Origin of the sequence: Frigoribacterium sp. Leaf415 (assembly GCF_001424645.1) — a bacterium.
In the GTDB taxonomy this organism is placed as follows: Bacteria; Actinomycetota; Actinomycetes; order Actinomycetales; family Microbacteriaceae; genus Frigoribacterium.
In genome coordinates this window covers 451324-508398 of record NZ_LMQR01000001.1, presented here as the reverse complement: position 1 = coordinate 508398, position 57075 = coordinate 451324, and the positions used below count along the sequence as shown (strand labels likewise).

51 protein-coding genes, 1 tRNA gene and 2 pseudogenes (2 of these 54 cut by a window edge) are annotated in these 57075 nt (G+C 71.9%); 22 read left to right on the top strand and 32 right to left on the bottom strand.

The window, feature by feature from the left end; translation table 11 throughout:
* On the top strand, positions 1-721 hold the 3' portion of the coding sequence (locus tag ASG28_RS02405) for a glycosyltransferase family 4 protein (RefSeq protein WP_055971622.1). The gene continues 419 nt to the left of window position 1, outside the view; the window shows 721 of its 1140 coding nt (coding positions 420-1140); the start codon falls outside the window, past its left edge; it ends in the stop codon at positions 719-721.
* 117 nt (positions 722-838) lie between these two features.
* Here the strand turns inward: ASG28_RS02405 and ASG28_RS02400 are convergent, their stop codons facing one another.
* From ASG28_RS02400 to ASG28_RS02375, 6 genes and pseudogenes are all read right to left on the bottom strand, one after another.
* Positions 839-2182: an LCP family protein gene (locus ASG28_RS02400; RefSeq protein ID WP_055971620.1), complete on the bottom strand. Its 1344-nt coding sequence runs from the start codon at positions 2180-2182 to the stop codon at positions 839-841.
* Positions 2179-2715 carry a 5-(carboxyamino)imidazole ribonucleotide mutase gene (purE, locus tag ASG28_RS02395; protein ID WP_255351257.1) on the bottom strand — a complete coding sequence of 179 codons (537 nt, stop codon included), beginning with the start codon at positions 2713-2715 and terminating at the stop codon, positions 2179-2181. Before purE ends, ASG28_RS02400 begins: the two co-directional genes overlap by 4 nt.
* A 17-nt stretch (positions 2716-2732) precedes the next feature.
* Positions 2733-3881 (bottom strand): annotated as a pseudogene (locus tag ASG28_RS02390) (5-(carboxyamino)imidazole ribonucleotide synthase); the annotation flags it as partial.
* 97 nt (positions 3882-3978) lie between these two features.
* Positions 3979-5283: a UDP-glucose dehydrogenase family protein gene (locus tag ASG28_RS02385; protein ID WP_055971615.1), complete on the bottom strand. Its 1305-nt coding sequence runs from the start codon at positions 5281-5283 to the stop codon at positions 3979-3981.
* Between the two features lie 28 nt (positions 5284-5311).
* Positions 5312-5860, bottom strand: a complete 549-nt coding sequence (locus ASG28_RS02380; protein ID WP_235477474.1) for a PH domain-containing protein — start codon at positions 5858-5860, stop codon at positions 5312-5314.
* Positions 5861-5864: 4 nt separating this feature from the next.
* On the bottom strand, positions 5865-6644 hold the full coding sequence (locus tag ASG28_RS02375) for a biotin--[acetyl-CoA-carboxylase] ligase (RefSeq protein ID WP_055971609.1): 780 nt from the start codon (positions 6642-6644) through the stop codon (positions 5865-5867).
* A gap of 107 nt (positions 6645-6751) precedes the next feature.
* Between ASG28_RS02375 and ASG28_RS02370 the strand changes: the two genes are divergently transcribed.
* Together ASG28_RS02370 and ASG28_RS02365 are read left to right on the top strand one after the other, a co-directional pair.
* Positions 6752-8365 carry an acyl-CoA carboxylase subunit beta gene (locus ASG28_RS02370; protein WP_043594391.1) on the top strand — a complete coding sequence of 538 codons (1614 nt, stop codon included), beginning with the start codon at positions 6752-6754 and terminating at the stop codon, positions 8363-8365.
* Complete coding sequence (locus ASG28_RS02365) at positions 8362-8643, top strand: acyl-CoA carboxylase subunit epsilon (protein WP_055971606.1); 282 nt, start codon at positions 8362-8364, stop codon at positions 8641-8643. The genes ASG28_RS02370 and ASG28_RS02365 overlap by 4 nt, the downstream gene beginning before the upstream one ends.
* A gap of 276 nt (positions 8644-8919) precedes the next feature.
* On the opposite strand, the gene ASG28_RS02360 is transcribed toward ASG28_RS02365, so the two are convergent.
* From ASG28_RS02360 to ASG28_RS02345, 4 genes are all read right to left on the bottom strand, one after another.
* Positions 8920-9954 carry a hypothetical protein gene (locus tag ASG28_RS02360; RefSeq protein WP_235497081.1) on the bottom strand — a complete coding sequence of 345 codons (1035 nt, stop codon included), beginning with the start codon at positions 9952-9954 and terminating at the stop codon, positions 8920-8922.
* Positions 9955-9962: 8 nt separating this feature from the next.
* On the bottom strand, positions 9963-11270 hold the full coding sequence (locus tag ASG28_RS02355; protein WP_055971602.1) for a sensor histidine kinase: 1308 nt from the start codon (positions 11268-11270) through the stop codon (positions 9963-9965).
* Positions 11260-11970 carry a response regulator transcription factor gene (locus ASG28_RS02350; protein WP_369814170.1) on the bottom strand — a complete coding sequence of 237 codons (711 nt, stop codon included), beginning with the start codon at positions 11968-11970 and terminating at the stop codon, positions 11260-11262. The genes ASG28_RS02355 and ASG28_RS02350 overlap by 11 nt, the downstream gene beginning before the upstream one ends.
* 71 nt (positions 11971-12041) lie before the next feature.
* Complete coding sequence (locus ASG28_RS02345; RefSeq protein ID WP_055971595.1) at positions 12042-13283, bottom strand: class I SAM-dependent RNA methyltransferase; 1242 nt, start codon at positions 13281-13283, stop codon at positions 12042-12044.
* Positions 13284-13309: 26 nt separating this feature from the next.
* On the opposite strand from ASG28_RS02345, the gene ASG28_RS02340 reads away from it, so the two are divergent.
* The 4 genes from ASG28_RS02340 (at position 13310) to ASG28_RS02325 (ending at position 18442) form a co-directional block, all read left to right on the top strand.
* Complete coding sequence (locus tag ASG28_RS02340) at positions 13310-13999, top strand: Maf family protein (protein ID WP_055971592.1); 690 nt, start codon at positions 13310-13312, stop codon at positions 13997-13999.
* Between the two features lie 79 nt (positions 14000-14078).
* The gene (locus ASG28_RS02335) at positions 14079-15836 is read left to right on the top strand and encodes an acetyl/propionyl/methylcrotonyl-CoA carboxylase subunit alpha (RefSeq protein ID WP_055971589.1); all 1758 of its coding nucleotides are present in this window, start codon (positions 14079-14081) and stop codon (positions 15834-15836) included.
* 60 nt (positions 15837-15896) lie between these two features.
* Positions 15897-16730, top strand: a complete 834-nt coding sequence (locus ASG28_RS02330; protein ID WP_055971586.1) for a purine-nucleoside phosphorylase — start codon at positions 15897-15899, stop codon at positions 16728-16730.
* Positions 16727-18442: a phospho-sugar mutase gene (locus ASG28_RS02325; protein ID WP_369814144.1), complete on the top strand. Its 1716-nt coding sequence runs from the start codon at positions 16727-16729 to the stop codon at positions 18440-18442. Before ASG28_RS02330 ends, ASG28_RS02325 begins: the two co-directional genes overlap by 4 nt.
* A 114-nt stretch (positions 18443-18556) precedes the next feature.
* Here the strand turns inward: ASG28_RS02325 and ASG28_RS02320 are convergent, their stop codons facing one another.
* From ASG28_RS02320 to ASG28_RS02275, 10 genes are all read right to left on the bottom strand, one after another.
* Positions 18557-18829, bottom strand: coding sequence for a PTS sugar transporter subunit IIB (locus ASG28_RS02320; protein ID WP_043594402.1), 273 nt, complete (start codon positions 18827-18829; stop codon positions 18557-18559).
* A 29-nt stretch (positions 18830-18858) separates the two neighbouring features.
* The gene (locus ASG28_RS02315; RefSeq protein WP_043594404.1) at positions 18859-19305 is read right to left on the bottom strand and encodes a PTS sugar transporter subunit IIA; all 447 of its coding nucleotides are present in this window, start codon (positions 19303-19305) and stop codon (positions 18859-18861) included.
* A gap of 2 nt (positions 19306-19307) precedes the next feature.
* Positions 19308-20429, bottom strand: a complete 1122-nt coding sequence (locus tag ASG28_RS02310) for an adenosine deaminase (RefSeq protein ID WP_055971583.1) — start codon at positions 20427-20429, stop codon at positions 19308-19310.
* 135 nt (positions 20430-20564) lie between these two features.
* Entirely contained in the window at positions 20565-21860 is a 1296-nt protein-coding gene (locus tag ASG28_RS02305) for a thymidine phosphorylase (RefSeq protein ID WP_055971580.1), read from the bottom strand.
* An 87-nt stretch (positions 21861-21947) separates the two neighbouring features.
* On the bottom strand, positions 21948-22385 hold the full coding sequence (locus tag ASG28_RS02300) for a cytidine deaminase (RefSeq protein ID WP_055971577.1): 438 nt from the start codon (positions 22383-22385) through the stop codon (positions 21948-21950).
* The gene (locus tag ASG28_RS02295) at positions 22382-23671 is read right to left on the bottom strand and encodes an ABC transporter permease (protein ID WP_082454262.1); all 1290 of its coding nucleotides are present in this window, start codon (positions 23669-23671) and stop codon (positions 22382-22384) included. The genes ASG28_RS02300 and ASG28_RS02295 overlap by 4 nt, the downstream gene beginning before the upstream one ends.
* Positions 23668-24942: an ABC transporter permease gene (locus ASG28_RS02290; RefSeq protein WP_055971573.1), complete on the bottom strand. Its 1275-nt coding sequence runs from the start codon at positions 24940-24942 to the stop codon at positions 23668-23670. Before ASG28_RS02290 ends, ASG28_RS02295 begins: the two co-directional genes overlap by 4 nt.
* Positions 24939-26459 carry an ABC transporter ATP-binding protein gene (locus tag ASG28_RS02285; RefSeq protein ID WP_055971568.1) on the bottom strand — a complete coding sequence of 507 codons (1521 nt, stop codon included), beginning with the start codon at positions 26457-26459 and terminating at the stop codon, positions 24939-24941. Before ASG28_RS02285 ends, ASG28_RS02290 begins: the two co-directional genes overlap by 4 nt.
* A gap of 157 nt (positions 26460-26616) precedes the next feature.
* Positions 26617-27702, bottom strand: coding sequence for a BMP family lipoprotein (locus tag ASG28_RS02280; protein WP_055976735.1), 1086 nt, complete (start codon positions 27700-27702; stop codon positions 26617-26619).
* Between the two features lie 167 nt (positions 27703-27869).
* On the bottom strand, positions 27870-28988 hold the full coding sequence (locus tag ASG28_RS02275; protein WP_055971565.1) for a mannose-1-phosphate guanylyltransferase: 1119 nt from the start codon (positions 28986-28988) through the stop codon (positions 27870-27872).
* Positions 28989-29084: 96 nt separating this feature from the next.
* Between ASG28_RS02275 and ASG28_RS02270 the strand changes: the two genes are divergently transcribed.
* From ASG28_RS02270 to ASG28_RS02250, 5 genes are all read left to right on the top strand, one after another.
* Positions 29085-30227 carry a glycosyltransferase family 4 protein gene (locus ASG28_RS02270; RefSeq protein ID WP_055971561.1) on the top strand — a complete coding sequence of 381 codons (1143 nt, stop codon included), beginning with the start codon at positions 29085-29087 and terminating at the stop codon, positions 30225-30227.
* Between the two features lie 185 nt (positions 30228-30412).
* Positions 30413-30865 (top strand): succinate dehydrogenase, cytochrome b556 subunit, encoded by a 453-nt coding sequence (gene sdhC, locus ASG28_RS02265; protein WP_082059901.1) that lies wholly within the window; start codon positions 30413-30415, stop codon positions 30863-30865.
* A 4-nt stretch (positions 30866-30869) separates the two neighbouring features.
* A complete protein-coding gene (sdhD, locus tag ASG28_RS02260) occupies positions 30870-31319 on the top strand; it encodes a succinate dehydrogenase, hydrophobic membrane anchor protein (protein ID WP_055971558.1) in 450 nt (149 codons plus the stop codon).
* 58 nt (positions 31320-31377) lie between these two features.
* Complete coding sequence (gene sdhA, locus ASG28_RS02255) at positions 31378-33186, top strand: succinate dehydrogenase flavoprotein subunit (RefSeq protein ID WP_055971554.1); 1809 nt, start codon at positions 31378-31380, stop codon at positions 33184-33186.
* A gap of 1 nt (position 33187) precedes the next feature.
* Positions 33188-33943 carry a succinate dehydrogenase iron-sulfur subunit gene (locus ASG28_RS02250; RefSeq protein ID WP_043594421.1) on the top strand — a complete coding sequence of 252 codons (756 nt, stop codon included), beginning with the start codon at positions 33188-33190 and terminating at the stop codon, positions 33941-33943.
* A 102-nt stretch (positions 33944-34045) separates the two neighbouring features.
* On the opposite strand, the gene ASG28_RS02245 is transcribed toward ASG28_RS02250, so the two are convergent.
* Together ASG28_RS02245 and ASG28_RS02240 are read right to left on the bottom strand one after the other, a co-directional pair.
* Positions 34046-34393 (bottom strand): hypothetical protein, encoded by a 348-nt coding sequence (locus tag ASG28_RS02245; RefSeq protein ID WP_055971552.1) that lies wholly within the window; start codon positions 34391-34393, stop codon positions 34046-34048.
* Complete coding sequence (locus ASG28_RS02240; RefSeq protein WP_055971549.1) at positions 34393-35505, bottom strand: DUF6177 family protein; 1113 nt, start codon at positions 35503-35505, stop codon at positions 34393-34395. The genes ASG28_RS02245 and ASG28_RS02240 overlap by 1 nt, the downstream gene beginning before the upstream one ends.
* Before the next feature lie 213 nt (positions 35506-35718).
* Between ASG28_RS02240 and ASG28_RS02235 the strand changes: the two genes are divergently transcribed.
* Positions 35719-36462 (top strand): hypothetical protein, encoded by a 744-nt coding sequence (locus ASG28_RS02235; protein WP_055971546.1) that lies wholly within the window; start codon positions 35719-35721, stop codon positions 36460-36462.
* 54 nt (positions 36463-36516) lie between these two features.
* Here ASG28_RS02235 and ptsP read toward each other — a convergent pair whose 3' ends face one another.
* On the bottom strand, positions 36517-38166 hold the full coding sequence (ptsP, locus tag ASG28_RS02230) for a phosphoenolpyruvate--protein phosphotransferase (protein ID WP_082454260.1): 1650 nt from the start codon (positions 38164-38166) through the stop codon (positions 36517-36519).
* Positions 38167-38343: 177 nt separating this feature from the next.
* Here ptsP and ASG28_RS02225 point away from each other — a divergent pair, with 177 nt between their 5' ends.
* The 9 genes and pseudogenes from ASG28_RS02225 to ASG28_RS02185 all read left to right on the top strand — a co-directional run bounded on the left by ASG28_RS02225 (position 38344) and on the right by ASG28_RS02185 (position 48594).
* Complete coding sequence (locus ASG28_RS02225) at positions 38344-39519, top strand: YihY/virulence factor BrkB family protein (RefSeq protein WP_055971543.1); 1176 nt, start codon at positions 38344-38346, stop codon at positions 39517-39519.
* 10 nt (positions 39520-39529) lie between these two features.
* Positions 39530-40375: an exodeoxyribonuclease III gene (locus ASG28_RS02220; RefSeq protein WP_055971540.1), complete on the top strand. Its 846-nt coding sequence runs from the start codon at positions 39530-39532 to the stop codon at positions 40373-40375.
* A gap of 49 nt (positions 40376-40424) precedes the next feature.
* Positions 40425-41429, top strand: a complete 1005-nt coding sequence (gene trpS / locus ASG28_RS02215; RefSeq protein ID WP_082454258.1) for a tryptophan--tRNA ligase — start codon at positions 40425-40427, stop codon at positions 41427-41429.
* A gap of 2 nt (positions 41430-41431) precedes the next feature.
* Positions 41432-42136 (top strand): GNAT family N-acetyltransferase, encoded by a 705-nt coding sequence (locus ASG28_RS16625; protein WP_055971537.1) that lies wholly within the window; start codon positions 41432-41434, stop codon positions 42134-42136.
* Between the two features lie 38 nt (positions 42137-42174).
* Entirely contained in the window at positions 42175-43176 is a 1002-nt protein-coding gene (gene ribD, locus ASG28_RS02205) for a bifunctional diaminohydroxyphosphoribosylaminopyrimidine deaminase/5-amino-6-(5-phosphoribosylamino)uracil reductase RibD (RefSeq protein WP_082454695.1), read from the top strand.
* Positions 43177-43193: 17 nt separating this feature from the next.
* Positions 43194-43814: pseudogene (ribA, locus tag ASG28_RS02200) on the top strand (GTP cyclohydrolase II); the annotation flags it as partial.
* Positions 43815-44031: 217 nt separating this feature from the next.
* Positions 44032-45378 carry an MFS transporter gene (locus ASG28_RS02195; protein ID WP_055971531.1) on the top strand — a complete coding sequence of 449 codons (1347 nt, stop codon included), beginning with the start codon at positions 44032-44034 and terminating at the stop codon, positions 45376-45378.
* Between the two features lie 173 nt (positions 45379-45551).
* Positions 45552-47504, top strand: coding sequence for an ABC transporter ATP-binding protein (locus ASG28_RS02190; RefSeq protein WP_055971528.1), 1953 nt, complete (start codon positions 45552-45554; stop codon positions 47502-47504).
* Between the two features lie 55 nt (positions 47505-47559).
* Entirely contained in the window at positions 47560-48594 is a 1035-nt protein-coding gene (locus tag ASG28_RS02185) for an enoyl-CoA hydratase/isomerase family protein (protein ID WP_055971525.1), read from the top strand.
* 111 nt (positions 48595-48705) lie between these two features.
* Here the strand turns inward: ASG28_RS02185 and ASG28_RS02180 are convergent, their stop codons facing one another.
* The 9 genes from ASG28_RS02180 to ASG28_RS02140 form a co-directional block, all read right to left on the bottom strand.
* Positions 48706-49758, bottom strand: coding sequence for a Gfo/Idh/MocA family oxidoreductase (locus ASG28_RS02180; protein ID WP_055971522.1), 1053 nt, complete (start codon positions 49756-49758; stop codon positions 48706-48708).
* Positions 49755-51248: an NAD-dependent succinate-semialdehyde dehydrogenase gene (locus ASG28_RS02175; RefSeq protein ID WP_369814142.1), complete on the bottom strand. Its 1494-nt coding sequence runs from the start codon at positions 51246-51248 to the stop codon at positions 49755-49757. The genes ASG28_RS02180 and ASG28_RS02175 overlap by 4 nt, the downstream gene beginning before the upstream one ends.
* Positions 51245-51853 carry an isochorismatase family protein gene (locus tag ASG28_RS02170; RefSeq protein WP_055971519.1) on the bottom strand — a complete coding sequence of 203 codons (609 nt, stop codon included), beginning with the start codon at positions 51851-51853 and terminating at the stop codon, positions 51245-51247. The genes ASG28_RS02175 and ASG28_RS02170 overlap by 4 nt, the downstream gene beginning before the upstream one ends.
* A 38-nt stretch (positions 51854-51891) precedes the next feature.
* Entirely contained in the window at positions 51892-53427 is a 1536-nt protein-coding gene (gene dacB / locus ASG28_RS16980) for a D-alanyl-D-alanine carboxypeptidase/D-alanyl-D-alanine endopeptidase (protein ID WP_082454694.1), read from the bottom strand.
* 31 nt (positions 53428-53458) lie between these two features.
* Entirely contained in the window at positions 53459-54442 is a 984-nt protein-coding gene (locus tag ASG28_RS02160; protein ID WP_055971516.1) for a Gfo/Idh/MocA family protein, read from the bottom strand.
* A gap of 88 nt (positions 54443-54530) precedes the next feature.
* The gene (locus tag ASG28_RS02155) at positions 54531-55259 is read right to left on the bottom strand and encodes a hypothetical protein (RefSeq protein ID WP_157485615.1); all 729 of its coding nucleotides are present in this window, start codon (positions 55257-55259) and stop codon (positions 54531-54533) included.
* A gap of 209 nt (positions 55260-55468) precedes the next feature.
* A tRNA-Thr gene (locus ASG28_RS02150) sits at positions 55469-55544 on the bottom strand.
* A 57-nt stretch (positions 55545-55601) separates the two neighbouring features.
* The gene (locus ASG28_RS02145; RefSeq protein WP_055971509.1) at positions 55602-56264 is read right to left on the bottom strand and encodes a TetR/AcrR family transcriptional regulator; all 663 of its coding nucleotides are present in this window, start codon (positions 56262-56264) and stop codon (positions 55602-55604) included.
* Between the two features lie 116 nt (positions 56265-56380).
* Positions 56381-57075: the 3' portion of a DNA polymerase III subunit delta' gene (locus ASG28_RS02140; RefSeq protein ID WP_055971506.1), read on the bottom strand. Its footprint extends 454 nt past the window's final position; 695 of the gene's 1149 nt are visible here — the last part of the coding sequence; its start codon lies off the right edge, out of view — the gene reads right to left on this strand; it ends in the stop codon at positions 56381-56383.

Here is a 57075-nt window from a genome sequence, read left to right as displayed (position 1 = left end):
CATGACCAAGCGCGCCTTCAAGCACGCCGACGGCGTCGTCGTGCCGACCCACAGCGTGGCCCGCGAACTGGCCGAGCTGTTCCCCTTCGGTGACCGCCTGCGTGTCATCGGTGGCGCCGTCAGCCCCAAGCTCGCCGTCCCTGCGGACGCCGACGAGGTCGCCGACGCTCTCGACCTGCCCGAGCGCTACGCCCTGAGCGTCGGCACGCTCGAACCGCGCAAAGGCATCGAGCCGCTGATCCAGGCTCTCGCACACCCCGACGCCCCCGACCTGCCGTTGCTGATCGTCGGGCCCGAGGGGTGGGGAGACGTCAAGGTCGCCGACCTGGTGGCCGCCGCCGGCTTGCCCGCCGACAAGGTCCGCACCATGGGCTTCGTGTCGGACGAACAACTGGCGGTGCTGCTGCAGCGGGCCTCGGTCTTCGTGTTCCCGAGTCTCGCCGAAGGATTCGGACTACCCGTCGTCGAAGCCTTCAGCCTGGGCACGCCCACCATCGTCTCGGACGCCCCCGCCCTGCTCGAGGTCGCGGCCGACGCGGCCGTCAGCGTGGCCCGGGAAGACGCCGCCGGCTACCCGGAGCGCCTCGCACAGGCCATGTTCCAGGTCGTCTCCGACGTCGAACTGTCGACGCGTCTCGGCATCGCCGGGATCGACCGTGCGCGCGCCTTCAGCTGGCGGGACTCGGCCGACAAGGTGTGGCAGCTCCACGCCGACCTCTGAGCCACCGGGCGGCCCGAGGGGCGACGCGAACGCCGCGCGGAGCCGCACCGCGCCTCCTCGTCCCGTCGGCGTGCGCCGTCAGGCGACGGGACCCGCGAGACGGCCTGAGACAGGTCGTCAGGGGGCGGTGGCCGAGGTCGTGGCCTGGGCCACCGCGGCCCGCATCGCGTCGTAGTCGGGGTAGACGTTGTCGTAGGTCGGCGGGACGAGCTCGAGGCTGGTGATCTGCTGCGACTTGGCTTTGGCGGCCAGGTCGACGAAGGCCGCCAGGGCCCCCTGCGGGATGTCGGTGTCGACGGTCTGCACCCCTGCCGACGCGACGGCCTGGAACTTCGACAGCACCGTCGCCGGCTGGAACTGCGAGAGCAGCGCCTGCTGCACCTCGCGCTGACGAGCCATGCGGTCGTAGTCGCTGGTGCCGTGCCGCGCCCGCGCGTACCAGAGGGCGTGGTAGCCGTCGAGTTTCTGCTCGCCGGGCTCGATCCAGCCGTCCACGTTGATCGGCTGACCGTTGCGGTCGACGCCGCCGTTGATCGGGATGCGCTGCTGGACGTCCACCTGGATGCCTCCGAGCGCGTCGATGAGGTCGACGAAGCCCTGCATGTCGATCAGGGCGTAGTACTGCACCGTCAGGCCCGTGATGCCCTCGACGGCGTCCCGCATCGCCTCGACCCCCGGGTTGCTGCCCTTCGACTCGGCGTCGGGGTAGAGGTCGGGGTGCTCTTCCCCGTAGGTGTACAGGAAGCTCACGAGGCAGTCGTCGCCGCAGTCGTAGCCGTCGGGGTAGTCGCCGTACAGCGGCGACCCCGCGACGAACGGTGCGTCGTACAGGTTGCGGGGAATGCCCACGATGGTGGTCGCGCCGGTCTCGGCGTCGATGCTGGCGACCGAGATGCTGTCGGGGCGCAGACCGGTGCGGTCGGCCCCGGCGTCCCCGCCGAGCAACATGATGTTGTAGCGCCCGTCGACAGGAGGCGCGGCGTCGGCCCTCGAGGTGAAGAGACTGTCGAGCAGACCGTGCTGCACCCCGGCGAGGTAGGCCCCGTAGGCGGCGGGCCCGACGGTCACCACCATCAGCAGCACCATCGCTCCGGCGAGGACGCCCCGGGCCGAGGGGGCCGTCCGGACGATGCGCGCCAATCGCAGCGTGTCGACGGTCAGCACCACCCACAGCACCGCGTAGTACGCGAGGAAGAGCTGGACGACGGTCAGGGCGACGACGTTGGTCGCGATCTCGATCAGGGGCGAGCGGAAGGCGAACGCGAGGACGACGACGACGACCGCGACCGCCCAGAAGACGAGGGTGGAGGCGAGCCCCCACCGGCCGAGTCGGCGACTGCCCGCGAGCACCTGCGCGGACCCGGGCACGACCACGTTCAGCAGGACGAGCACCCACGCCCGCTTCGTCATGAACGGCTCGGAGGTGACGTCCGGATGACGGACGGGCAGGGAGGTGCTCACAGCGATCGACGCAGGTCGGCGTTCTTCTGCTCGACCAGCTCGGCGAGGGACTCGGCGTGGCGGGCCAGCCGCTCGGCGATCACCGGGTCGTGCGAGCCGATGATGCGGGCCGCGAGCAGACCGGCGTTCGCCGCACCGCCGATCGAGACCGTCGCCACGGGGATGCCGGCCGGCATCTGCACGATCGAGAGGAGCGAGTCCAGGCCGTCGAGCTTGGCCAGCGCGACGGGCACACCGACCACGGGGAGGGTGGTGACCGACGCGATCATGCCGGGCAGGTGCGCGGCTCCCCCGGCCCCGGCGATGATGACGGACAGTCCCCGACCGGCCGCGTCGCGACCGAAGGCGATCATCTTGTCGGGCGTGCGGTGGGCCGAGACGACCTCGACCTCGTGCGGGATGCCCAGCTCGGACAGCACGGTCGAGGCCCCTTGCATGGTGGGCCAGTCGCTGTCGGAGCCCATGACGATGGCGACCTTGGCGGGTACGGCGGGGTCGTTCGGGCGCACGTCGGTGCTCTTCGGGTCGGACACGGACTAGAGGATAGCCGTCAGTCGGTGAAGAACTCGACAGCGGCGCGCGCCCGGAAGACGGCCTCGTCGAGGTCGTCGCCGACCGCGGTGACGTGCCCGACCTTGCGCCCGGGCCGGGGGTCCTTGCCGTAGTCGTGCACCTTGACCGCCGGCTGGTCGGCCATGAGGGCGGGCAGACGGTCGGCCATCGACCCCGTCGCCGGCCCGCCCAGCACGTTCAGCATGACGCTCCAGGGCCGGTGGCAGGCCGTGTCGCCGAGGGGCAGGTCGAGCACGGCACGGAGGTGCTGTTCGAACTGACTCGTGGTCGACCCGTCGATCGTCCAGTGGCCGGTGTTGTGCGGCCGCATGGCGAGCTCGTTGATCAGGAGGCGCTCGTCGGTCGTCTCGAACAGCTCGACGGCCAGGACACCCGTGACGTCGAGCCGTTCGGCGACCGTCCGGGCGATCTCGTCGGCCAGGTCGGCCGACCGACCGGCGCTCGAGGGCGCCGGGGCGAAGACCTCGGAGCACACCCCGTCGCGTTGGACGGTCTCGACGAGGGGCCAGGGGACGATGTCGCCGCTCGGCCGTCGGGCCACGAGCTGCGACAGTTCGCGCCGGAACGAGACGAGCTCTTCGACCAGGAGCGCGCCTCCGTTGCCGTCCTCGGCCAGGGCGCCGAACCAGTCGTCGGCGTCGTGGGCGGCCGAGACCACGCGCACGCCCTTGCCGTCGTAGCCGCCCCGCGCGGTCTTGACGACCGCTCGGCCACCGTGGTCGGCGAGGAACGCCTCGAGCTCGGTGGCGTCGCGGACGGCCGCCCAGTCGGGGACGGGCAGCCCGAGCTCGGAGAGCCGCTGACGCATCACGATCTTGTCCTGCGCGACGGCCAGCGCGGACGGCCCGGGGTGCACGCGGACGCCCGCGTCGACGAGAGCGGCGAGGACGTGCTGGGGAACGTGCTCGTGGTCGAAGGTGATCACGTCGACCGTGCGGGCGAAGTCGAGGACGACGTCGACGTCGTGGTAGTCGCCCACCCGGGTCGCGGCCAGCCGGGCCGAACTGCCCTCGGCCTCGGCGAGGACGCTGATCTCGATGCCGAGGTTGACGGCGGGCGGGATCATCATGCGGGCGAGCTGGCCGCCCCCGATCACACCGACACGGTTTGCCATCTGATCTTCTTCCTGTCGCGCTTCCCGGCATCACCGCGAGCGGACGGCGCCATCCGTCGACTTCCGGCTCGGACCATCTTGCCCGATGGCCGGCTTGGTCGTGGGCCGGCTACGGCCGCCCGAGCCCTCGGAAGTCGAATCCGGCCTCGCGCCACTCGGCGGGGTCGAACACGTTGCGGGCGTCGACGATGCGTCGCCGGGAGACCAGGGCGGCGACCTCGGCCGGGCGCAGTGCCTTGAACTGCTTCCATTCGGTGAGGACCAACACGAGCTCGGCGTCGCGGAGAGCGGTCGGGACGTCTGCGACGTAGGTGAGGTCGGGAGCCAGCCGGACGGCGGTCGCGTTGGCTTCGGGGTCGTGGACGACCACGTCCGCGCCGGCGGCGTGCAGTCGACGGGCGACGTCGAGGGCGGGAGAGTCGCGGACGTCGTCGCTGTCGGGCTTGAAGGCCACGCCGAGGACGGCCACGCGTGCACCGCGCACCTCTCCGAGCAGCTCGCCCGCGAGCTCGACGACGCGGTCGCGGCGACGCAGGTTGACGGCGTCCACGTCGGCGAGGAAGTCGAGGGACTCGAGCCCCAGCTCGCGCGAGCGGGCCCGGAACGCCCTGATGTCCTTCGGCAGGCACCCGCCGCCGAAGCCGAGCCCGGCGTTGAGGAACCGGCGACCGATGCGGGCGTCGTGCCCGATCGCGTCGGCCAGTTGCGTCACGTCGGCGCCGGTGGCCTCGGCGATCTCGGCCATCGCGTTGATGAACGAGATCTTCGTGGCGAGGAACGCATTGGCCGAGACCTTCACCAGTTCGGCCGTCGCGTACCCGGTCACGAGCCGGGGTGTTCCCGTCGCCAGAGCCGTGGCGTAGACCTCGTCGAGCATCGCCGTCGCACGCTCACCGGCGTCGCCGGAGGGCACCCCGTAGACGAAACGATCGGGCGCGACGGTGTCGGCCACGGCGAAGCCCTCGCGGAGGAACTCGGGGTTCCAGGCCAGGTCGGCCCCCGAGGAGGCGCGGACCAGGTCGGCGAGTCGGCTCGCGGTGCCGACGGGAACGGTGGACTTGCCCACCACGAGGTCGCCGTCGGCGAGGTGGGGCAGCAGCCCCTGGACCGCGGCGTCGACGTAGGTCAGGTCGGCCGCGTCGCTGCCCGGGGTCTGCGGCGTGCCGACGGCGACGAAGTGGACCTGCGAGCCGGCGGCGTCGGCGGGGTCGGTCGAGAACCGCAGCCGCCCCGAGTCGAGGGCCCGACGGAGGGCCTCGGGCAGACCGGGCTCGAAGAACGGGGCGTGACCCGACGAGAGCAGGGCGATCTTGCCCGGGTCGACGTCGATGCCGACCACGTCGTGCCCGAGGTCGGCCATGCACGCGGCGTGCACGGCTCCGAGGTAACCGCAACCGATGACTGAGATTCGCATTGTAATATCCTATATCACGCGCGCCGGGTCAGGAAACCCGGTCGTCGCCCCACGAGGTGGTGTCGGCGTGCCCGACGGACTGCTCGTGCTGGCGACGCTGGGCGACGCTGTTGAGGTTCGACTCCATCAGGTCGTGCAGGGTCGATTGGACGAGATCGGCCGACGGCACGTCCCAGAGGACGAGCGGACGGTCGAGGCCGGTGTTGATCAGGACGTCTCCGCTGCGGAACGCGCTCTGCACCGAGTTCTTGCGCACCGTGAGGTCGTACCCGCGGCTGTGCAGCAGCTCTTGGCGAGTGCGCACGAACAGCCCCTTGCGCACCACGAGGCGCCGCGAGGTGACGACGTAGCGCTTGCCGAGCCAGATCAGCACGGGGACCAGCCAGAGCAGCACGATCAGGGCGACGGCTGCGCCCAGCACGACGTAGTTCTGCCACTCGACGTCGAAGCGGCCGCCGAAGTAGCCGGTCGCGGCGCAGATGCCGACGAGCGCGAGCGACGGCCAGAAGAGCACGCGGGCGTGGGGACGCAGCCGCGCGACGACGTACTCGGTCGGCTGCGGTCCGTCGGTGCTCACAGGCTCATTCATACCGCAGATGCGTGACGTCGCCCGAAGCGACGGCCGACGGTTCGCCGGTCGAGGCGGAGCGGACGACCAAGCGGCCCGCCTCGTCGACGTCCACCGCCTCGCCGACCAGGGCCGCGCCTCCGGGGAGTTCGACGCGGACGTCGCGCCCCAGGGTCGCGCAGTCCGCGCGGACCAGCGCCAGTGCGCCGCTCGCGACCGCGTCGCCGCGGGCCGCGGCGAGGTCGCCGACGAGCCGGGCCAGGCCCGAGACCCACGACGACGTCACGGCGTCCGCGAGCTCGAGGGCCGTGCCCCGCGCACCGTGCAGACCGAGCGACGTCGAGGTCGGGGTGGGCAGGTCGTCGGCGGGCACCGTGAGGTTGACCCCGGCACCCACGACCACGGCGCTCGCGTCGGGCCGCAGCTCGGCGAGCAGGCCGCAGACCTTGTCACCGTCGACCTGCACGTCGTTGGGCCACTTCAGCGTGACGTCGCCGTTCTCGACCACGCCCCGGACGGAGGCGCGCATCGCCACCCCGGCGAGGAGCGGCACCCAGCCGAGCGAGTCGACCGGCAGGTCGTCCCGGTGCAGCAACACGCTCACCGCGAGGGAACGACCGGGCGCGGTCTGCCACCGTCGGTCGAGCCGGCCCCGCCCCGCGGACTGGTCGAGGGTCAGCCAGGTCGCCAGGTGCGGCTCGTCGACGGCTGCCAGCAGGTCGGCGTTGGTCGACCCGGTGGACTCGAGCACCACGAGACGGGGGCTGACGGACGCACTGAGGGGGAAGGCCATCGGAGCAGCCTACGGGGCCGCAGTTGACGACTCCTACGACGTCCGGCGGCGTCCACGCGTGGAAACCTCCAACGGGTGGCCCCGGGTCGGTCAGTAGAGTGAGGCGCGTGACTCCTGACTCCGCGCCCCTCACCGACGCCGCGCCCGACCTGCACACCACCGCGGGCAAGCTCGCCGACCTCAAGGCCCGCTATCACGAGGCCGTGACGGCCAGCGGCGAGGCCGCGATCGCCAAGCAACACGCCAAGGGCAAGAAGACGGCCCGAGAGCGGATCGACGAGCTGCTCGACCCGGGCTCGTTCGTCGAGCTGGACGAGTTCGTCCGGCACCGCACGCACGCCTTCGGCATGGAGGCCAAGCGACCCTACGGCGACGCGGTCGTCACGGGCACGGGCACGATCCACGGCCGCCAGGTCGCGGTCTACTCCCAGGACTTCACCATCTTCGGCGGCTCGCTCGGCGAGGTCGCGGGCGAGAAGATCATCAAGGTCATGCAGCTGGCCCTCAAGACCGGGGTGCCCATCATCGGCATCCTCGACTCGGGCGGGGCGCGCATCCAGGAAGGCGTCGTCGCCCTCGGCAAGTACGGCGAGATCTTCCGGCTGAACACGGCCGCCTCGGGTGTCATCCCCCAGATCTCGCTGATCATGGGCCCCGCGGCCGGAGGCGCCGTGTACTCCCCCGCGCTGACCGACTTCGTGATCATGGTCGACAAGACGAGCCACATGTTCGTCACCGGGCCCGACGTCATCAAGACCGTGACGGGTGAGGACGTCGGCTTCGAGGAACTCGGCGGAGCCCTGACCCACAACAAAGTCTCGGGCGTCTCGCACTACCTCGCGAGCGACGAGGACGACGCGCTCGACTACGCCCGGGCCCTGCTGTCCTACCTGCCCGACAACAACCTGGCCGACCCGCACGTCTTCGACGTGCCGGTCGAACTCGAGACCACCGACCACGACCGCCAGCTGAACACCCTGATCCCGGACAGCCCGAACCAGCCCTACGACGTGATGACGGTGATCGAGCACGTCGTCGACGACGGCGAGTTCCTCGAGGTCCAGCCGCTCTTCGCGCCCAACATCGTCGTGGGCTTCGGCCGGGTGGAGGGCCGCCCGGTGGGCGTCATCGCCAACCAGCCGTCCGCCATGGCCGGCACCCTCAACATCGAGGCCGGTGAGAAGGCCAGCCGCTTCGTGCGCTTCTGCGACGCGTTCAACATCCCGATCCTCACCCTCGTCGACGTGCCCGGGTACCTGCCCGGCACCGACCAGGAGTGGACGGGCGTGATCCGCCGCGGCGCCAAGCTGCTCTACGCCTACGCCGAGGCGACCGTCCCGCTCGTGACGGTGATCACCCGCAAGGCCTACGGCGGCGCCTACATCGTCATGGGGTCGAAGCAGCTGGGTGCCGACATCAACCTCGCCTGGCCGACGGCCGAGATCGCCGTGATGGGCGGGCAGGGTGCCGTCAACATCCTCTACCGCAACGAGATCAAGGCGGCGGCCGAGGCCGGCGAGGACGTGGCAGCCGTGCGCACACGGCTCGCGAACGAGTACACCTACAACGTCGCGAGCCCCTTCCTCGCCGCCGAGCGGGGCGAACTCGACGGCGTCGTCGAACCGGCGGCGACCCGGGTCGCCGTGATCAAGGCGCTGCGAGCCCTCAAGACCAAACGGGCGACCCTGCCGCCGAAGAAGCACGGGAACATCCCCCTGTGAGCGGGCGCCACGCAGCCGCGTCGCCCGACGCGACGGAACCCCCCACCGACGCGGACGAGCAGCCGTCGGCGCCCCTGCTCAGGGTCGTCGCCGGAGACCCGACGCCCGACGAACTGGCGGCGGTCACGGCGCTGCTCGCCGTCGTCGAGGCCGGCCGGGCCGAGGCGTCGGCGACGACGTCCTCACGACCCACGACGTCGGCCTGGACGCGCTCGGCCCGCGCACCCCGTCCCGCCATCGCGGCCGGCGAGGGTCGTTGGCGAGGTTTCGCGGGGTGACTCCCCCGGGACGGCGGTGGACGTGGCCGTCCTCGCCCGGGTGTCCCCCTAAATGACGACTGCACACGCGGCGTCGAGCGACCATGCTTGCTGGTGCCGGGTGTCTCGTGGAGTCACACCACCGAGCAGTGGCCGACCGGGGTGAACGGGTCGCTGCAGGGGGAGTCAGGGCGGCATTCGGGTTGCCGCCCTGGCTCAGGGTCTCGGAAGGGCCGGACGATCGTCCGGCCCTTCCTCATGTCTTCGGTGCCCGCCGCGTGAGGGTCCGTCGGACGCTCAGGAGGCCGAGCGAGGGATCTGCAGCCAGAGCTGGACCTCGTCGCCGTCGTCGTCCTCGTCCGCGTCGGCCGAGACCCCCCGGCCGAGCGCGCTCGACGACAGGTCTGCCGAGCCGAGCCCGACGACCGTGACCGCGTCGTCTCCGCCGCCCTGGACGGTCCGGACGATGATGCGATCGGCGAGCGAATCGCGCAGGGCCCCGGCGAGCACGGCATGGACCCGTCGCAGATCCGTCGGCCCGAGGTCGTCGATGCCTCCCTCGTCGAGGAGACTGACGACGGCTCCGCGACGGCGGGCCGCCATGACCTCGTGACGGACGTCGTCGTCGAGGAGGCGACGCCCCCGGATCTCGTCCCGGATCGCTCCCTCGAGGTTGAGGCACTCCTGTCGCTCGGCCGCGGTCAGGTCGCCGTGTCGGCGGACGATGGTCTGGAGCATCGGCCGTGCCGTCCGACCCGTCTGCAGCAACCGGTACTGACGCTCGTTCACGTGGGCTTCCTGCGCGGCCTGCCAGTCCGCCGCCTCGTGCTCGGCGAGGATGAACTCGCGCGTCTCGCGCCCCGCACGGGTGAGCGTGCTCGACATCGCGTGGCTGAAGGCGACCCAGACCACGCTGCCGACGATGCCGAGGTCGGCGATCTGTTCGACCCCGGCCCACAGCACGCCGTGCACCGCCATGAAGCCGACCCCGAGCCAGGCGAAGCCCTGTCGACGCCGCGTGGACACGATCACCATGAGCGTGCCGACGGCGGCCACGTACCAGGTGGCGTAGCCGTTCTTCACCGAGCTGTCGAGCTCGGAGGTCACGACGAGCGGCAGGACGATGCTCACGGCGAGGCAGAACGAGGCCATCCACACGGGCATGATGACGTGCTTGCTGGGCCACAGCACGGCCACGGTCGCCGCGGCGTACAACACCATGCACGCGACGACGGGCAGCGGATCGGTGAACCGGTCCAGCGACGCCACGGCCAGGACCAGGTGGTACGCCGAGAAGACCGCGGCCAGCGACACGATCAGCCATCGCGGCACGGAGACCCTCACGCGGCACCCCCCGAGGTGCCGGCCTCGTCGGCGGGATCGGGCGAACGGTCGGGGGTCCGGCCTCCGTCGAGGAGCGCGTCGACGGGCCACCGCAGGCGCACGAGGGTTCCGCGCCCCGGTGCCGAGTCGATGGTCGCGAGCCCGCCGGCGTTGTTGAGCCTCTCGTGGATCGAGACGCGGACCCCGAGACGCTCCGTCGGCACCGTCGTCGGTTCGAAGCCCTTGCCCGTGTCGCCGACCTCGACGGTCGTCAGGCCCGCCGGGTCGCGGGTGACGCGCACCCAGCGCTCCACATCGGGCCCGTCGCCGGCGTGCTGCGAACTGTTGACGAGGGCCTGCACGGCGGCCGAGTAGAGCGCCTCGGCGGCGGTCGACGGAATGCCGTCGCCCTCGATCGGGCCCCGGCGCAGCTCGACCGCGACACCCAGGTCGGCCACGGCGGCCTCGATGCGGTCGACCATGCCGGCGATCGTGGTGTCGGACTCGTCGAACGGCGTCGTGCTCGCCGCGGCCGAGAGGTGGGACATCGCGTTCCGGGCCATGTTGGTCGACAGCTCGCGCTCGTCGGGCGACCACGCTCTGGCCGCCTGGATGAAGGTCGTGAGGACGCTGTCGTGGACAATGGCGTCGACCTGCACCCGCTCGAGCTCGGTGGCGTGCTCTCGGATGGCCTCGGAGTACCGCGCGACGGCGGTCGCCTGGGCCTGGTCGACGTTCGCGGCCGCCTGGCGCAGGATCACCACGAGGATCAGCACGGCGCCGCCGAGCAGGATCGCGTAGACGGAGTCGAGGGTCGCCCGCTGCGGGGAGACCGCTCCGCCCGACGGTGTCAGGCGGATGAAGCCGTAGACGGCCGGAGCGACGAAGAGGTAGCCGGTGGCGATCCAGGTCGAGAACGCCGAGGCGGCCGAGGCCGTCGCGACGGTGCACAGGTACCAGAGCCACGGCACGCTCGACTGGACCTCGCTGGGGTCGTCGACGGCGAGGGGCCAGGTGACCAGGGCGATCAGGTAGGCGATGGCGACGAAGGCCTCGACCGTCGTGACGCCGCGCTGGACGAGGCTCGCCACGACCAGCGCGAAGAAGCCGCCGAACATCGCCAGGCCGATGACCCAGGCCCAGGCGAGTTGCATGCTGTCGACCTGACCGATCATGCCGGGCAGGGCTTGCAGGCCGAACACGAGTCCGGCCGCGGCGATGATCCGCCCCAGCACCTTGTCGAGCAGGGCACGGCTGATCGGGTTGCGCGGGGGCCGGAGCGCTCCGAGCGGGATCGGGGCGCTCAGCCGACCCTCACCGGCCATCGCCGCCGTCTGCGTCGAGCCCCGGCAGGATGCCGTCCTCGACGGCGCGCCGGAGCAGGTCGACCTTGGTGGGTGCCGGACGGCCGACCTCGACGTACTTGACGCGGATGCGGTCGAGGTACTCGCGGGCCGTCGAGTAGCCGATGCCGAGCTGCTGGGCGGCGAGCTTCAGCGGCAGGCCCGAGGCGTAGAGGTGCAGGATCTCGCGCTCGCGACGGCCGAGCTGGGCCTTGGCGAAGTCGCGGTCGGCGTCGATCGCGCTCGCCCATTCGAGGTTGTTCAGCACGTCGCCCCGGGCGACCGTCGCGACGGCGGCCATGACGGTCTTCGTGGCGGAGGACTTCGGGATGACCCCGGCCGCCCCCGCGGCGAGCGCCTCGCGCACCGAGGCGACCCGGTCGGCGATGCTGTGCACGAGGACGGCGGACCCCGTGGCCTGGACGCGCTTGACGTTCTCGGTGACGGTCGAGCCGTCGCCGAGCGACAGGTCGAGGACGACGACGTCGACCTCGCGACCGGCGAGGTTCTCGACGAACTCCTGGACGCCGGCCGCGGTGAGGATCACCTCGAAGCCCTCGTTCTGGCAGGCGGCCTGGATGCCGAGCCGCACCGACTCGTGGTCGTCGACGACGGCGACCCGGACGGGTGCGTTCTCGCGGATGGCGGTGGGGGTCTCGGTCGTGAGGTCTGACACGGTGATCCTTCTGTCGGCGTGTGCCCTGGTCCCTGAACCCCGGGCGTGCACGGGGTACATCGTAACGGGATCGCGGCTCAGGCAGGCAGCAGGCGCACCACCGTCTCGACGTGGTGCGTGTTCGGGAAGAGGTCGTACGCCTGCAGGGCGTCGAGTGCGTAGCCGCGCTCGGCGAAGAGGGCGACGTCGCGGGCGAGGGCGACCGGATCGCACGCGACGTAGACGACCTGGGCGGGGCGCAGGGCCGCGATCTCGGACACCACGTCGCGTCCCGCACCCGAGCGGGGCGGGTCGAGCACGACCGTCGCGGCGGCGAGGCGCCGGCGCTCGGCGTCGCTCGCCTGCGACGCGGTCTGCCGCAACCAGCGCTCCACGCGTCCGGTCACCGCCGACGCGCCGATCCACTCGGCCAGGTTCTCGGAGGCGTGCTCGGTTGCCCGCTCGTCGCTCTCGACGCTCGTGATGCGCGTCCCCGCGCCGAATCGGTCGCCCACGGCGGCGGCGAGCAGTCCGACCCCGCCGTACAGGTCGAGGTTGGCGCCCTTCGGATCGAAGCGCTCGGGGTCGATCATGGTCTGCACGGCGGCGGTGAGCGTGGCGGCGGCCTCGCGGTGGACCTGCCAGAACCCACCGTCGTCGAGGCGGAACTCGCGCTCACCGACGACCTCGGTGATGGTCGAGCGGGCCTGACGTCCGATGATCAGACGCGCGCCTCCCACGCTCGGGGCGACCACGTCGACGTGTTCCTCGCCGGGGAAGGCGTCTCCCAGCGGCGCCACCTCGGCGACCTCGGGGGACGCGAGCGGCAGGTCGGGCACGTGCACGACCCGGTGCGAGCGCGCGGCGAACTGACCGGGACGCCCCTCGGCGTCGAGGTGGAGGCGGAGGCGCGTGCGCCACCCGGTGCCGCCACGCTCGTCGTCGCCCGGGAGGGCCTCGACCGTGACCCGCCCGTCGGCGTCGGCGACCCCGCCCATCCGGGTGAGCGCGTCGACCACCACGCGCCGCTTCAGTTCGCGCTGGTGGGCGAGCTCGACGTGTCCGAACTCGGCGCCCCCGGCGCGGTCGGCCGGATCGACCTCGAGGGCGGCCGCGCCCCACACGTGAGGTCGGCGGTGCTCGCTCGCCTCGAGGACGCTCACCGTGTCGGCGCGCCAGAAGGCCTTCTTGCGGTCGTCGGCGATGCGCGCCACGACCTTCTCGCCGGGCAGGGTGTCGGTCACGAACACCACCCGCCCGTCGAGTCGGGCCACCGAGATGCCCCCGTGTGCGATGCCCGTCACGTCCAGTTCGACCTCGCGGCCCAGCATGTCTCCCATGCGTCGAGTCTGACAGGCTGGGCGGCATGACCGTCCCGCTCTACCTGGCCAGCACCTCCCCCGCCCGTCTCGCGCTGTTGCGCGCCGCCGGCATCGAGCCGGTGCTGATCAGCCCCGGGGTCGACGAGGAGGCCGCGGTCGCGACCGAGTCGGCACGCCTCGGTCGAGACCTCACGGCGGGCGAGACGGTGCAGCACCTCGCCCGGCTCAAGGCCGAGGCCGTGCTCGACACCGTCGTCGACGGCCGTCCCCTCGACGGGCTGGTGCTCGGGGGCGACAGCGCCTTCGAGTTCGACGGCGAGGTGCACGGCAAACCGCACGAACCCGCGCTGGCGCTCGACCGGTGGCGCCGGATGGCCGAGATCGGCCACGGCACCCTCTGGTCGGGGCACTGGCTGGTCGACCACCGCGGCGGTGCTCCGCGGATCACCGCCGACACCCCGTCAGGAGGCGCGGGCCGGGTCGCGAGCGCGTCCCTCACCTTCGCCGACGACCTCGACCCGGACGAGCTCTCGGCCTACGTCGAGACGGGCGAGCCGCTCGAGGTCGCGGGGGCCTTCACGATCGACGGCCGTGCGTCCGCGTTCATCACGCACATCGAGGGCACCCCGAGCGCCGTCGTGGGTCTCTCGGTGCCCGTGCTGCGGTCGCTCGTCCGGGGCTTCGGCGTGCCGTGGCACGAGCTGTGGACCTCGCCGGCCGCCGGGTCCTTGTAGGTTCTGCCTCGCGCCTCCTGTTCCTTTTTGTGCACGTCAGCCAAAGGCAGTCGGGGAGCGCGCAATAGGGTGGGGAACTATGCCGCGTATCAGCAAGGTCCTCATCGCCAACCGTGGAGAGATCGCCGTCCGCGTGATCCGGGCCGCGCGTGACGCCGGAATCGGCTCGGTGGCGGTCTACGCCGACCAGGACCGCGACGCCCAGCACGCCCGCCTCGCCGACGAGGCCTACGCCCTGGGCGGCACCACGAGCGCCGAGACCTACCTCGTCATCGACAAGATCCTCTCGGTCGCCCGCCGCTCGGGTGCCGACGCCGTGCACCCCGGCTACGGCTTCCTCGCCGAGAACGCCGACTTCGCCCGGGCCGTCCAGGCCGCGGGCCTCGTCTGGATCGGCCCGTCGCCCGAAGCCATCGAGCAGCTCGGCGACAAGGTCTCGGCCCGGCACATCGCCGAGCGCGTCGGGGCGCCGCTCGCCCCCGGCACCCTGAACCCGGTCTCGGGCGCCGACGAGGTCCTCGAGTTCGTCGACCAGCACGGCCTGCCCGTCGCGATCAAGGCTGCCTTCGGCGGCGGTGGACGCGGCCTCAAGGTGGCCCGCACCCGCGAGGAGGTCCCCGAGCTGTTCGACTCGGCGACCCGCGAGGCCGTCGCCGCCTTCGGCCGCGGCGAGTGCTTCGTCGAGAAGTACCTCGACCAGCCGCGCCACGTCGAGACCCAGTGCCTGGCCGACGCGCACGGCAACGTCGTCGTCGTGTCGACCCGTGACTGCTCGTTGCAGCGCCGCCACCAGAAGCTCGTCGAAGAGGCCCCCGCGCCGTTCCTCACCGACGAGCAGACCACGAAGCTGTACGAGTCGTCAAAGGCGATCCTGCGCGAGGTCGGCTACGTCGGCGCCGGCACCTGCGAGTTCCTGATCGGCAAGGACGGCACCGTCTCGTTCCTCGAGGTCAACACGCGCCTGCAGGTCGAGCACCCCGTGTCCGAGGAGGTCACCGGCATCGACCTCGTCCGCGAGCAGTTCCGCCTCGCCGAGGGCGGCGTGCTCGACTACGACGACCCCGAGGCCCGCGGCCACTCGTTCGAGTTCCGGATCAACGGCGAGGACGCCGGCCGCGGGTTCATGCCCGCCCCCGGCCCGATCCACGTCTTCAAGGCCCCGGGAGGACCAGGCGTCCGCGTCGACAGCGGCGTCCAGGCGGGCGACGAGATCAGCGGCTCGTTCGACTCGCTCCTCGCCAAGCTGATCGTCACCGGCTCGTCGCGCGAGGACGCCCTCGAGCGCTCGCGTCGCGCCCTGGCCGAGTTCGAGGTCGCCGGCCTGCCGACGGTGCTGCCGTTCCACCGCGCGATCGTCGACGACCCCGCGTTCGCGCCCGCCGACGGCGCACCGTTCTCGATCTACACCCGCTGGATCGAGACCGAGTTCGACAACACCATCCCCGCGTGGAGCGGCGAGGCCGAGGCCCCGCGGCCGGCCGACGCACGCGACACCGTCGTGGTCGAGGTGGGCGGGAAGCGACTCGAGGTCTCGCTGCCGGCCGGTCTCGGGTCGCGCACCGCGCCTCCTGCGGTCGCCCCCAAGCGCCGTGGTGCTCCCCGGTCGTCGGTCGTGACCGCGACCGGTGCCGAGGTCAGGGCGCCGATGCAGGCCACCGTCGTGAAGCTCGCCGTCGAGGCCGGACAGCAGGTCGTCAAGGGCGACCTGGTGCTCGTGCTCGAGGCGATGAAGATGGAACAGCCCGTCGCCGCCCACCGTGACGGCACCGTCTCGGGCATCGCGGCCGTCGTCGGCGAGACCGTCTCGTCGGGCCACGTCCTGCTCAGCATCGACTGACCCCGCGCCGGGCCCCGTGGCGACCCGGGAGGCGGGTCGGCAGACCCTAGAGTGGACGCCATGTCTGAGACCACCACGCACCCGCTCGACGACCGCGCCGCCGACCCCTTCGAGGTCGCCCGCACCGCCGCCGCCGAGATCGCCGAGAAGACCGGCGTCGCCCGACACGACATCGCCCTGACGCTGGGCAGCGGTTGGGCCAAGGCCGCCGACCTGATCGGCGAGACCGTGGCCGAGGTCCCGGCGACCGAGATCACCGGGTTCGCCGCGTCGGCCGTCGTCGGCCACACGAGCTCGATCCGCAGCATCGCCCTGCCCTCGGGCAAGCACGCCCTCGTCATGGGTGCCCGCACGCACTACTACGAGGGCCACGGCGTGCGCCGGGTCGTGCACGGCGTGCGCACGGCCGCCGCCACGGGCGCGACGACGATGATCCTGACCAACGGTGCCGGCGGCATCAAAGAGACGTGGAAGCCCGGCACGCCCGTGCTGATCAGCGACCACATCAACCTCACCGCGGACTCGCCCCTCGAGGGCGCGACGTTCATCGACCTGACCGACCTGTACTCGTCGCGACTGCGCGACGTGGCGCGCGGAATCGACCCCGACCTCGACGAGGGCGTCTACACGCAGTTCCGCGGCCCGCACTACGAGACGCCGGCCGAGGTGCAGATGGCCAAGGCGATCGGCGGCCACATCGTCGGCATGTCGACGGCCCTCGAGGCCATCGCCGCCCGCCAGTCCGGCATGGAGGTGCTCGGCATGTCGCTTATCACGAACCTCGCCGCGGGCATCCAGAAGACCCCGCTCAGCCACGCCGAGGTGCTCGAGGCCGGGCGCGACGCCGAGGCCAAGATCAGCGACCTGCTCGCCCGCATCGTGGCGGCCCTGTGAGCGGCGACGTGACGGGGCCCGGCGGCGACGGCCCCCTGGTCTCGCCCGACCTCGACGGTCTGATCGCGACGGCTCAGGCCTGGCGCGACCAGGACCCCGACGACGAGACGCGCGACGAGCTCGACCGCCTGCTCGCCCGCGCCGGAGCCGACGACTCCGACGCCGTCCTCGACCTCGCCGACCGTTTCGCCGGTCGCCTGGAGTTCGGCACCGCCGGCCTGCGCGGCGCCCTGGGCTCGGGCTCGAACCGCATGAACCGAGTCCTCGTGGCGCAGGCCGCGGCCGGCTTCGCGGCGTTCCTGCTCGGTCGCGAGTCGACCCCCTCGATCGTCATCGGGTACGATGGGCGCAAGAACTCCGACGTCTTCGCGCGCGACACCGCCGAGATCATGGCGGCGGCCGGCGTGTCCGCGACGATCCTGCCGCGGGCCCTGCCGACTCCGGTGCTGGCCTTCGCGGTGCGTCACCTCGACGTCAGTGCGGGCGTCATGGTCACCGCCAGCCACAACCCGGCGCAGGACAACGGCTACAAGGTCTATCTCGGCGGCGTCGACGCCGGATCGCAGATCGTCTCGCCGGTCGACGGCGAGATCGCGGCCGAGATCGAGAAGGCGGCACAGTCCCCCGTCACCCGGCTGGCCCGTTCCGACGACTACCGCGAGGCCGGCGACGACCTCGTCATGGAGTACGTCCGTCGGACCGCCGCCGTCGCCGGGACGGCCTCGACCGGTCGTCAGCCACGCGTCGTCTACACCGCGATGCACGGCGTCGGGTGGGAGGTCGCGCGCCGCGTGTTCGCCACCGCGGGCTTCACCGAGCCGATCCCCGTCAGCGAGCAGAGCGCCCCCGACGCGGCGTTCCCGACCGTGGCCTTCCCCAACCCCGAAGAGCCCGGCGCCATGGACCTCTCGTTCGCCACGGCCGACCGCGTCGAGGCCGACCTGGTCATCGCCAACGACCCCGACGCCGACCGACTCGCGGTCGCGATCCCCGTCGACGGTGGGTGGCGCCGTCTCAGCGGCAACGAGGTCGGTTCGCTGCTCGGCTGGCGCGCCGCCGAGCGCGCACGTCGGGACGACCGCGACGGCACCCTGGCCGCGAGCATCGTCTCCTCCCCCGCCCTCCGCGAGATCGCCCGGGTGCACGGGCTCGACTACGTCGACACCCTCACCGGCTTCAAGTGGGTCTCCCGTGTCGGAGGACTGCTCTACGGCTACGAAGAGGCACTCGGCTACCTCGTCGACCCCGACGTCGTCCGCGACAAGGACGGCATCTCGGCCGCGGTCGACCTGCTCGCCCTCGCCACCGAGCTGCACACCGCCGGGTCGAGCCTGGCCGAGCACCTCGTCGCCTTCGACGAGCGGTTCGGCGCCTACGCCTCGTCGCAGATCTCGATCCGGGTCGACGACCTCGCCACCATCACGGCGCTCACCGACGGTCTCCGTCAGCGACCCCCGGCGACCATCGGCTCGCACCGCGTCGACCGCGTCGACGACTTCCGCGACGGATTCGGGGCCTTCCCCGCAGGCGACATCCTGCGCTACTGGCTCACCGACGGCTCCCGCGTGATCGTCCGCCCGAGCGGCACCGAGCCGAAGCTCAAGGTCTACATCGACGCGTCGAGCACCGAGGGCGACGCCGTCGCCCGCCGGGCAGCGGCCGAGGCGGCCGTGGCCGACCTCGACGCGGGCATGCGCGACCTGCTGGCCTGACGGTCGGGGCGGTGACCGCCCGGACGACGTGAGAGACCCCGGAGGCGCAGGTCGCGCCTCCGGGGTCTCTCACGTCCGTGCCGTGGCGGCTCGCCCCGGTGCCGCACGCCGCGCTCAGCCGAGCGACTTCTGCAGCTTCTCGGTCAGCTCGGCCTGGTCGAAGTGGTTCTGGATGACGATGACGTCGGCGAACGTGGAGCCGATGGCCTCGACGAACTCGGCCGACGTGAGGATCACCTGGGCGTCGTCGCCGACCGAGGCGATCGAGCCGATGTCGGCCGCGACGACGTCGGCCTCGATGTCGAGCTTGGCCAGCACGCGCTCGGCGTTGACCTTGAGGATTCCGCTGCTGCCGATGCCGGCGCCGCAGATGGTGACGATCTTCATGGGGCTGTCTCGATCCGTCGTGGGGAGGGTCAGGCGGGGACGCCCATCAACCGACGCACCTCGTCGACCGAGGTGGCGGCCGCGAGGGCGGGGATGACGGAGGCCTCGTTGAAGACGTTCGCGAGGTCGGCGATCGATTCGAGGTGGCCGCCGACCGTGACGATCGCGAGGCCGAGGACCACGCTGACCGGATCGTTGTGCGGGTGGCCGAAGGGCACGGGCTCGGCCAACGTGACCACGGCGAGACCGTCGCGCACCACGTCGTCGCCCGGCCGGGCATGGGCCAACACGAGGCCCGGCGCGATGACCACGTAGGGGCCGTGCTCGTCGATCATGCGGACCATCTCGTCGCCGTAGCCCTCGCGGGCGGCGCCGGAGTCGACCAGCGCGTGCCCCGCGACACGGACGGCCTCGCGCCAGTCGGCGACCCGGGCACCGATGACGACCGCCTCGTCGGGCAGCGGAGGGAGAGCCATGCTCAGACCCCCTCGAAGCCGGCGGTGATGCGGTCGGCCAGCGCCTCGCGGTCCTCGAGCGGCAGGAAGCACGATGCGGCGGCGTTGAGCTGGAACGTCTCGTGGTCGTCGAGGTCGTAGTCGAAGGCCTGGCTGAGGAGGGCGAGCTCTTTGCAGAGGCTCGTGTCGCTCATCAGACGGTTGTCGGTGTTGACCGTGACGCTGTAGCCGAGCTGGTAGAGCAGGTCGAAGGGGTGGTCGTCGAGGTCGCGACCCCAGGCGGCGATCGCGCCGGTCTGCAGGTTGGACTGTGGCGACAGCTCGAGCGGGATCTCGCGGTCGCGGACCCACGAGGCGATGGGCCCGATCTCGACCGTCGAGGTCGACCCCTTGCTCGCGACGACGCGGATGTCCTCGGCGATGCGGACACCGTGGCCGAGTCGGAGGGCCCGCCCGTCGATCAGCGCGCCACGGATGCTGTCGAGGCCGTCGGCCTCGCCCGCGTGCACCGTGACGGGCATGAACTCGCGGGCCAGCAGGTCGAAGGCGACCTTGTGGTCGGCGGCCGGGTGCCCGGCCTCGGGCCCGGCGATGTCGAAGGCCAGCACGCCGTTCTCGCGATGGCGGACCGCGAGCTGGGCGATCTCGAGCGACCGCTCGCCCTGGCGCAACGCACTGAGGATCTGCCCGACCGAGATCTCGTACCCGTCGGCGGCGAGCGAGCGCACGGCCGACGCGAAGCCCGCCTGCACCGCCTCGACCGCCTGGTCGAGGGTGAGCCCCTTCCGCTGGTGCTGCTCGGGGGCCCAGCGAACCTCGGCGTGGACGACCCCGTCGGCGGCCAGGTCGAGGACGAACTCGTGGGCGACCCGGGTCAACTGGTCGGCGGTCTGCATGACCGCGACCGTGAGCTCGAAGGTGGCGAGGTAGTCGACGAGGGTGCCGGAGTCGGCGTTCTCGACGAACCAGCGGCGCAGCGCCTCGGGGTCGGACGCGGGGAGGTCGATGCCGGCCTCGGCCGCCAGGTCCACGACGGTCTCGGGCCGGAGGCCCCCGTCGAGGTGGTCGTGCAGCGACACCTTCGGAAGGGCCGCGAGCCGCGGGCCCCCGTTCGGCAGCCGGTAGTCCTTGTCGGGAGCGCTCATGCCCTCAATCTACTAGCGCTCCGGCCGACGACTCTGGACGCGCGCCACGAGAGAGGTGCGCGCGCATCGAGAACCGGCACCGCCCCTCCTGGACGGAGGCGCGGTGCCGGCGGGGCGTCCGTCGGACGAGCCCGGTCAGCCGATCCGCTCGGCGACGATGGTGCGCGCCGCAGGAGCCTCGTCGCCGATCGCCCAGGCCCCGTCCACGGCCTCGAGGGCGCGCTCGAAGCGGCCGGGCTCGTCCGTGTGCAGCGTGAACAGGGGCTGGCCCTCGGTGACCCGGTCGCCCGGCTTCGCGTGCAGCTCGATGCCCGCGGCCGCCTGCACCGGGTCCTGCTTGCGGGCGCGACCGGCACCGAGACGCCAGGCGCCGATGCCGAACGGCAACGCGTGCTGCTCGGTCAGGTAGCCGGTGCGCTCGGCGGTGACGACGTGCGTCTCTCGGGCCGTCGGCAGGGCCGCGTCCGGGTCGCCGCCCTGGGCACGGATCATGCGCTTCCAGGCGTCCATCGCGCGGCCGTCGTCGAGGGCGGCCTCGACGTCGGCGTCGGGTCGACCCGCCAGGGTCAGCATCTCGCGGGCGAGGGCGACGGTGAGTTCGCGGATGTCGGCCGGGCCGCCTCCGGCGAGGGTCTCGACCGACTCGCGCACCTCGAGGGCGTTGCCGATGGTCAGGCCGAGGGGCACGTTCATGTCGGTGAGCAGGGCCGTCGTCGCGACGCCGGCGTCGGTACCGAGGTCGACCATCGTGCGGGCCAGCTCGCGCGACCGCTCGATGTCCTGGATGAACGCGCCCGATCCGAACTTGACGTCGAGGACGAGCGCCGCGGTGCCCTCGGCGATCTTCTTGCTCATGATCGACGACGCGATCAACGGGATGGCCTCGACCGTGCCCGTGATGTCGCGCAGCGCGTAGAGCTTGCCGTCGGCGGGGGCGAGGCCCGACCCGGCGGCGCAGACGACGGCGCCGCTGTCGGCCATGATCTCGCGCATGCGGTCGTTCGAGATGGACGCCTGCCAGCCCGGGATGGACTCGAGCTTGTCGAGCGTGCCCCCGGTGTGTCCGAGGCCCCGGCCCGAGAGCTGGGGCACGGCGACGCCGAACGAGGCGACCAACGGGGCCAGGGGCAGGGTGATCTTGTCGCCGACGCCACCGGTCGAGTGCTTGTCGACGGTCGTCTTGCCGAGCCCGGTGAAGTCCATCGTCTCGCCGGACCGGATCATGGCCATCGTCATGTCGCGGATCTCGCGGCGCTCCATGCCGTTGAGGAAGATCGCCATGGTGAGAGCCGACATCTGCTCGTCCGCCACGTAGCCGCGCGTGTACGCGTCGATCAGCCAATCGATCTGCTCGGTGCTGAGGGCGTCGCCGCCCCGCTTGACGCGGATGAGGTCGACGGTGTCGAACGGTTCGACGGCGTTCTGGGTCACGGTGGGGCTCCTAGCGGTGGTGCGGTGGGTGGTGCGGCCGTCGGCGCGACGCGGGCGTCACGACCGGGACGGACGAGGAGGCGCGGGTCAGCTCTGCGAGGCGCGGTACTGCTCGAGTTGGCGCGGCCCGAACGCGTCGGGGATCACCTCGTCGATGGTCTTGAAGCCCGAGACGGTGTCGAGCACCATGGCTTCGTCCGAGTGTTCGTAGAGCAGTTGACGGCAGCGACCACAGGGCATGAGGACCCCGCCGTTGCCGTCGACGCAGGCGAAGGCGACCAGACGGCCGCCCCCCGACATGACGAGGTCGGACACGAGCGAGCACTCGGCGCACAGGGTGATGCCGTACGAGGCGTTCTCGACGTTGCAGCCCGAGACGATCCGGCCGTCGTCCGTGACGGCCGCGGCCCCCACGGGGAACTTCGAGTACGGCACGTAGGCCTTGCGCATGGCGTCGCGGGCGGCCTCGCGGAGGGCGTCCCAGTCGGTCTCGGCGACGACCGTCTCGCTGCTGCGGGCCGTCACGACTTGATGTAGGGCTTGCCCGAGGCCGCGGGGCCCCGGGACTGCCCGACCAGGCCGGCGACCGCGAAGATCGTCACGACGTACGGCAGCATGAGCATGAACTCGCTGGGTACCGGCGAACCGATGGCCCCGAGCACGTTCTGCAGGTTGCTCGCGAAGCCGAACAGCAGCGCGGCGAGCGTGGCCCGGATCGGGTCCCACCGGCCGAAGATGACCGCCGCCAGGGCGATGAAGCCCGCGCCCGCGGTCATCTCTTTCTGGAAGTTGCCGAGCGAGCCGAGCGTGAAGTAGGCCCCGCCGAGGCCCGCGATGGCCCCCGCGAGGGAGACGTTCCAGAAGCGGGTGGCGTTGACCTTGATGCCCACGGTGTCGGCGGCCTGCGGGTGCTCTCCCACCGAGCGGAGGCGCAGCCCCCACCGGGTGCGGAACAGACCGTAGAAGACGACGGCGATCGCGATGTACATCAGGTAGACGATGATCGTCTGGCGGAAGAAGACCGGCCCGACGATCGGGATCTGGCTGAGCACCGGGATGTCGAGCTGCGGGAAGCGCACCCCGCGGTTCAGCGACTCGGACTTCGACAGCACCTGCGAGTACAGGAAGCTGGTGAGGCCCGTGACGAGCACGTTGAGCACGACGCCGACGATGACCTGGTCGACGATGTAGCGGATGCTGAAGACGGCGAGCACCATCGACACGAGCACGCCCGCGATCATCGCCCCGACCAGGCCGACGTAGGCCGAACCGGTCGCCGAGGCGACCATCGCCGAGACGAAGGCCCCGGCGAGCAGCTGCCCCTCGATGGCGACGTTGACGACACCGACCCGCTCGCTGATCACGCCACCGAGGGCACCGAAGATCAGCGGGGTGCTGAGCGCGAGGGCGCCGAGCAGCAGACCGGGCACCGGGATGGTCTGGCCGGCGCTCGCCCACGTGAGGAAGCCGAGCAGGAACAGGACGCCGAACACGGCGATCAGCCAGATCGGCACCTTCTCGAAGCGGACGGCGCGCAGCACCGCGACGATCGTGATGACGGCCAGGAGCACCGTGAGCACGATGCCCGTGCCGGCCGCCGGCAGGACCGCGTCGGGCAGGGCGAAGAAGTCCGTCGCGGTCGACAGGCGGAAGGTGCTCTCGCCGTCCCGTGCCAGGCCGAGGAACAGCACGGCGGCCACGACGCTGAAGATCGCGAACGCGATCGGGGCCTTGAGGCTGCGGGTCGTGGTCCGGGCCAGGTCGGGCGACGGCGCGGCGGGGACCGCGGTGTCGGGGGTGAGCGTGCTCACTTGGTGACCACCGCCTCCTTGTTCGAGGCCTTGCGCACCGGGCGGAGGCCCGGGGCCGGCAGACGGAAGATCGCTCGGACCAGCGGGGGCGCGGCCACGAACAACACGATGAGGGACTGCACGACGAGCACGATGTCGATCGGCACGCCGTTGGCGGCCTGCATCGAGTACCCACCGGCCTTGAGCGCCCCGAACAGGACACCGGCACCGAACACGCCCCACGGCCGCGAACGACCGAGCAGCGCGACCGTGATCGCGTCGAAGCCGATGCCGGCGTCGATGCCCGAGGTGAAGCCGCTGGTCAGCGTGCCGAGCACCTGGGTCGAACCGGCGACGCCCGCGAGCGCGCCCGAGATGAGCATCGCGTAGAGGTAGATGTTCTTGACGTTCATGCCGGCCGTGCGCGCCGCGTGCGGGTTCTCGCCCACGGCACGGAACCGGAAGCCGAGCGTCGACCGGTTGATCAGCCACCAGACGACCGCGGTGATGACGATGACCAGCACGAAGCCCCAGTTGAGGTTGTACCGGGCGCCGAACAGGTCGGGCAGGATCGCCGTGTCGAGCGTGGCGGGCGACTTCGGGTTCGCGCTGCCCGGGGCCTGCAGCAGGCCCTGCGTGCGCAGCATGAAGGCCAGCAGGTAGAAGGCGATGTAGTTGAGCATGATCGTGAGGATCACCTCGTGGGCGCCGGTGCGGGCCTTGAGCAGCCCCACGATGCCGCCCCAGAGCGCGCCCGCCGCGATGCCGGCGGCGAGGGCGAGGGGGAGGTGCACGGCGAGCGGCAGGTGGAACGAGAAGCCCACCCACCCGGCGGCGGCCGAGGCCATCAGCATCTGCCCGCGGGCACCGATGTTGAACAGGCCCACACGGAACGCCACCGCGACGCCGAGGCCCGCGGCGATGAGCGGCACGGCGTAGTTCAGCGTCTCGGTCAGCGGTCGGATGCCCGCCGCGAAACCGTCGACCCGGAAGTTGTAGATCGCGCCCTGGAAGAGCGACGAGTACGACCCGCCGACCGCGGCCCAGAACGCCTGGAAGAAGTCGGCCGGGCGAGAGAAGAAGTAGCCCAGCGTGCCCTGCACGGTGGTGTCGGTGAAGCCGATCAGGAGGCCCGAGACGACGAGGGCCAGCACGACGGCGAGCACCGAGATGGCGGCGTTGCCCGTCGTGATCTCGCGAAGGAGGCGCGAGCCGCGTCCCTCGGTCGACTCCGGTGACGACGGGGCGGGTGGTGTGCCCGGGCCCTGCGTGGTGGTCGTGGCGTCGCTCACGCTGCCTGCTCCGTTCCCTGCGGCATCTCGCCGGCCATCATGAGCCCCAGCACGTCGCGAGGGGTGTCCGCCGGCACGATGCCGACGATGGTGCCGCGGTACATCACGGCGATGCGGTCGGCGAGGGCGGCGACCTCGTCGAGCTCGGTCGAGACGACGATCACGGGCACGCCCTGGTCGCGGGTCTCGACGATGCGCTTGTGCACGAACTCGATCGAGCCGACGTCGATGCCACGGGTGGGCTGGGCGGCCACGAAGAGCCGCAGGTCGCGGCTGAGCTCGCGCGCCAGCACGACCTTCTGCTGGTTGCCGCCCGAGAGGCGGCCGGCCGGCGTGGTGATGCCCTGGGTGCGGATGTCGAACTCCTTCACCTTGGCCGCGGCGAACGCCGCGAGTTCGGCGAGCTTCAGCGAGCCGCGCTTCACGAAGGGGCCGGACTGCGAGCGGTCGAGCATGAGGTTCTCCGCCACGGTGAACTCGCCGACGAGGCCGTCCTGGTTGCGGTCCTCGGGGACGAAGCCGACGCCGGCGTCGAGCACCTGGCGCACGCTGCGGCCCGTGATGTCGCGCCCGTCGAGCGAGACCCGGCCCTCGACCCGGGGCTGCAGGCCGAGGATCGCCTCGGTGAGCTCGGTCTGGCCGTTGCCCTGGACGCCGGCGATGGCGAGGATCTCGCCTCGGCGGACCTCGAACGAGACGTCGTCCACGACCACCTGCCCGATCGGGTCGACGACCCGAAGGTTCTCGACCACCAGGGCGGGCTCACCGGCATCGGCGGGGGCCTTCTGGACGGTGAGCTCGACGGCGCGCCCGACCATGAGCGAGGCGAGCTCGGCGTTCGAGGCGGTCGGCTCGGCCTCGCCGACGACCTTGCCCAGGCGGATGACGGTGATGCGGGTGGCGACCTCGCGCACCTCGCGCAGCTTGTGGGTGATGAAGACGATGGCGGTGCCGGCGTCGCGCAGCTGGCGCATGATGACCATGAGCTCGTCGGTCTCTTGCGGCGTCAACACGGCGGTGGGCTCGTCGAACACGAGCACCTTCGCGTCGCGGGACAGGGCCTTGATGATCTCGACGCGCTGCTGCACGCCGACGGGCAGCTCTTCGACCAGGGCGTCGGGGTCGATGTCGAACCCGAACCGGCTGCTGATCTCGCGCACCTTGGCGCGCGCCGCGGCGAGGTCGAGCCGGCCGCCGGACTTGGTCTCCTCGTGGCCGAGCATGACGTTCTCGGCGACGGTGAAGACGGGGACGAGCATGAAGTGCTGGTGCACCATGCCGATGCCGGCGCCCATGGCGTCGCCGGGGCCCGAGAAGTGCTGGACGGCGTCGTCGAGCAGGATCTCGCCCTCGTCGGCCTGGTACAGGCCGTAGAGGACGTTCATCAGGGTGGACTTGCCGGCGCCGTTCTCGCCGAGCAGGCAGTGGATCTCGCCGGGCTCGACGGTCAGGCTGATGTGGTCGTTGGCGGTCAGCGCGCCGAATCGCTTGGTGATGCCCCGCAGTTCGAGCTTCATCTCAGGTGGCTACCTCGGGTCTAGGCATTCGGGTGGGGTCGGACGGCACCGGGTCGGCGGCCCGCCCACGGGCGTCGACAGGGCCGGGAGCGACGGGGTGACCGTCGCTCCCGGCCCTGGGTCAGTCGATGCTAATCGATGACGGGAGGTGCTTTCGTCAGCTGGTGAGCGCCGACGGCGACTCGACCTCGATCGAACCGTCGATGATGCCGGCCTTGATCGTGTCGAGCTCGTCCTGCAGACCGGAGTCGACCTTGTCGGCGTAGTCGTGGAACGGCGCGATGCCGACACCGTCGTTCTCGAGCGTGCCCACGTAGGGCGTGCTCGAGAACTTGTCCTCGCTGGCCTGCGTGACGACCGCGTCGGTCGCCTGCTTGATGCCCTTGAGCACCGAGGTCAGGAAGAGGTCCTTGTTGGCGCTGTCGGTCTCGTAGGTGTCGCTGTCGGCACCGACCAGGACGACGTCCTTGCCGGAGTCGCGGATCGCCTCGGCGGCGCTCTGGTAGATCGGGCCACCGACCGGCAGGATGACGTCGGCGTTCTGGTCGATCAGCGTCTGGGCGCTCTGCTTGGCCGTGGTGCCGGCCTCGAAGCCACCCGTGAAGCTGCCGGTCTGCGAGTCGACGTCCCAGCCGACGACCTTGACGTCCTTGCTCTTCTGCTCGTTGTAGTACTTCACGCCGTCGGCGAAGCCGTCCATGAAGATCGTGACGGTCGGGAACTGCATGCCGCCGAAGGTGCCCACGACACCCGTCTTCGAGTAGCTGGCCGCCGCGTAGCCCGCCAGGAAGGCGGCCTCGGAGGTGTTGAAGGTGATCGGCTGCACGTTGTCGGCCGTGATCGACGCGTCGTCGATCGTGGCGTAGTTGATGTTCGAGTTCGCCTCGGCCGCCGACTTGGTGGCGTCGGCGAGAGCGAAGCCGACCGTGACGATCAGGTTGCAGCCCTGGTCGGCGAGGTTCGACAGGTTCGCGTCGTAGACGGTCTCGTCGGCCGACTCGACCGTCTTGGGGGTCGACCCGATGGCCTTCGCGGCCTCGGTCAGGCCCTCGTAGCCGAGCTGGTTGAACGACTTGTCGTCGAAGCCGCCGGCGTCGGAGACCATGCACGGGACGAAGTCGCTCGAGGCGCCGCTGGTCGAGCCAGAGCCGCTCTCGGGGGCCGAGGCACAGCCGGCCAGGATGACGGCGGTGCTCGCCAGGGCGAGGCCGCTGAGCACGGCCTTGCGCGCAGTTGTAGTCAAGTTGTCCTCCAGGGTGCAGCCCGGCACGAGGCGCGCCGGGTGGGTATGGCTGACAGGTTACCTACTGTGACGAGCGCCGCCGACCGTCGGGTGGTAGTGATGCCGAGGCGTTACACAGTCGCGACCACGACTTAACGAACACGAAACGTCCACGACCCCGGAGGGGCTCAGAGGACGTCGCTGCGCCCGCTGAGCTTGAGGGCGTCCACGACGCTCTTGACGCGTTGCGCGTTCGCCGTCGTCGTGACGAGCAGCGCGTCGGGGGTGTCGACCACGATGATGTCGTTGACGCCGATCAGCGAGATCAGCCGCCCGCTGTTGCCGACGACGATGCCGCTCGAGCTGTCGGCCAGCACGCGGGCGTTCTCGCCGAGGATGGCCAGGTCGCTCTTCCGACCACCGGCGTGCAGCTTCGCGATGGACGCGAAGTCGCCGACGTCGTCCCAGTCGAAGTCTCCGGGCACGACGGCCAACCGGCCCGCCGCGGCCGCCGGTTCGGCGACCGTGTAGTCGATGGCGATCTTCTCGAGTCCGGGCCACACCTTGTCGACGACGGCGCCGCGCTTCGGGGTGTCCCACGCGGCCGCGAGCTCCTCGATGCCCTCGAGCAGGTCGGGCCGGGTCTCGCCCAGCTGCTCGAGCAGTCGGTCGGCGCGCGAGATGAACATGCCGCCGTTCCAGAGGTAGTCGCCTCCGGAGACGTAGCGTTCGGCCGTCTCGAGGTCGGGCTTCTCGACGAAGGACTCGACCGTGCGGGCGCTGGGCGCCCCCTCGATGTCGAGGGGCGCCCCGACGTGGATGTAGCCGAACCCGATCGCGGGCTCGGTGGGGGTGATGCCGATCGTGGCGATGTACCCCTCGTCGGCGGCGACGATGGCCTCGCGGACCGCGCGACCGAAGCCGCGGGTGTCGGCGATGACGTGGTCGGCGGCGAACGAGCCGATGATGACGTCCGGCTCGCGGCGGCGGAGCACGGCCGCGGCCAGACCGATGGCCGCGGTGCTGTCCTTGGGCTCGCTCTCGAGGACGACGTTGTGGTCGGCGAGCCCGGGCAGCTGCGACTCGACCGCGGCGCGGTGCGCCCGCCCGGTGACGACCATGATGCGCTGGTCGCCGTTGAGCGGGGCGAGGCGGTCCCAGGTGCCGCGCAGCAGGGTCGAGCCGCTGCCCGTGAGGTCGTGCAGGAACTTCGGCGCGTCGGCCCGGCTGAGGGGCCAGAGCCGGGACCCGATGCCGCCCGCCGGGATGATGCTGTAGAACCGGTCGAGGCTTTCCTGGATCGTCATGCGTTCACCTTATCGACGCCCCTCCTCCATGCCGCCGATCCCCTCTCGCCACCGTCACCGGTGAGGCTCGCAGCACGAGCAGTCCGAGGAGGACCGATGCGAGTCGTGATCGTGACCGAGAGCTTCCTGCCCACCGTCAACGGGGTCACCACGAGCGTGCTGCGCGTGCTCGACCACCTGGCCCGACGCGGGCACGAGGCCCTGGTCATCGCCCCGGCCGGGCGCGGGACCACGAGCTACGCCGGCTTCCCGGTCCACCGGGTGCCGTCGGTGGCCTACCGTCAGTTCCCGGTCGGCCTGCCGAACCCGCAGGTCGCGGCCGCCATCGCCGGCTTCCGACCCGACGTCGTGCACGTCGCCTCGCCGTTCCTGCTCGGTGCCCAGGCCATCGCCGCGGCCGCTCGCCTGGGCGTGCCCTCGGTCGCCGTCTTCCAGACCGACGTCGCCCGGTACGCGGGGACGAACGGGCTCGGGCTCGGCTCGGCCGTCGCCTGGCGGCTCGTGCGCCGCATCCACGACCAGGCCACGACGACGTTGGTCCCCTCGCGCGCCTCCCTCCGCGACCTCGAGACGGCCGGCGTGGGCCGGCTCGCGACCTGGGGCCGGGGGGTCGACTCGGCCCTGTTCCACCCGAATCGCAAGTCGGGCGACGCGGTCCGTGCCCTGCGCGAGAGCTGGGGCGCGCCCGACCGCGTGCTCGTCGGCTACGTGGGTCGCCTGGCGCCCGAGAAGCAGGTCGAGCGGCTCGCCGCCCTGCGCCCCTTGCGGGAGGCGCGCCTCGTGGTCGTCGGCGGCGGCCCCTCGCTGCCCGCCCTGCGCCGCCGCCTGCGGCATCACGACCCGGTCTTCACCGGCCCGCTGCACGGCGAGCACCTCGCCGACGCCTACGCGGCCCTCGACGTCTTCGTGCACACGGGCTCGACCGAGACCTTCGGCCAGACCGTGCAGGAGGCCCACGCCAGCGGACTGCCGGTCGTGGCCCCGGCCGCGGGCGGACCCCTCGACCTGGTGCGGCACGGCGTCGACGGGTTCCTCTTCGACCCCCGCCACGACCACTCGCTCCGCCGCAGCGTCCGCGCCTTGGTCTCCTCGGACGAGCTGCGGGCCCGCTTCGGAGAGGCCGGGAGGCGCGCGGTCGTCGGACGCACGTGGGAGACCCTCGGCGACGAACTCGTCGAGCACTACCGACGCGCGATGGCCAGCGTCCGCGACGGGGCCGAGCGCGCCTCCGTCCGCTGATCGCGGTGCGGGCCGACGGGTCCGTCTTGTCTCGACGTCGAACGACTTCGGCGGGGCGGGGCGGCGGCCCCGCTCGGCGGGAACATAGACTGAACAGGTTCTGAGAACGCCACCAGCGGACACGGCTGTCCCTCGTACCGACCGAGCGAGAGCGTCGTCCGCCCCATCCGCGAGGAGAAGTGCTCATGGCCGAGCAGTCGACGGGAACGGTCGCATCACCGGCAGGCAGACCGGGTGCACCGAAGATCAGCGCGCCCAAGGCGCCCGGGAAGATCGCCGGCACCCTCTACCGGGGTCGTGAGGGCATGTGGTCGTGGGTGCTGCACCGCATCACCGGCGTGAGCATCTACTTCTTCCTGCTGGTGCACATCCTCGACACCGCCCTCGTCCGGATCAGCCCCGAGGCCTACAACGCGGTGATCGGCACCTACAAGAACCCGATCATGGGGCTCGGCGAGACCGGCCTCGTGGCGGCGATCCTCTTCCACGCCCTCAACGGCCTGCGGATCATCCTGATCGACTTCTGGGGCCCGGGCACCAAGTACCAGCGCGTCATGTTCTGGATCGTCATCGGCCTCGCCGTGGTCCTGTTCGCCGGTTTCGCGCCGCGCCACCTGATGAACGTCTTCTCGGAGTAGAGCCATGACCACCCAGACCGTCGAAGCCCCGCGCTCCGCCCGCGCGGCCCAACGCTCCACCAACTACGAGAAGTGGGGCTGGATCTACATGCGCGCCAGCGGCCTGCTGCTCGTCGTGCTCGTGTTCGGCCACCTGTTCATCAACCTGCTCGCGAGCGAGGGCGGCGTCAAGGCCATCGACTTCGCCTTCGTGGCGGGCAAGTGGGCCAGCCCGTTCTGGCAGGTCTACGACACCCTCCTCCTCTGGCTCGCGCTGATCCACGGCACGAACGGCATGCGCACGATCGTCAACGACTACGTGTCGAAGCCGACGGTGCGCAAGGTGCTGCTCGTCACGCTGCTCGTGTCGACGGTGGTCCTGCTCGTCCTCGGCACGCTCGTGATCTACACGTTCGACCCGTGCCCCGCGAACGCCCCGGCCGACCTGCTGCCGTCGTTCTGCACCGCCGGCTAGCCACCCGGCCCACCGTCCACTCCGGCCCCCGGCCGCACGTCCCCCACCGGAAAGAACCGTGACCACACCCTCCCCCGCCCCCGCCAGCACCGTCGTCGACGGCGTCCACTACCACCAGCACGACATCGTCATCGTCGGGGCCGGGGGTGCGGGCATGAGGGCGGCCATCGAGGCCGGCCCGAACGCCAGCACCGCGGTGATCTCGAAGCTGTACCCGACCCGTTCGCACACCGGTGCGGCCCAGGGCGGCATGGCTGCGGCCCTCGCCAACGTCGAGGACGACAACTGGGAGTGGCACACCTTCGACACCGTCAAGGGCGGCGACTACCTCGTCGACCAGGACGCCGCCGAGATCCTCGCCAAAGAGGCGATCGACGCCGTCCTCGACCTCGAGAACATGGGTCTGCCGTTCAACCGCACACCCGAGGGCAAGATCGACCAGCGCCGATTCGGCGGCCACACGGCCGAGCACGGCAAGAACCCCGTCCGGCGGGCCTGCTACGCCGCCGACCGCACCGGGCACATGATCCTCCAGACCCTGTACCAGAACTGCGTCAAGCACGGCATCAACTTCTTCAACGAGTTCTACGTCCTCGACCTCATCATGGGAGAGATCGACGGCGAGGAGCGCCCGGCCGGTGTCATCGCCTACGAGCTCTCGACCGGTGACCTGCACGTGTTCCAGGGCAAGGCCGTCATCTTCGCCACCGGTGGCTTCGGCAAGATCTACAAGACGACGTCGAACGCGCACACCCTCACGGGCGACGGCGTGGGCATCATCTGGCGCAAGGGCCTGCCGCTCGAGGACATGGAGTTCTTCCAGTTCCACCCGACCGGCCTCGCCGGGCTCGGAATCCTGTTGAGCGAAGCCGCTCGTGGTGAGGGTGCCATCCTGCGCAACAGCGAGGGCGAGCGCTTCATGGAGCGCTACGCCCCCACCATCAAAGACCTGGCGCCCCGCGACATCGTGGCGCGCTGCATGGCCACCGAGATCCGCGAGGGCCGGGGCGCGGGGCCGCACAAGGACTACGTCTACCTCGACATCACGCACCTCGACCCGGCCGTGATCGACGCCAAGCTGCCCGACATCACCGAGTTCGCGCGCACCTACCTCGGCGTCGAGCCCTACACCGAGCCCGTGCCCGTGCTGCCGACCGCCCACTACGCCATGGGCGGCATCCCGACGAACGTCAAGGCCGAGGTGTTGCGCGACAACACCACGGTCGTGCCGGGCCTCTACGCCGCCGGCGAGTGCGCCTGCGTCAGCGTCCACGGATCGAACCGCCTCGGCACCAACTCGCTGCTCGACATCAACGTCTTCGGCAAGCGGGCCGGCAACAACGCGGTCGAGTACGTGAAGGACGCCCCGTTCGTGCCCCTGCCGGCAGACCCCGCCGGCTTCGTGCGCGGTCTCGTCGAGGACGTCCGCAACGCCACGGGCACCGAGCGCATCGCGACGCTGCGCAAAGAGCTGCAGGACAGCATGGACCGGAACGCCCAGGTCTTCCGTACGGAAGAGACGCTCGACGAGGTCACCCACGTGATCGCCGACCTGCGCGAGCGGTTCAAGAACATCTCGGTGCAGGACAAGGGCAAGCGCTTCAACACCGACCTGCTCGAGGCGATCGAGCTGGGCTTCCTGCTCGACCTCGCCGAGGTCGTCGTCTACTCGGCACGCTCGCGTCAAGAGAGCCGCGGCGGACACTTCCGTGAGGACTACCCCACCCGCGACGACGAGAACTGGCTCGTCCACACGATGGCCTACCTGACCGGCGACGCCCACTCGTCGTTGGCCGGTGACCACATCCGGCTCGACACCAAGCCCGTCGTGATCACGAACTACCAGCCGATGGAACGGAAGTACTGACATGAGCACCGCTGTCCTCGAGAACAAGCCCCAGGGCTCCGACGCCGTCCCCACGTTCACGGCCACGCTGATCATCCGTCGTTTCGACCCCGAGGTCGACGACGAGCCCCGCTGGCAGGACTTCGACGTCCAGGTGCTGCCGACCGACCGCGTGCTCGACGCCCTGCACCAGATCAAGTGGGAGCAGGACGGCTCGCTGACCTTCCGCCGCTCGTGCGCCCACGGCGTCTGCGGCTCGGACGCGATGCGCATCAACGGTCGCAACCGGCTGGCCTGCAAGACCCTGATCAAGGACCTCGACATCTCGCAGCCGATCTACGTCGAGGCCATCAAGGGCCTGCCGCTCGAGAAGGACCTCGTCGTCGACATGGAGCCCTTCTTCCAGTCGTACCGCGAGATCCAGCCGTTCCTGATGGCGTCGTCGAAGCCCGAGAAGGAGCGCCTGCAGAGCGCCACCCAGCGCGAGCGTTTCGACGACACGACGAAGTGCATCCTCTGCGCCGCGTGCACGTCGAGCTGCCCCGTGTTCTGGACCGACGGGCAGTACTTCGGCCCGGCGGCGATCGTCAACGCGCACCGCTTCATCTTCGACTCGCGCGACGAGGGCGCCCAGGTCCGCCTCGACATCCTCAACGACAAAGAGGGTGTCTGGCGCTGCCGCACCACGTTCAACTGCACCGAGGCCTGCCCGCGAGGCATCCAGGTGACCCAGGCCATCGCCGAGGTCAAGCAGGCCGTTCTGCGCGGTCGCGCCTGACAGCGAAGCACCGACGCACGAGAAGAGGGCCCGACCACCTGGTGGTCGGGCCCTCTTCTCGTGCCACGGGTCGTGACGGCCCGTGGACGAGCGTCGGCCCGGTCAGTCGTCCTCGACGATGCACGCGGCCTCGAGGCCGAGAGCGAGGCGCAGCGCGACCGACACTCCCGTCTCGCCCTCGTCGCCCATCGGGGCGACGGCGTCGATCCAGAACACCGGGAGGCGCACCGAGGGCGGATCGGGCAGCAGGCGTTCGAGCTCGCCCGCCTCGGTCAGCTCCGCCGCCTGGTAGACGGTGAGCAAGGGCACGCCGCCCACCGCGAACACCTGGAGTGCGTCGCCGCCGTCGATCTCACGCACGCCGAGCGACCCGTCGACCGCGTGGGCCGCGGTGGCGAGATCGAGCTGGTCGTACACGTGCGGACTCAGGATGGTGATGTCGCGCGGCATCAGGCCTCGTCCTCGGCCGGACGCTCGATCTCGGTCTCGGTCTCGGCCGCGGTCTCGGTCGAGCTCTCGTGCAGCAGGTCGAGTTCGTGGAGGTCTTCCTCCCACGCCTGGAGCAGCGGGCTGGCGACGAGCTGGGCGAGCCGCTCGGGGCCCACGGCCTCGAGGGTGCGGTGGAGGGCGTTCCAGCCCGAGGTGGCCGCGTCACCCAGGGGCACGACGAAAGCGGGGAGGCGAGGACGGCCGACCACGACGACGGGCCGTTCGGCGTCGAGGGCGGAACGTTCGAGGCCGAGCCGCCGGACGGATGGCGCCCCGATCAGCAGCGCGACCGGGTTCGGCGGCGGGTAGGTGACCGCCCGGACGCACCGGTCGGACTCGCCCTCGCGGGCGATGACCAGGGCGAAGGTCGGCAGCGACGACTCGGCGATGTGGCCGAGGGCGTCGGTCAGTCGCGCGATCGCGTCGTCGAGCGACCCCTCGGTCACGTCGACCGTCAACGCCGTGGTCTCTTCGATGCCGTGGTCGGTGACCCGGGCGGTGATCGTCGCCGAGAGATGCGGCCCCTCGACGACCACCCGGACGGTCTCGGGGGCCTGATGGCGCGCGTGCTGGGTGAGGACCCAGCAGTCCCAGACGTGCCCGAGGGGCTCGGTCGTCCCCCACCGGGTCGGGACGGAGCCCGAGACGGCCGCTCCCAGGGTCTCGACAGCGCCTCCGAGGCTCGTGTCGTGTGACGCCCGGTGCAGCACCGTGAGGTCGACGGTCAGCTGGCACGTGGTGTCCACGGCGTCGGCGATGATCGGCAGCGGCTCCAGGGCGGGAACCGCGGCAGCGACGTCCGGTTCGGTGGCCGCGGCGTCGACGTCGGCGTAGGGCACGCCCGTGAGGCCGTCACGAAGACGGCCCTTGTCGTCGTGGATCGCCCAGACTCCCCCGGCGGCGACCAGCGCGGCCCGGAGTCCGACCGTGAGGCGCGACCGTTCGCCGGTCACCAGGACCACACGTCGGCCCGTGGCGGGTCGACCGAGGAGGTCCGCGAGCGGACGACTGAGTCGGACGACGCGAGCCCTGCTGTCGACCCGGACGGCGCGCGACGTGATCGCGTCGACCATCGGATGTCGTATCGGGATGCCCACCCGTCGATTCTGCTCCGTGACGCACGGCCGCGACCGGATGCACGGCGGACTCGGACCAGCGCGGCCCGGGACGGCCCTCGCGGCCTAGGCTTGGTCCCCGTCATCGCCATCGACCCTCGAGAGGCACGCCATGCACGACGTCCGACGTCTCGACCGACGCCCCCGCCGGTCCGACCCGCGAGCGATCTCGTGAGGCGACGCCCGTACCGCAACGGCGAACGCCCCGACGACCAGCGCGAACGCCGCCGTGCCTTCGCCGCCGCCGTGCGGACGAGACCACCCCTGCGACCCACCGGCGACCGCGAACTCGGTCGGGCCCTCGCCCGCCTCGACGAGCTCGTCGAGAAGACCCTGCTCTCGGGCGAGCACGACCGCCTGCTCGACGAGACCCGGGTGTCGGTCTGGCCGCGGGAACTCGACGCCGTCGTGACGGTCGTGGTGGACCGGCTCGATCCACCGCCGTCGGTTGACCGTGCGGCGGTGGCCGCCGCCGTCGCGGACAACCTGGAGGCGCGGTTCGGCCTGCGCCCCGGAGCCTCCCCGACCGAGAGGTCGGTCGTCCTCTGGCAGTCCGTGGCCGGCGCCGATTCACGACTCGCCGAGAACGGGTGGGAGCGTGACGTCCTGTCGGACGACCGGGAGGCGCTGGCAGAGTTCTTCGCGTCGGACGGCGACCCGGTGCGGGCCCGCCTGACGCGGTCGTCGGGTCGCCTGCACCTCGAGCTGCGCGGCACGAACGCACCCGTCGGCGACCGGTCGTCGTCGTACGCCGTGCTGTCGCGGTCGAGCGCGCTCGTGCTGGTCGACGATCCCCGCGGCCTCGTGTCCGTGCTCGACGAGAGCACGGCCGGCGCGCTCCGCGACGTGGTCGTCGCCTGGGGCGAACTCGCGGACCATCTCGACGAACGCCGTGCGGAGATCGTCCCGCGCTGAGGCCGAGTCTCGGGCCGACGGCGTCGACCCCCGAGGGCCGACGCCGCCCGGGCGTCAGACGGTGGCGGCTTCGGCGGCCTGGCGGGCGCCCGCGGCGGTGGTCGCCGCGACGGCAACGGTCGCGAGTTCGCGAGCCTGGTCGAGGGTGTACCGCGAGAGCTCGAGACGCACGTCGGCCAGCGCAGCCGGCGTCATCGAGAGCGTGGTGGCCCCGAGCCCGACGAGCACGACTGCCAGCAACGGGTCGGCCGCGGCCTCGCCGCAGATGCCGACGGGCTTGCCCGCGGCCGCGCCGGCGTCACCGAGCGACTTGACCAGGCGCAGCACGGCGGGGTGCCACGGGTCCTGGTAGGCGGCCACGGAGCCGAGCATGCGGTCGGCCGCCATCGTGTACTGGGTCAGGTCGTTCGTGCCGACGCTGACGAAGTCGGCGCTGGCGAAGATCTGGTCGGCGAGCACGGCGAGCGAGGGGACCTCGGCCATCACGCCGACGGTCTTCAGCCCGAGTTCGCGACCGAGGGTGACGAAGTACTCGGTCTCTTCGGCGTCGCTGACCATGGGTGCCATCACCCAGAGGTCGGCGGTGGTGGCGGCCTGCGCCGCCGCGAGGGCGCTGAGCTGGTCGCGCAGGATGTCTTCCTTGACGCGCAGGGCGCGGAGGCCGCGGAGGCCGAGGGCGGGATTCTCTTCGTGGGCGTCGTTCAAGAAGCTGAGCGGCTTGTCGGCGCCGGCGTCGAGGGCGCGGACGACGACCTTCTTGCCCGGGAAGGCCTCGAGCAGTGCGGTGTAGCTCGCGGTCTGGCTCTCGACGGTGGGCGCGGAGGAGTTGCCGAGGAAGAGGAACTCGGTACGGAACAGGCCGACGCCCTCGGCACCCAGCTCGATCGCCCCTGCGGCCTCGGCCGGCGCGCCGAGGTTGGCGAGCAGCGGGACGGCGTGGCCGTCGGCCAGTGCACCGTCGGTCAGCGGGGCGGCGGCCGCGGCCGCACGGTCGGCGATGCGCTTCTCGGCGTCGGCGACCTCGTCGGCCGAGGGGTCGACCGTCACGACGCCGCTCGCGGCGTCGGCCACGACGACGGTGCCGTCGGCCAGGTCGAGGGCACCGGTGACCCCGACGATCGCGGGGATCGACTTGGACCGGGCGAGGATCGCCGTGTGGGACGTGGGCCCGCCGTCGCGCGTGACGAGCGCGAGCACCTTGTCGAGGTCGAGCAGGGCGGTGTCGGCAGGCGCGAGGTCGGGTGCGACGAGGACGAACGGGGTGTCGCTCTCGGGCACCCCCGGGGCGGGGACGCCGCGCAGCGAGGCGATGACGCGCTGTGCCACGTCGCCGAGGTCGGTGGCCCGCTCGGCCATGTAGCCGCCCATGCCGATCAGGAGGTCCTGGAAGGCCGCGAACGCCTCGTGCACCGCGCGTTCGCCGGTGCGACCGTCGTCGATGCGGGCCTTGACGTCGTCGGTGAGGGTCGGGTCCTGGGCCATCAGCGACTGGGCGTCGAGGACGTCCTTCGCCTCGCCGCCGGCCTTCTCACCCCGAGCCGTGAGGTCGGCGGCGACGGCGGACAGGGCGGTGAGCACGGCGTCGTACTCGAGGGCCGCGTCGGCCGTGCGCGGGTCGGTGCCCGGCTCGGGCAGCGGATCGGGCATCTTCTTGACGGGGCCGACGGCCACTCCACGTCCGACGCCAACGCCCTGTAGTGCCACGGTGAACCTCTTCGAGTCTCGATGGTGGGGACGTGCGGCACAACGCCGGGCACGCCCACGGTCGGTCCATCGTAGACGGAACGCCCGGACGTCCGGTCAGTGCCGATCCCGGCGTCGACACCGGCGTCGACCCCGGCGACCCGGACCGCGTCGCCCGGCCACCCCTACCCTGGACGCATGCGCGCGCCGTGGACCCGAGAACCGACGCCCGACCCGGCCGAGGCGACCCGCGCCTCCTCGGTGGGAGGCCCGTCCGGACGCGCCCGTCGGGCCGGGTCGCGCGTCGTGGGGTCACGCCCGACCCGCGTGCTGGCGCGGCACGTCACGGCGAAGGGGCCTTTGCTCGCGGCCGGGCTCACCTATCAGGCGCTCTTCGCGCTGTTCGCGGCCCTGTGGGTGGGCTTCTCGGTCGCCGGGTTCGTCGTCTCGGGCGACCAGCTGCTGCGCGACGAGTTGATCGTGTTCATCCGCTCGGCCGTGCCCGGACTGATCCAGGACGTCGACGGCACCGGCGTCGTCGACCCCGAGCTGCTGCTCGACGCGTCGGTCTTCGGCTGGACCGGGGCCGTCGCCCTGCTCGGCCTGCTCGTGTCGTCCATCACGTTGCTCGGCAGCATGCGCGACTGCGTCCGGATCGTGTTCCGGGCGCCCCAACCGGTCACGCCCCTCGGTCGGCTGATCGTGCGCGACCTCGGCCTGGCGCTCTGCTTCGGCGCCGCGGTCGTCGTCTCGGCGACGCTGTCCCTGCTCAGCACCACGGCGGTCTCGGGCCTGTTGTCCGGGTTCGGCGTCTCGACCCGGTCGATCGTCGGCGAGACGACCCTGCGCGTGGTCGGCGTCGTGCTCGTGTTCGTCTTCGAGACCGCGGTGCTCGCCGTGCTGTTCCGCGTGCTGGCGGGGCTCCACATCCCCTTCCGTCGGCTGCTCTCGGGGGCGATGATCGGCGCGGCCGGGTTCGTCTCGCTGACCGTGGTCGGCGGCGTCGTGCTGCGGGCCACGGGCTCGAACCCCCTGGTCGCCTCGTTCGCGGCGATCGTCGGACTGCTGATCGTGATCAACCTGCTGTGCCAGGTGCTGCTGCTCAGCGCCGGCTGGATCGCCGTCGGCATGGACGACCTCGGCGTCCTCGCCGACCCGCACGAAGAGGCGGCTCGCCTGCGACGCCTCGAGGAGGAACGGCGAGCCCAGGAGGCGCGGGCCCGGTCGCGCGGCGGTCGTCTCGTCGACGGCGCCCGCGGCCTGCTCTCGCGGTCGCTGCGTGCCGTCCGCCGGGGCGACCCGTCCGACGTCCCACCCACCGACGTCCCCCCCACGGGCCCTCCGGACGGCACCCGCGACGGTGCCCGCCGCTAGTCTGGAGCCCATGTCCACGCGCCTCCGTCTCGCCACCGTCAACGTCAACGGCGTCCGTGCCGCCTTCCGCAAGGGCATGGGCGACTGGCTCTCGACGCGCGACGTCGACGTCCTCACGCTGCAAGAGGTGCGCGCCTCGACCGACGACCTCGAGGGCCTGCTCGGCCCCGAGTGGAACGTCGTCCACGACCCCGCCACCGCCAAGGGCCGGGCCGGGGTCGCCATCGCCAGTCGGGGCAAGGCCCACGTGCACCGCGTCGAGCTCGGGCCCGACGACTTCGACAGCGCCGGCCGCTGGCTCGAGGCGGACTACGAGATCGACGGCACCGTGGTCACCGTGGTCAGCACCTACGTCCACTCGGGCGAGGTCGACACCCCCAAGCAGGACGAGAAATGGAAGTTCCTCGACGCCATGTCGGCGCGACTCCCCGAGCTCGCCGCCCACAACGAGCTCTCGGTGGTCACGGGCGACCTCAACGTGGGGCACCGCGAGCTCGACATCAAGAACTGGAAGGGCAACGTCAAGCGCGCCGGCTTCCTCCCCCGCGAGCGGTCGTACTTCGACCGCTTCCTCGGGCCGGCGGGCGAGCAGGTCGCGACGGTCGACGGCACCGGCGGAGAAGGCCTCGGGTGGGTCGACGTGGGTCGACGCTTCGCGGGCGAGGTCGAGGGTCCCTACTCGTGGTGGTCGTGGCGGGGTCAGGCCTTCGACAACGACACCGGGTGGCGCATCGACTACCAGTTGGCCACCCCGGCGTTGGCCGACAGGGTCGAGCACTACGTGGTCGACCGGGCGGCCGCCTACGACCAGCGGTGGTCGGACCACGCTCCGGTCGTCGTCGACTACCGGCTCTGACCCCGCGTCCCACCCCCTCCCTTCTCGCACCACCCCGACCGAGGACCCCATGACCAAGCCCCGTCTCTTCTCCGGCATGCAGCCGTCCGCCGACTCTCTCCACGTCGGCAACTACATCGGCGCCCTGCAGCAGTGGAAGTCGCTGCAGACGACGCACGACGCCCTGTTCTGCGTCGTCGACCTGCACGCCATCACCGTCCCGCAAGACCCCGCGGCGTTGCGTGCCCAGATCCGTGGCACCGCCGCGCAGTACATCGCCGCGGGCATCGATCCGGCGCAGTCGACCCTGTTCATCCAGTCCCACGTGCCGGCGCACACGCAGTTGGCCTGGGTCCTCAACACCCTGACCGGGTTCGGCGAGGCCAGCCGCATGACGCAGTTCAAGGACAAGGCGGCGAAGCAGGGGTCCGACGCGGCCTCGCTCGGCCTGTTCGCCTACCCGACACTGATGGCGGCCGACATCCTGCTGTACCAGGCCGAGGCGGTTCCGGTGGGTGACGACCAGCGTCAGCACGTCGAGCTCACCCGCGACCTCGCCACCCGGTTCAACTCCCGCTTCGGCGAGACGTTCGTCGTGCCCGAGGCGACGATCCAGAAAGAGTCCGCACGCATCTACGACCTGCAGTCGCCCGAGTCGAAGATGAGCAAGTCCGCGGCGACCGACTCGGGTGTCGTGTGGATGCTGGACGAGCCGAGCCGCACCGCCAAGAAGATCAAGTCGGCGGTCACGGACGCCGAGCGCGAGATCCGCTTCGACCGCGGGGCCAAGGCGGGGGTGTCGAACCTGCTCACCATCCTGTCGTCGTTCTCGGGCGACAGCGTGGCCGACCTCGAGGAGCGCTACGCCGGTCGCGGCTACGGCGACCTGAAGAAAGATGTGGCCGAGGTCGTCGTCGAGACCTTCGCACCCGTCCGAACCCGGGCGCTCGAACTGCTCGACGACCCGGCCGAGCTCGACCGCATCCTCGCGGTCAACGCCGACCGGGCGAACGAGATCGCCCAGGCCACGATCGACACCGTGTACGACCGCATCGGCTTCGTCCGCAAGGCCTGATCGTGCTGCCGTTCGTGCTCGCGTCACCGACCCTCGAGTTGGTGGTGCCGAGCGCGGCCGACGTGCCGGCCATCGTCGACGCCTGCCGCGACGAGACGCTGCAGCGGTTCACCACGGTGCCCGTCCCGTACGGACGGTCCGACGCCGAGTTCTTCCTGCGTCGCATCGTGGACGACGGGTGGGCCACCGGGCGCGAGTTCACCTGGGGGCTGCGCCGCCCGGGGTCCGGCCTGCTCGAGGGCGTCATCAGCGTGCGGCTCCGGTCCTCCGACGTCGGCTTCTGGACGGCCCCGGCCTCGCGGGGTCACGGCCTGATGACCCAGGCCCTCGGCCTGGTGGCCGACTGGGCCTTCGGTGCCGGCGGGCTGCGCGAACTCTTCTGGGAGGGCTACGTCGGCAACGACGCCTCGGCCGCCGTCGCCCGTCGCACGGGCTTCACGTACCAGGGTGTCGGACCGGGGCTCCACCCCGACCGTGACGGGGGCCACCCCCTCTGCTGGAAGGCCCGCTTGCGACCGGGCGACGCGCGGGTGGCGCGACCGGGCTGGCCTGACCTGGGGCGTCCCGGGACCCGCCCCGGCCGCTCGACGGAATACCCCGTCGCCGACGGCGTTGACTCCCTCACCGATGCCGTCGACGGCGTCGTCCGCCCGTCCCCCACCGCGTACGCCCCGGCGCGCGACCGTTCCGTCCCGGAGGCCCCGTGAGCATCGACTCGATCGACCACGAGCTCCTCGAGCACGCCATGAGACGGGCCGTCTCGCTCGCTCGACGCGGACCGGCCCGCGGGGTCAACCCCCAGGTCGGTTGCGTCCTCCTGCGCCCCGACGGCAGCACGGCGGCCGAGGGATGGCACCGGGGTGCCGGCACCCCGCACGCCGAGGTCGACGCCCTCTCGCACCTCGCCCCCGGCGAGGCCCGCGGCCTGACCGCCGTCGTCACGCTCGAACCCTGCGACCACGTGGGCCGCACCGGGCCGTGCAGCGTCGCCCTGATCGAGGCGGGCGTTTCCCGCGTCGTCCACGCCGTCGCCGATCCCGGCGCGTCCTCCGGTGGCGGGGCCGACCGGCTGCGACGGGCGGGTGTCGAGGTGGTCGACGGCGTGCTCGCCGACGAGGCCGCCGAGATGGCTCGCCGCTGGCTGGTGACGGCCCGGACGGGCCGACCCTTCGTGACGCTCAAGTGGGCCTCGAGCCTGGACGGCCGCACCGCCGCGTCCGACGGCAGCAGCCGGTGGATCACCGGCACCGCGGCGCGGCAGCACGTCCACGAACAGCGGGCGGCCCATGACGCGATCCTGGTGGGCACGGGCACCGTGCTGGCCGACGACCCCAGCCTGACCGCCCGGGGCGACGGCGGAGAACTGCTCCCCGACCAGCCCCTGCCCGTCGTCGTCGGCACGCGCGCCGTGCCCGCCGACGCCGCCCTGCGCCGGCATCCCCGCGAGCTCGTCGAGACGGGCACGCACGACCTCGAGGCCGTGCTCGACGACCTCGGACGCCGCGGGGTCCGCAGCGTGTTCGTCGAGGGCGGGCCGACCGTGGCGAGCGCGTTCGTCCGGCTCGGACTCGTCGACGACTACGTCGTGTACCTGGCGCCCACGCTGCTCGGCGGCCCCCGGACCGCCCTCGACGACCTCGGCGTGGACCACATCGACGGGCAACGACGACTGCGCGTCACCGACGCGCACCCCCTCGGCGACGACCTGGTGGTCGTCGCCCGCGACACCCCCAGGAGACACGCATGACCACCACCCCCGCCGCATCGTCCCAGGTGTCGTTCGAGGTCGAGACCACGGTCCCCACCAGCCACGGCACCTTCCGCATGAGGGCCTACCGCGACACGGTCACCGGGGCCGACCACGTGGCGATCATCGCGAGCGATCCGACGGGCCTCCGTCCGGCGGACGGCGCCCTCGTGCGCGTCCACTCCGAGTGCCTCACCGGCGAGGCGTTCGGCTCGCTCAAGTGCGAGTGCGGCCCGCAGCTCGACGCCGCACTCGACACCATCCGGGACCACGGCGGAGTCGTCGTCTACCTGCGCGGCCACGAGGGTCGGGGCATCGGCCTCGTCAACAAGCTCCGGGCCTACCGTCTGCAAGAGGACGGCCTCGACACCCTCGACGCCAACCTCGCCCTCGGGCTGCCGGCCGACGCCCGAGACTACGGAGCGGCTGCCGACGTGCTGCGCGACCTGGGACTCACCCGCGTCAGGTTGCTCAGCAACAACCCCGAGAAACGACGTCAGCTCGGCGAGCACGGCATCGAGGTCACCGAACTGGTGCCGCTCGTCGTCGGCGTCGGCGCCTTCAACGAGGGCTACCTCGACACCAAGCGCGACCGCATGGGTCACGAGCTGCCCGGCCACCTCGGCTCCGACGACTGAATCCGCGGCCGGGGCCGCCCCCGTGGCCCCGAACCGCGCCCCCGTCGGGGTACAGCCGAGGTAAGCTGGGCGTCGGCCGTCACGAGCGGCCACCGTCTCACCCGGCCGAGCGACCCGCAGATCCCTGCACCGCGCCTCCGTCCGACCCGTTGCGCCGCATCACGCGCCCGGTCGTCGACGTCCGCCGGGACCTCGACCCCTGCCTCGGAGTGCCCCCGTGTCCGTACCCACCGTCGACCCGTCGACGTCGTCCGCCCCCACCACCAACAAGCGCTCGCGCGTCATCGTCGCGAGCCTCATCGGCACCTCGATCGAGTTCTACGACTTCTACGTCTACGCGACCGCCGCGGTGCTCGTGTTCCCGACGATCTTCTTCGCCAACGACGACCCCGCCGTGGCGCGGCTCGCCTCGTTCGCGGTCTTCGGCGTCGCGTTCATCGCCCGTCCGGTCGGGTCGATCGTCTTCGGACACTTCGGCGACCGCATCGGCCGCAAGGGCACCCTCGTGGCCTCGTTGCTGACGATGGGCATCGCGACGGTGCTGATCGGCTGCATCCCGGCCGGCACCACGCCCGGCTGGGCGGTCGCCGGCCCGGCCTGCCTCGTCGTGCTGCGCTTCTGCCAGGGCCTCGGCCTCGGCGGCGAGTGGAGCGGCGCCGCGCTGCTCGCGACCGAGAACGCCCCGGCCAACCGCCGAGCGATCTACGGCACGTTCCCCCAGCTGGGTGCGCCCATCGGGTTCATCATCGCCAACCTGCTCTTCGTGCTGCTGAACACGACCCTCACCGAGGAGCAGTTCCTCGCCTGGGGTTGGCGCCTGCCGTTCCTGGCGAGCGCCGTGCTGGTGATCATCGGCCTCTACGTGCGGTTCAAGCTGATCGAGACGCCGGCGTTCCAGAAGGTCGTCGACTCGGGCAACGTCGCCACCCTGCCGCTCGCCCGCGTGTTCCGGTCGAGCTGGCGTCCCCTGCTGCTCGGCACGTTCATCATGCTGGCGACCTACACGCTCTTCTACCTGATGACGACGTTCACGCTGACGTTCGGGACGGCCGACGCCGCGGGCGACCCGGCGGGTCTGGGCATCCCGCGAACGCAGTTCCTCTGGATGCTCATCCTCGGCGTGGTGTTCTTCGGCATCTTCACCCTGGTGTCCGGGCCGCTCGCCGAGAGGTACGGTCGCCGCGCCATGCTCATCTGCGTGACGGCGGGCATCCTCGTCTTCGGCTTCACGTTCGCCCCGCTGTTCGCGGCCGGGGCCCTCGGGGCGCAGGCACTGCTCATCATCGGCTTCGTCCTGATGGGGCTCACCTTCGGACCGATGGGGGCCGTGCTGCCCGAGCTGTTCCCCACGAGCGTGCGCTACACCGGCTCGGCGATCAGCTACAACGTGGCCAGCATCCTGGGAGCCGCCGTGGCCCCGTTCATCGCCGTGGCGCTCTGGACGGCGGCGGGCGGCAGCACCTGGCTCGTGGGCCTCTACCTGTCCTCGATGGCGGTCCTGACCCTCGTCGCGCTCGTGCTCAGCCGGGAGACCCGCGACATCGACTACGACACGGCCGGCTGACCGACGCGCCGTGCCCCGCCGCCCGGCCCGCGCCTCCTGACCGGAGGCGCGGGCCGGTCCCGTGACGCAGGTGGAAGTCACCGGGACGAAGTACGGTCGTAGTCGGCGGTGGCACCGCCCGCGACACCGACCGCCGCACCCCGCGACGCCGGTCACCTGGCACGAGAGGCATCATGAGCTCCGACACACGCGCGCGCACGACGACGTCCGACGGGCAGGAGGCGCGGGTCGACCCACCGGCCGCGCCCCGGTCGCGCTGGGGTCGCCGCCCGCAGCCCGAGGGACCCCGTGCCACGTTCCGTCAGCTGCTGCCCTACCTGTTCGAGCACAAGAAGGTCATGGCCTTCATCATCGTGCTCAGCGTCCTGGGTGCCGCGGCCTCGCTCGGTCAGCCGCTGCTCGTGCAGCAGGTCATCTCGGCCGTGCAGCAGGGCGTGACGCTCGGGCCCCTCGTCTGGGCGCTGGTCGCGCTGGTCGTCGTGGCCGGGCTGATCAGCGGGTTCCAGCACTACCTGCTGCAGCGCACCGGCGAGGGGGTCGTCCTCTCGAGCCGTCGTCGCCTCGTCGGACGCATGCTCCGGCTTCCGATCAGCCAGTTCGACACGCGCCGGACGGGCGACCTCGTGTCGCGGGTCGGCTCGGACACCACCCTGCTTCGGGCCGTGCTCACCCAAGGGCTCGTCGAGGCGATCGGCGGCAGCCTGACCTTCGTCGGCGCCCTGGTCGGCATGTTCCTGATCGACCCGGTGCTGCTCGGACTGACCGTGCTCGTCGTCGCCGTCTCGGTCGTCGTCGTCGTGCTGTTGTCCGGCCGCATCCGCGTGGCGAGCCGCCAGGCGCAGGAGAAGGTGGGTGACCTGACGGCCGCCGTCGAACGCGCCATCAGCTCGGTCCGCACGATCCGCGCCTCGGGCGCCACCGACCGCGAGATCGTGGCCGTCGAACGGGACGCCGAGGGCGCCTACCAACGGGGACTGCAGGTGGCGCGCATCTCGGCCCTGGTCGTGCCGATCTCGTCCGTCGCACTGCAGGTGTCGTTCCTCGTCGTGCTCGGCGTCGGGGGGTACCGGGTGGCGAGCGGTGCCATCGAGATCGCCTCGCTCGTCTCGTTCGTGCTCTTCCTCTTCCTCATGATCATGCCGCTCGGTCAGGCGCTCGGTGCCGTGCTCAGCGTCAACCAGGCCTTGGGGGCGCTCGGGCGCATCCAGGAGATCCTCGACCTTCCGAGCGAGACCGACGGGGACGAGCGCCTCGCGGCCGAGGTCGCGACCCGCGAGGTCGGTGCCGGCGACGGTCCCGACACGGGGGACGACATCGCCGTCCGCTTCGACGACGTGCACTTCCGCTACCCCGACTCGCCCGTGGCCACCGGGACGGCGACGGGCGACTCGCGGGTCTCCGACGAACCCGGCCACGACTCGGGCGTGGGCCCCGTCGACGACGACCTCACGGTGCTGCGTGGCGTGAGCTTCTCGGTGCCCGTCGGCAAGCGCACGGCCCTCGTCGGCCCCTCGGGAGCCGGCAAGAGCACGATCCTGTCGCTCATCGAGCGCTTCTACGACCCGACCTCGGGTGCCGTGCGCGTGGGCGGGGCCGACGTCCGCACCCTCGACCGGGGCGACCTGCGGTCCCGCATCGGCTACGTCGAACAGGACGCACCCGTGCTCGCCGGGACGATCCGCGACAACCTCACCCTGGGTTCGCCCGAGGCTACGGACGACGACTGCCGTCGGGTCCTCGAGGCCGTGAACCTGACCGCCGTGCTCGAACGCGGCGACCAGGGTCTCGACGCCCAGGTGGGCGAGGACGGGGTGATGCTCTCCGGGGGCGAACGCCAGCGCCTGGCCATCGCCCGCACGCTGCTCAACGCGCCGCCGATCCTCCTGCTCGACGAGTCGACCTCGAGTCTCGACGGTCTGAACGAGCAGCGCCTCCGCGAGGCGATCGACGCGGTCGCCGAGAACCGCACGCTCATCGTCATCGCCCACCGACTGTCGACCGTGGTCGATTCCGACCAGATCGTCGTCGTCGAGGCCGGCCGCGTGGTCGGCGTGGGCACCCACTCCGAACTGGTGCAGACGACGCCGCTCTACAAGGACCTGGCGAAGCACCAGCTCCTCGTCTGAAGCCGGGGTGCGCGGGCGCCGGCGCACGGCCGCGACGCCGTGCGACGATGGCCCGATGAGCGTCGTCGCCCCCACCGTCCTGACCCACGTCGACCGCGGGGTCGGTGTGCTCACCCTCAACCGCCCGCAGAAGATCAACGCGGTGACGCTCGAGATGCTCGGGCTCGTCGAGCAGGCGCTCGACGCCTGGGAGGACGACCCGAGGGTCTCGTCGGTGCTGCTGCGGGGCGCCGGGCCCCGGGGGTTCTGTGCCGGGGGCGACATCGCGTGGATCCACGCCAACGCCACGACGGATCCGCGACGCAGCGTCGAGATGTGGCGGCGCGAGTACCGGGGAACGCTGCGTCTGGCGCGCTGGTCGAAGCCGATCGTGTCGCTCCTCGACGGCATCGCGATGGGCGCGGGCATCGGGCTCGGCGGTCACGTCACGCTCCGCATCGTCACCGAACGCAGCTCGGTGGGCATGCCGGAGACCCGCATCGGGCTCTCCCCCGACGCGGGCGGCAGTTTCCTGCTGTCGCGGGCCCCGGGCGAGCTCGGCACCCATCTCGCCCTGACCGGTCGTGCGATGACGGCTGCCGATGCTCTGCACACGGGCTTCGCCGACCTGTTCGTCCCGTCGTCCGAGCTGACGCGGGTCCTGCCGGCACTGGCCGACGGAGGCCCCGAGGCCGTGCGGGCACTCGGCGCGGACTCCGGACCGTCCGATCTCGCCGGGGCGGCCGAGTGGATCGACGACGCCTACCGAGGCGACGAGGCCCGGGCGATCGTGCGACGACTCCGCGACCTCTCGGCGTCGGGCCTCGGCGACGCCGGAGCCGTGGCCGACGACCTCGAGGCGGCCTCGCCCACGTCGGTGGTGCTGTCCCTCGAGGCGCGACGCCGGGCGGCTCGTCTGCCCGACCTCGAGGCGGTGCTGGGGCAGGAACTGGGGATCGTCACCTCGCTCGCCGCGTCGCCGGACCTCGTCGAGGGCGTCCGCGCCCGGGTGATCGACAAGGACCGCCGCCCCCGATGGACACCGCCGACCCTCGCGGAGGTCGACGTCGCCGCGACCCTCGCGACGGTCGACTGGACGACTCGCCTCTGAACGAGGGGCGAGCGTCGTCCGCCCGTCGCAGACCGCGGCCGCTGCTGCCGACCGCAGACAGGCGGGCCGCCCCGGCAGCAGCCCGGAGGCCGCGCGACGACCCCCACCGGGTCAGAGGCGGATCACGCGTCCCTCGTCCGCCGAACGACGCGCGGCCTCGATCACCTCGAGTGCCCGGACGGCGTCCCAGGGGTCGACCGGCAGCTCGCCCTCGCCGGCCAAGGTCCCGGCCAGCCGCGAGTAGAACGCGGGGTACCGGCCCGGATCGGTCGTCTCGTCGCGACGGGTGCCGCCCGCGGACACGACGCCCCGACGATCGCCCGCGTCGACACCGTAGGCGGGGTCGGTCGGCTCCAGTCCCGACGCCAGCTGGGCCTCTTGCGGGTCGAGGCCGTGCACCTCGTACGCCCCCGCCGACCCCAGCACACGGAACCTCGGCCCGGGCAGGGCTGCGACGTGGCTCATCGCCAGCCGCGACCGCCGACCGCCCTCGTGCTCGAGCGACAGGAACACGTCGTCGTCCGCCGTACCGGTCGGGCGGCGGGTCGCGATCTCGGCGTGGACCGCCCGGATTGGCCCCAGGAGTCGCATGACCTGGTCGACGAGGTGCGGGCCCAGGTCGAACAGGATGCCCCCGCCGTCGGCCGGGGTCGCCCGACGCTTCCAGCCGGCGCGGTTCTCGAGCTTCCACGGTTCGAAGCGTGACTCGACGGTGTGCACGTCGCCCAGTTCGCCCGACCCCGTGAGGCGCGTGGCCGTCAGGAAATCGCCGTCCCACCGCCGGTTCTGGTAGACGGTCAGCGGACGGCCCAGCGACTCGGCGAGCTCGACGAGCCCGCGGGCATCGGCGGCCGAGGTCGCGAGCGGCTTGTCGACGACGACGGCCGCCCCGGCCCGCAAGGCACGCGTCGCGGTCTCGACGTGGGTGTCGTTGGGGGTGGCCACGACGACCAGGTCGAGTCCACGGCGCCAGAGCTCGTCGATGTCGGCGACGACCTCGGCCTCAGGATGCGCCGCGGCGGCCTGCCCGGCACGGTCGGGGTCGCGCGTGACGACGGCGTCGACCTGCCAGGCCGGGTCGGCGGCCAGCAGCGCGCCGTGGAACACCCGCCCCGCGAGTCCGTAGCCCACGATGCCGACACGCAGCGGCTCGACGGCGCTCATGCGCCGGCGAACGGGTCGGGGGTCAGCACGTACACCGTCTCGAGGTACTCGTGGATGCCCTCGGCACCGCCTTCGCGGCCGAGGCCCGACGACTTGACGCCGCCGAACGGCGCCGAGGCGTTCGACACCACGCCGACGTTGAGGCCGAGCATGCCGGTCTGCAGCCGCTCGGCCAGCCGTTGCCCTCGGGCGAGGTCGCGGGTGAAGGCGTAGGCCACGAGCCCGAACTCGGTGTCGTTCGCGAGGTGGACGCCCTCGGCCTCGTCCCGGAACGTCGAGATCGCCAGGACCGGACCGAAGATCTCGGTGGTCAGGATCTCGCTGCCGGGGACGACGCCCGACACGACGGTCGGCTCGAAGAACGTGCCCGGCCCGTCGACGGGGTGGCCGCCGGTCTCGACGACCGCCCCACGGTCGACCGCGTCGCGGACGAGCCGGTCGGCCTTGTCGACGGCCCGGTCGTCGATCAACGGACCCACGGAGACCCCGTCGTCGGTCCCCGCGCCCACCCGGAGTCCGCGCACGCGCTCGACCACCCTGGCGGTGAACTCGTCGGCGACCGACTCGTGCACGATGAACCGGTTGGCCGCCGTGCAGGCCTGGCCCACGTTGCGGAACTTCGCCTGCATCGCACCCTCGACCGCGGCGTCGAGGTCGGCGTCGTCGAAGACCACGAAGGGGGCGTTGCCACCGAGCTCCATCGAGGTGCGCAGCACCTGCTCGGAGGCCTGGGTCAGCAGCGTCGAGCCGACCGGCGTCGACCCCGTGAAGCTGAGCTTCCGGAGGCGCGGGTCGCGGATCAGGGGCTCGCACACGTCGTTCGCCGACAGCGTCGTCACGACGTTCACCACCCCGTCGGGCACACCCGCCTCGGCGAGCAGGGCGGCGAAGGCGAGGGTGGTGAGCGGCGTCAGCTCGGCCGGTTTGACGACCACAGTGCAGCCGGCCGCGAGGGCGGGCGCGATCTTGCGGGTCGCCATGGCGAGGGGGAAGTTCCAGGGGGTGATCAGCAGGCAGGGGCCCACCGGGCGGTGCAGCACGGTCGTACGCCCGGTGCCCTCGGGGTTGGTGCCGTAGCGACCCGAGACGCGCACGGCCTCTTCCGAGAACCAGCGGAGGAACTCGCCGCCGTAGGTGACCTCGCCGAGCGACTCGTCCAGCGGCTTGCCCATCTCGAGCGTCATCAGCAGGGCGAAGTCGTCGCGCCGCTGCATCAGCAGGTCGAAGGCGCGGCGCAGCACCTCACTGCGGTGACGGGGAGACGTCGCCGCCCAGGCGTCCTGCGCGGCGACCGCGGCGTCGAGGGCCCGCAGGCCGTCGGCGGGAGTCGCGTCGGCCACCGCGACGAGGACCTCGCCCGTGGCGGGGTCGACGACGTCGATGGTGTCGCCCGAGGACGACGGACCCCAGGAGCCCCCCACGAAGAGACCGGTGGGCACGGCCTCGACCACGCGACGACGCTCGGCGGCGGTCACGACCGGGCCGCTCACGCCGGGACCCCGGTCGAGCCGTCGACGACGTCGGACGACGGGACCGTGCGCACGCCGGCCGCGCGCAGCTCGGCCAGGGCGGCCTCGCTCGGAGCCGGCGCCACACCCGCCACGAGGTCGGTCAGCACGGTCACCCCGAGCCCGGCGGTGACGGCGTCGAGAGCCGAGGCCCGGACGCAGTGGTCGGTCGCCAGACCGACGACGTCGACCTCGTCGACGCCCGTCGCGGCGAGGACGTCACCGAACGGTCGCCCGTCGTCGACGAACCCGTCGAACAACGAATAGGCCGGTCGGCCGTCGCCCTTGAGCACGTGGACGTCGACGAGGGCCGTGTCGAGGTCGGGGTGGTAGTCGGCACCGGTCGAACCCTGCACGCAGTGCGTCGGCCACGAGTCGACGAAGTCGGGCTCGGCGCTGAAGTGGCCGCCGTTGTCACCGTCGGGCGCGTGCCAGTCGCGGCTGGCGACCACGAGGTCGTACCGGTCGCGGTGGGCGCGGAGGTGGTCGGTGACCGCCTGCGCGACGTGGGCGCCGCCGGTGACCCCGAGCGCGCCTCCTTCGGTGAAGTCGTTCTGGACGTCGATGACGAAGAGTGCTCTGGTCATGCGACCATTCTCGCGCGCCGCACCGACAGCGGCCCGCCTCAGCTGTTGGCCAGGTTGTCGCCGCAGCTGTAGACGGCCGTCGTCAGGGTGTCGAGGGCGGCCCGCGCGTTGTCCTGCACGGAGCCGATCGCGTAGAAAGCGAAGGTGAGCTTGGTGCCGTCCGCCGCGTCGACGGTGCCGGCGAGCGTGTAGGCCGTGTCGATCCACCCGGTCTTGGCGTGCACGGCGCCCCGGGCCACGGCGTTCGAGCCCGTGAAACGGGAGGCGAGCGTGCCCGTCTTGCCCGACACCGGGAGGGCGTCGTAGACGACGCCGAGGCCGTGCTCGCGGTTCAGCACCTGGATCATCAGGCGCGCGACGAAGGTCGAGGGCACGGCGTCGTTCTCGCTCAGGCCGGACCCGTCGATGATCGTGAGCGACGACGTGTCGAGACCGTAGGCCGACGAGAGCACGGACTTGTAGAGCGCCGTGAGCGACGCGGCCGACCCGTCGGCACCGGACGCCTTCGACGAGACGCGCGCGAGCATCTCGGCGAGGGTGTTGTCGGAGGTCGGCAGCAGCTGCGAGATCAGGCGGCTGACCGGCTGGGACGACACCTGGGCGATCACGGTGCCGCTCGTGGCGGTGCCCTGGGTCATGGTGGCGGAGTCGGCACCGACCACGCCCGCGGTGACGAGCGCGGAGCGGAAGGCGTCGCCGGCGCGGGCGACGGGGTCGGTGCTGCGCGGACTCGTCTGGGCGGCGGGGTTCGCCCGGTCGCCGTCGACCATGAGCGCGGTGACCTCGGAGTGGTAGCCGATGGTCTGCTCGGTGCGCTTCCAGGACGGGTCCCATTTGTCGGCGGGGTTCCAGTAGGTGGCGTCGAGCGTGATCTGCGTGAGGGGCTGCTCGCCGAGCGACGCCTTCACCTGGGTCGCGAGGTCGGCGACCGTGGGGGCGCCGGCGTACACGCTCGAACCGGTGGCGCTGAGCGTGGCGTCGCCGCCGCCGACCAGGGACACGGCACCCGTCCCGGCGTCGCCGGTCACCCGGGTGGTGAGACGGGCGTCGGGCCCGAGGACGGACAGGGCGACCGCGCTCGTCAGGGTCTTCAACACGCTGCCCGTGCGCGCCGGGGTCGAGCCGTTGCGGTCGAAGAGGACCTCACCCGTGGCGGCGTTGACCACGCTGCCCTCGAACTGGGCCAGACGGGCGTCGGACGCGGCACCGGCGACGGAGCAGGTCCGGAGGCGCGTGGCCCCGGGGATGACGCCCGGTACCGACCGTGCGGGGTCGGCCGTGGGGGTCGCGGTCGGAGTGATCGTGACCGCCGGTTCGGGGGTCGAGGAGGCGGCCCGCGTCGTCGCGGCGTCGGGCGCGGTGGCGGCCCCGGCGGCGACGGCTCCGCCGCCGAGCAGGGCGAAGACCAGGACGCCCGCCGTCACGAGGACTCCTCGCGGCCGCGACGAGACCCAACGCCACACGGACGAGCCCGACGCGGCGGACCGGGCCGGGGCCGCATCGCGGGGGCCGGCGCCGTCACCACCCGTGGTCGCCTCGGGACGGTCGTGACGTGGCTCACCCTGATCGCTCATCGAGGACATCATACGGAGCCTCGCGGCGACGTCATCCCTCGGAGGGGTACCGCACGCCGATCTGCCGTCGGACCTCGTCCATCGTGCGCATGACGCCCACGCCGTCGGTGGCGGTCAGCAACGGGCTCTCGCGCTCGCCCGCCGCCACGACCCGTTCGAGCTCGAGCGCCTGGTGGTGCATGCCGCGCAGTCCGCCCTCGTCGGCGTCGAAGCGCTCGATCACGGCGTCGTCGGAGTCGCGCACGGTGAAGCCGCCGGGCGCGTAGAACGTGTCGTCGACGTCGATGCGACCGGCGGTGCCGAGCAGCGTCGCCGTGTTGCGGCCCGAGGTGTCGAGGGCGGCGTAGAGCTGGGCCGTCGCACCCGACGCGTGACCGAGCTGGATCGCGACGCGGGTGTCGACGCCCTGGTCGCTGAGCGTGGCGGCGGCCGAGACCGTCGAGGGCGCCCCGAGCAGGTCGTCCGCGAACGACACCGGGTACACCCCGAGGTCGAGCAGGGCCCCGCCGCCGAGCGCCGGGTCGTTGATGCGGTGGTGGGGATCGGTGGGCAGCGACTGGACGTGCACGGCGGTCAGGAGGCGCACCTCGCCGATGACGCCGGAGCGCACGACCTCGCGCAGTCGCGCGCTCTGCGGCGTGTACCGCGTCCACATCGCCTCGAGGACGACCACGCCGGCCTCGCGAGCGGCCGCGTAGACCCTCTCGGCCTCGGCGGCGTTCACGGTGAAGGCCTTCTCGACGAGCACGTGCTTGCCGGCGGCGACGGCCGTGAGGGCGTTCTCGGCGTGGAACGGGTGCGGGGTGGCGACGTAGACCACGTCGACCTCGGGGTCGGCCACCAGGTCGTCGTAGCTGCCGTGCGCCCCCGGGACCCCGGCACGGTCGGCGAACTCGCGCGCCTTGGCCAGGTCGCGCGACCCGACGGCGGAGACGGTCAGTCCCGCGCCCTGCAGGTCGGAGGTGAAGGTGGCGGCGATGCCGCCGGCGCCGAGGATTCCCCATCGAAGTGTCATGCGGACTGTCTACCAGCCACCGCCGACGGCGAGGCCCGCGGGTCCGGGGCCCTGCCCGACCTCTCCGGTCAGCACCCGACCTCTCCGGTCAGCAGGCGTACCAGCGACTGGCCGAGCGGACGAAGTCCGGGCTGTCGTCCGGCGCTCCCCCGTGCACGGCGGCGAAACCGACACAGGCGTGGGCGAGGTCTCCACGGAAGTCCGGTCGATAGACGGCCGCACGGTGCGGGGCCGAGGCCCACCACTTGGCGGCGGCGACGTCGCCCGTGGTCGCGGTGCCGCCGGCGAGGTTGCCGTCGCAACCGACCGGGGGCACCCCGTCGGTGCGCACCACCTCGCCCTTGTGCCCCCAGGCGCTCAACGGATCGGGGCTCGGGTCGCCGGCGACCCAGAAGAGGTACTGCTCGAGGCACGCGTCGTGACGCACGTTCGCGGCCGGCAGCAGCCCGAGGCACGCCGCCACACGCTGATCCTCGTAGGCCGTCCGGAACGCGTCGAGGTCGGCGACGGTGGTGCCCGTCGCGCCGCTCGCGGCGTCGGGGGCGCCCGTCGCGCCGCTCGCGGCGTCGGCGCCGGGCTGCGCGGGCGAGGGGACGGAGGCGCTGGTGGCGTCGTCCACGCACCCCGCGCCTCCTGCGTCCTCGGCCTCGGTGCCGGCCTCGGGTTCGGGGGCGCCGCTCGCGAGGACCACCGTCGTCGGCCCGTCGGCCACGCCGGCCGTCGCGAGGGCCGAGGAGTCGCCTCCGGCCCAGACGACGAGGAGGATGCCTGCCAGGACGGCGGCGAGCAGCGCGGTGCAGATCACTCGGAGGGGCATGCGGGCCACCTCCTTCCGGGGACCGGTGGGCGTCGCAGATCGACCGTAGGGCGACGGGACGAGGCCCGTGGGCCGTTCGGGGTACAACCCGGCGACGCGCTCACCACTACTGGGGGCGCAGGGACCGGGACGAGGGCCTCAGACCGGCACGCCCTCGGCACGGCCGACGGACGAGGACAGCCCCGGGTCGTCGTGACCCGGGGCTGTGGTGGAGCCGCTTATCAGAATCGAACTGATGACCTTCTCATTACGAGTGAGACGCTCTACCGACTGAGCTAAAGCGGCGGGACCGACCGTGGCCGGTTGCCCGTGCCTCGCGGCACGATTAGACACTGTACAGGATCAGCGGACCTCACGTGTCACGAGGCGACCGAGCTCGACGAAGCTGGCCTCCATGCGAGCGCGCAGGCTGTACCGCATGTCGCTGAGGTGGTCCACGTCGTCGTCGTCGATCCACTCGGCCCAGGCATGGCGGAGGGTGGCGATGCTGACCAGCGACACCAGGTGCGCGCGGCTGAGCAACGAGGCGTCGACGGCGTCGTCCGCCACCCCCTCGTCGGCCGCCATGCGCTGGGCGACGACGGTCGTCAGTCGCTCCTCGAAGACGCGCGTCGACGCGATGCGACGGGCCAGCAGGTCGGGGTGCGCCCGCAGCACCCGGCGACGCAGGACGACGAGTTCGCGATCGACCGTGGCCGACTCGACGGCGTGCGTCAGCAGCTGGATGAGGCTCGACAGCACGGGCTCGTCGCGCTGGGCCACGAACCGCTCGAGGTCGCGACCGTCCGGCAGTGCCGGCGGATCGCCGACGACGGCCTCTTCTTTGGACGGGAAGTAGTTGAAGAAGGTCCGCGGCGAGACGTCGGCCCGGCGGCTGACCATGTCGACCGTCACCGCGTCGAGCCCGTGTTCGACGATGAGGTCGAGGACGGCGACCTGGATCGCTCGTCGGGTGGCCAGACGCTTGCGCTCGCGCAGGCCGGGGGCGGCGTTCGGGTCGCTCATCAGGCCATCATCCCGCATGCACCCGGGGAAAGGGGTGGACGGCCCGCTGGCCGCCCCGGTGCTCGTGGGGCTGCCGCGCGCGCCACCGGTGCTCGTGGCCCTGCCGCGCGCGCCGGTCAGCGGGTGGCGTGACGACTGACGACGACCAGCATGGCCTCGAGAGCCATGGCCGGCGACACGTTGGCCTCGATGCGGCGACGGGCCAGGGCGATCGCGTCGAGCACGGCCAGGGTCGCGGCCGGGCTGGAGGCGGCCGCCGCGGCGTCGAGCTGTGCCCGGATGGCCTCGTTGATGGGCTGCTCGTCGACCCCGAGCTGCAGCAACAGGACGTCGCGGTACAGCGAGAGGAGGTCGACCATGATGCGGTCGATCCCGTCGCGGAGGCTCCGGGTCGCCCGGCGCTTCTGGTCGTCCTCGAGGGCACGCAGCTGGCTGCGCAGCGCCGGGGGCACGGTGCCGCCCGGCTCGACGCCCAGCGACCGCAACGCACTCGCCCGTTCTTCGGCGTCGCGCTCTTCCGTGATCGCCTTCGCGTCGTCACCGGCGACCGCGAGCAGGGTGGCCGCCGCGATGACGGCGTCCGAGACGCTGCGGATGCCCAGGGCGGTCTCGAGCGTCTGACGGCGTCGCGACCTCGCCGAGGCGTCGAGTGCCAGGCGCCGCGCCATGCCGATGTGGCTCTGGGCCTCCCGGGCCGCCACGAGCGCGATCTCGGGGTCGACTCCGTCGCGGTTCTCGAGGAGCGCGGCGACGTCGCCTACGGCGGGCATGCGGAGGCGCACGCTGCGGACCCGGGAGCGGATCGTGGGGA

Bases quoted from the DNA above. Each gene is read 5' to 3' on its own strand.
- ASG28_RS02340 (WP_055971592.1), top strand. From the start codon at position 13,310: ATGACCGTCCCGCTCTACCTGGCCAGCACCTCCCCCGCCCGTCTCGCG.
- ASG28_RS02245 (WP_055971552.1), bottom strand. From the start codon at position 34,393: ATGCCGCGCGACATCACCATCCTGAGTCCGCACGTGTACGACCAGCTC.
- ASG28_RS02310 (WP_055971583.1), bottom strand. From the start codon at position 20,429: ATGAGCGCTCCCGACAAGGACTACCGGCTGCCGAACGGGGGCCCGCGG.
- ASG28_RS02240 (WP_055971549.1), bottom strand. From the start codon at position 35,505: ATGGTCGACGCGATCACGTCGCGCGCCGTCCGGGTCGACAGCAGGGCT.
- ASG28_RS02250 (WP_043594421.1), top strand. From the start codon at position 33,188: ATGAGCACCGCTGTCCTCGAGAACAAGCCCCAGGGCTCCGACGCCGTC.
- ASG28_RS02190 (WP_055971528.1), top strand. From the start codon at position 45,552: ATGAGCTCCGACACACGCGCGCGCACGACGACGTCCGACGGGCAGGAG.
- ASG28_RS02355 (WP_055971602.1), bottom strand. From the start codon at position 11,270: ATGGCCGGTGAGGGTCGGCTGAGCGCCCCGATCCCGCTCGGAGCGCTC.
- trpS (WP_082454258.1), top strand. From the start codon at position 40,425: ATGACCAAGCCCCGTCTCTTCTCCGGCATGCAGCCGTCCGCCGACTCT.
- ASG28_RS02160 (WP_055971516.1), bottom strand. From the start codon at position 54,442: ATGACACTTCGATGGGGAATCCTCGGCGCCGGCGGCATCGCCGCCACC.
- ASG28_RS02155 (WP_157485615.1), bottom strand. From the start codon at position 55,259: ATGCCCCTCCGAGTGATCTGCACCGCGCTGCTCGCCGCCGTCCTGGCA.
- ASG28_RS02185 (WP_055971525.1), top strand. From the start codon at position 47,560: ATGAGCGTCGTCGCCCCCACCGTCCTGACCCACGTCGACCGCGGGGTC.
- ASG28_RS02285 (WP_055971568.1), bottom strand. From the start codon at position 26,459: ATGAAGCTCGAACTGCGGGGCATCACCAAGCGATTCGGCGCGCTGACC.
- ASG28_RS02145 (WP_055971509.1), bottom strand. From the start codon at position 56,264: ATGAGCGACCCGAACGCCGCCCCCGGCCTGCGCGAGCGCAAGCGTCTG.
- dacB (WP_082454694.1), bottom strand. From the start codon at position 53,427: ATGAGCGATCAGGGTGAGCCACGTCACGACCGTCCCGAGGCGACCACG.
- sdhC (WP_082059901.1), top strand. From the start codon at position 30,413: ATGGCCGAGCAGTCGACGGGAACGGTCGCATCACCGGCAGGCAGACCG.
- ASG28_RS02270 (WP_055971561.1), top strand. From the start codon at position 29,085: ATGCGAGTCGTGATCGTGACCGAGAGCTTCCTGCCCACCGTCAACGGG.
- ASG28_RS02335 (WP_055971589.1), top strand. From the start codon at position 14,079: ATGCCGCGTATCAGCAAGGTCCTCATCGCCAACCGTGGAGAGATCGCC.
- sdhD (WP_055971558.1), top strand. From the start codon at position 30,870: ATGACCACCCAGACCGTCGAAGCCCCGCGCTCCGCCCGCGCGGCCCAA.
- ASG28_RS02375 (WP_055971609.1), bottom strand. From the start codon at position 6,644: ATGGCCTTCCCCCTCAGTGCGTCCGTCAGCCCCCGTCTCGTGGTGCTC.
- ASG28_RS02170 (WP_055971519.1), bottom strand. From the start codon at position 51,853: ATGACCAGAGCACTCTTCGTCATCGACGTCCAGAACGACTTCACCGAA.
- ASG28_RS02225 (WP_055971543.1), top strand. From the start codon at position 38,344: ATGCGCGCGCCGTGGACCCGAGAACCGACGCCCGACCCGGCCGAGGCG.
- ASG28_RS02330 (WP_055971586.1), top strand. From the start codon at position 15,897: ATGTCTGAGACCACCACGCACCCGCTCGACGACCGCGCCGCCGACCCC.
- ASG28_RS02220 (WP_055971540.1), top strand. From the start codon at position 39,530: ATGTCCACGCGCCTCCGTCTCGCCACCGTCAACGTCAACGGCGTCCGT.
- ASG28_RS02180 (WP_055971522.1), bottom strand. From the start codon at position 49,758: ATGAGCGCCGTCGAGCCGCTGCGTGTCGGCATCGTGGGCTACGGACTC.
- ASG28_RS02275 (WP_055971565.1), bottom strand. From the start codon at position 28,988: ATGACGATCCAGGAAAGCCTCGACCGGTTCTACAGCATCATCCCGGCG.
- ASG28_RS02320 (WP_043594402.1), bottom strand. From the start codon at position 18,829: ATGAAGATCGTCACCATCTGCGGCGCCGGCATCGGCAGCAGCGGAATC.
- ribD (WP_082454695.1), top strand. From the start codon at position 42,175: ATGAGACGGGCCGTCTCGCTCGCTCGACGCGGACCGGCCCGCGGGGTC.
- ASG28_RS02345 (WP_055971595.1), bottom strand. From the start codon at position 13,283: ATGGGAGACATGCTGGGCCGCGAGGTCGAACTGGACGTGACGGGCATC.
- ASG28_RS02385 (WP_055971615.1), bottom strand. From the start codon at position 5,283: ATGCGAATCTCAGTCATCGGTTGCGGTTACCTCGGAGCCGTGCACGCC.
- ASG28_RS02315 (WP_043594404.1), bottom strand. From the start codon at position 19,305: ATGGCTCTCCCTCCGCTGCCCGACGAGGCGGTCGTCATCGGTGCCCGG.